Below are 55,893 nucleotides of genomic sequence, written 5' to 3'. Positions count from 1 at the left end.
GGGATGGTGATCGTACTCCTCGCTTCGGTACTGGTCCCCGTAGTGGTCGGATCTTTAAAAGCGGTGACGAACATGCCTTGCCCGAAAAATCTGGAAATTTTCGGCGGAGACTACCCTCACACCTGCGTCTGGGAAAAATACGGAAACACGGTTTGCCCGAAAGAGAAGATTAAATGTTGGCCTGCCGGCCATGCGAGCGGCGGGTTTGCCTTGCTCTCGATGGTATTTTTGTTTCGTTCTCAAAAAGCAAAAATAGCCGCTGCTTCTACGGCCATGGTGATCGGATGGAGTATGGGGAGCTATAAGATGTTGATTGGGGACCACTTTCTGAGCCATACAGCCATTACGATGCTTCTGGCCTGGTTTGTTATTGTCCTTATTGTGCGGGGAGTAGATTATGGGGAGCGGAAGAGATGGATCCGTTTGACCTCATAAGGATTATTCGATAATATACCAAAAATTTCATGGTTGCGGGGAAATATTCAGATGAAAAATATAGTGAAAACGTCATTGCTTGTTGCTTTGATATCGGTTGTGGGATATGCGAATGAACACCATTCAGCACCCCATTGGGATTATGATGCGCATGGCCCGGCATGTTGGGGTGAGTTTGCGCAGGAGTGCCAAACGGGACATATGCAATCTCCGATTGACATTAAAAGTGGCAAACATCTCCCCCTTAAAGGGTCATTCGTTTTAAAAATGAATGAAGACGTTCACACGACTGCCGATGTTGTCGATAATGGACATGCCATTCAGGCCAATGTCAATAATGGCGGCAAACTTGTTATTGATGGACGTGAATATACATTGGTACAGTTTCATTTCCATGGGCACAGTGAACATACGATTGACGGAAAACAGTATGCCTTGGAAGGGCATTTGGTCCATAAAAGTGCTGATGGTCATTTAGCCGTTGTCGGTGTTATGTTCAAGGAAGGGGATAATAATCCGGTATTGGATAATGTGTTGGGGGGAATCGGACGTACGATTCGCATTGATCCTCAGGATTTATTGCCGGAGGATAAAAAGCATTATTATCACTACATCGGTTCGTTGACGACACCTCCATGTACTGAAGGGGTACAGTGGTATGTTCTTAAAAAGCCGGTTACCGCGTCGAAAGACCAAATTAAAACGATGCGAGACCATTATGCGCATAATTTCCGCCCGGTGCAACCGATCTATGATCGTAAGCTGGAAGCCAAATAGATGGTATAATCTCACCCAAAAAACGGGCTGAGATTGAAACTTTTACTCCTTCTTTTACAGAGTGTCTGGCTGATCGCTTCGACACTTCATCTCAGTGCCTCTTCGAATCCTGCACGTCTTAACCCCTTGATTGCTACCGATTCCGCCAGTTCGTCCATCGCCGGATTTTTGTTTAACTCTTTGGTGAAATACGATGAAACAGGCCAGAAAATTATCGGAGATTTAGCCGAATCGTACCGTTTTGTAACCCCGACACTCATCGAGTTTAAACTCCGCCGAGGGGTGAAATGGCATGATGGAAAACCTTTCACGGCTTCGGATGTCGTGTTCACGTATGATTTGATCAAATCCCCCAAAACGATTACCCCTTATACGTCTGATTTCAGGGTCATTAAAAAAGTGACGGCAATCGATGATTATACCCTTCACATTTCTTACGAGAAACCCTATTTTAAAGCGTTGGAAATATGGATGATGGGGATTGTTCCTCGCCATATTCTGCACCGCGAAAATGATATTATGGGGTCAAAATTTAATACCGCTCCCATAGGGACGGGGCCTTATGTCCTGAAAAAACTGGAGTTTTCAAAACAGATTGTGTTGGAAGCCAATCCTCACTATTTTGAACACCGTCCCAAGATTGATAAAATTGTTTTTCATGTGATAAGCGATCCGATGACGCGGTTTTTGATGCTTAAATCGGGCCAGATCGACGTGGACGGCTTGGAACCGATGCAGTATGAGCGACAGCTGGATAAATCGTTTCATGACCGTTTTGCGACAGCGGAACTCCCCTCACACAGCTATACGTATCTGGGATTTAATCTTCGGCTTAAAAAATTCAAAGATCCGAGAGTGCGTGAAGCGTTGTCGCTGGCGATTGATCGGGACGCATTGATCGATGTGCTGTTTCTAGGCCACGGCAATGTTTGCACCGGCCCTTTTTTGCCGGGGAGCAAGGGATTCAACGAGCACATAAAATCTCCAAAACGTAATCTTATGAAAGCTAAAGCACTCCTCAAATCCGCAGGCTACAGTGCGGCTCATCCTTTGGAATTCGAGATTGCCACCTCAAATTCGAATGCCATCCGTCCGTATGCCGCCGAGATTATCCAAAGACAGCTGCTCGATGTCGGGGTCAGAGTGACCCTTCGGGTCATGGAGTGGCAGGCATTTTTGAATACCGTTGTCTCCCCGCGTAAATTTGATTCGGTATTGCTGGGATGGTCTCTCTCGCTGAGTCCGGATCCGTATGCGCTATGGCATTCGCAGAGTGATGTTCCGGGGGGATTTAATCTCGTAGGATACCATTCGGTCTCCACGGATAAACTGATTGAGCGTATGGAAAATTCGACCGATTCTGAGAGAATCGCATCGTTGCAGCGTCAGATTTTTGCACGTATTGTCGGAGATAATCCGTATCTATTTTTGGTGATTCCCAATGAAATTAATGTCTATAGCCGCCGTATTTCAGGCATTAAGCCGACCATCAACGGTATATGGGAAGATTATATCGACTGGGAAAAGAAATAAAATCGCAAGCGATTTTTGGCTCTCTGCCGAAGAGAACTAAGTGTTAACATAGCCAATCGGGACGAGTTCCGATGGCGTTTAAAACAATAAGATTGGGAAAAGAAATGAAAAAGATTATATTGTTTGATTTGGACGGAACCTTGATCGATTCAACGGAAGCCATTTTAGAGAGTTTTCAACACGCCCTTAAAAAACACGGAAAGCAAACCCCGATCAGTGACACCCTGATTACCTCTCAAATCGGACATACTTTAGAGACGATGTTCGCGGGTGTCGGGATCGAAGAGGCGATGATTGATGAGCATGTGGCGACGTACAAACTATATTATCGCGAAATCTCGCGTCAAAAAACGGTGTTGCTTCCGGGGGCTATGGAAGCCGTTCGAACCGCGTCACAATTCGCCCGATTAGGGATCGTGACGACAAAAACAGGGCTCTATTCGCGGGAATTAATGGAACATTTCGAGATGATGCACTATTTTGAGGTATTGATCGGTCGTGAACATGTTGAAAACCCCAAGCCGCACCCTGAACCGATTTTAAAAGCCTTGGAACAGATGGGTCAGCCTGTCTCATCGGTGTGGATGATTGGAGATACACGGCTGGATATCGAAGCATCCAAACGCGCCGGAATCGAATGTGTAGCGGTCACGAGCGGTTATGATAATAAGGAACAATTATTAACATTAACAGATATTATAAAAAATGATGCCCTCGAAGCGGTACAATACATCGCTCAGAGGGGATGAAAGTAACATTTCGTCTTTGGTTTTTAAGCTCGTAAAAGGTGAAAAGCTACATTTAAGAGCAACTTTCATAGAATACGTCTACTGATTAAAATTAAACTTAAGAACTTAAGTCAGAGGGAGAATTCATGCTAGAAATTCGATGGCATAGTCGTGCCGGACAAGGCGCTGTAACCGGTGCCAAAGGTTTGGCCGATGTTGTATCTACCACCGGTAAGCATGTTCAAGCATTTGCATTTTACGGTTCCGCTAAACGTGGAGCTGCGATGACGGCATATAATCGTGTTGATGATAAAGTCATCATGAACCATGAAAAATTCATGGCTCCCGATTATGTTTTGGTAATTGACCCTGCACTTGTTTACATCGCAGATATTACGGCAAATGAAAAAGAGAGTACTGTCTATATCGTAACAACGCATATGAGTACCGAAGAGTTGATCGCGTCACAGCCAAAACTCGCAGGGAAAAAAGTTTTTACGGTTGACTGTATTAAAATCTCACAAGAGACAATTGGAAAAGCAATTCCTAATACACCGATGTTAGGTGCTTTGATGAAAGTATCGGGAATGTACGAGATGGATTTTTTCAAAGAGAACATGATACGGGTATTGAAAAAACTACCTCAAAAAATCATTGATGCCAACATGATCGCGATTCAACGCGCGTATGATGAAGTAAAATAAGGAGAATCGCATGGAAAATAGAGGATGGGATGGATTTGAAATCGGTGCCATGCTCCGTTCGTTTGACGGAGCAACACGCGATATTGCGACCACATTGCCTGAAGATCGACCTTATTCACAATCGAACTCGTTTACGGCAAGTGTAGCGGACTGGCGTATCGAAAAGCCTTTGTTCAACAAAGATTACTGTATCGATTGTCAATTTTGCTGGATTTATTGCCCGGATATGTCAATCATCGCGCGCGATAAGAAAATGATCGGGATTGATTTTGACCACTGTAAAGGGTGTGGAATCTGTGTCGAGGTTTGTCCGACAAATCCAAAATCGTTGTTGATGTTCCCGGAACAAAAAGACGAAGAAGCAGCACTTGCCGAATGGCCTAAAAAAGAGAAAAAAGCTGATACTGTAGTGGAGGAAGACTAATGGCAGATACAATGGAACTACGCGATATTGAAGTCTGGGATGGTAACATGGCGGCAAGCCAAGCACTTCGTCAAGTACAAGTTGACGTTGTTGCCGCTTATCCGATCACTCCATCGACTCCTATCGTTGAAAATTACGCAGGTTTTACGGCAAACGGCTACGTAGACGGTGAGTTCGTTATGACCGAATCTGAGCATGGTGCAATGTCATGTTGTATCGGTGCGGCAGCCGCAGGCGGACGTGTTGCTACAGCAACCAGTTCACAAGGTTTTGCCTTGATGGTTGAGACCCTTTATTCAGCATCAGGTATGCGTTTACCGATCGTTTTGAACGTTGTTAACCGTGCTATCGGTGCACCACTAAACGTTAACGGCGATCACTCCGATATGTATATGGGACGTGATAGCGGTTGGATTCAACTCGATTCATACTGTCCTCAAGAAGCGTATGACATGAACTTTATCGCTTTCAGAGTTTCTGAAGATCATGATGTCCGTTTACCGGCGATGGTTCACCAAGACGGGTTTATGACTTCTCATACGGCTCAGGGAGTTCACACGCTTACCGATGAAGCGGCGTATAACTTCGTGGGTGAGTATAAACCTATGAATGACATGTTGGATCTTGATCATCCGGTAACTCACGGGGTTCAGACGGAAGAAGACTGGCATTTTGAACACAAAGCGCGCCAGCAGCATGCTTTGATGACCGCGGTACTTCCAAAAATTCAAGCGGCTTTCGATGATTTTGAAAAATTGACAGGACGTAAGTACAACCTTGTTGAGACCTATAACATGGACGATGCCGAAGTTGCCGTCGTATGTATGGGAACATCAGTTGAAACGGCGCGTGAAGTAGCCGAAGAGATGCGTACGCAGCACGGTATCAAAGCTGGTGTTGTCGGTATTCGAGTATTTCGTCCATGGCCATTGGAACAAATCGCAGCGGTATTGAAAGATGTTAAAGCAATCGCGGCATTGGATCGTTCAAGCCCGCACGGTACCGTTGGTGCATTGTTCAATGAAATTTCTGGTTCACTGTTCAACACTGACACCAAAGCGGTTCTTACCAACTATATTTATGGATTGGGCGGACGTGATTTGACGAAAGCACATTTAGTAGGGATCTTTACGGAACTCAAAGCAAATGCGGATGCACTCAAACCGACGACTCCGTTGCAACAATATATCGGCCTTCGCGGACCGAAACTCTCTTTTTTCTAAGGGGCACTTATGTCAGAAATTAAAAAAATTAAAAACCTCAAAGAGTTTTCCACTTCGGCGGACCGCTTTGAGGGGGCTAACCTTCTTTGCCCGGGCTGTGCTCACTCGATTATTGTTCGTGAAGTGCTCAACGCAACGAATGACGATTTGATCCTTGCGGCATCAACCGGATGTTTGGAAGTGTGTACGGCAGTGTATCCGTATACGTCATGGGATGCTTCATGGATTCATATCGGATTTGAAAATGGTTCATCTGCGGTAGCAGGTGCAGAAGCAATGTACAAAGCGCTCAAAACAAAAGGGCGTTTGAAACAACCGGATCGCGTACCTAAATTCGTCGCATTCGGCGGTGACGGTGCGACTTACGATATCGGTTTCCAATGGATCTCAGGATGTTTCGAGCGCGGACATAATATGATGTACGTTTGTTTGGATAATGAAGTCTATGCGAACACGGGTGGACAGCGTTCCTCTTCTACTCCGATCGGTGCATCAGCAACGACAACTCCTGCCGGACGCGTCAGCTACGGTGAAAAGAAAAACAAAAAAGACATGATGGCGATTATGGCGGCACACGGTGCTCCATACGTTGCCCAAGTTGCTCCGAATAAATGGAAAGACATGGTAGCTAAAATCCAAAAAGGGTTTGCTGCCGAGGGTCCAGTATTTATCAATGCAATGTCTGCATGTACCACAGAGTGGAAATTTGCTCCGGAAGATACCATCGCGATTTCAGATTTGGCAACCGATTCGTTGGTTTTCCCATTGTATGAAATTATCGACGGAACTCAACTAAACATCACTTACCGTCCGAAAAATATTATTCCGGTTCGTGATTATCTCGGTGCACAAGGGCGTTTCAAACACCTTTTCACCAAACAATACGAATATCTCATCGAAGAGTGGCAAGCTCGTGTCGATGCGAAATGGGATTATCTCCAACGCCGCGAAGAGGCAAGTGTCTAAAGACACTGCCTTCTTCTCTTTCTTTTACTTTTTCTTTCTTTCTTTCTTTCTTTGATCATTTTTAAATCCCTCTTTTAGCGTTCTGTGTGTATCTAAACCTCCGTCTCTCCTTAACACTAAACTAACACTTTAGCATTAAACTATCACCGAGAAAAAGAAGTGATTCAGAAGTGTGGGATGGAAATTTTTTTCATGATTTCTTCATCTCAAATACATAAAATGTCTAGAATGACATACCAATCAGGAGAATAAAAAGATGAATAGACGGAATTTTTTTGGGGTTGCAGCAGCAGTAGCATTAAGTGTCCCGGCATTCGCGGGAAGAACCACCACAACCGTTACCTTGACGGCAGCACAGAAAGCGACATTGCTCTTTATGTATCAGGAAGAAAAAGTAGCGCGTGATGTTTACATCACTTTGGGTAAAAAGTATCCGAGTGCGTCCACATTTACCAATATTCAGCTTTCAGAGCAGACGCACATGGATTCGGTAGAGAAACTGTGCATTAAATACGGTGTCAATATCTCAGGTGTCAATGAAACTGAAATCGGGGTATTTGTTCTTCCTGAGCTTCAAAGTTTGTACGATACCCTCGTAAAACAAGGGTTGGTCTCTTTGCTTGAGGGATTGAAAGTCGGTGTCGCAATCGAAGAAAAAGATATCAAAGATATCTTAGACGCAGAAGTGGGGATGCCTAAAGATGTCGTCACGGTGTTTGAAAATCTTCGTGCCGGTTCAATCAGTCACTTGGATGCATTCAACAAAGCGGTTGCGGCTTTATAATAAAAACAGTAGCACGGAGACCGTGCTACTTCTCTTCTAGCTGGATTTAATCTTCTACGTATTATCTGATATTGCATACAATTTGGTACTATCATTTTGGAATCATCTTTGCTTTATCTGTACCAATAAAATAAGTATTGGGAAAAAAAATGTATCGCATGACCTATAATCATACCGGAGTAACCGGATGTTCAGCACGTGGCATCGCCAAGCGTGAAAGTGTCCATGAACTTCAAGAACTCGCAGAACAATTAAAAGATTCCATCTGTAATATTCGCATTGAAAAAATTAAAGATGAGACACACCCGTATCTTCCAATGGACATATTTGTCAACATGAAAGAGCTTCGTTGAGACGGTAAAGATTCTTCACTAATTTTATACCTTTGTGTTAATCGCCAACTTTTAGCGATGCGAGGATGAAATATGTTACTATTGCCTCAATCAAAGAATGATGATGAAGGAGTTTTATGCCGTTATTGGATAGTTTTACCGTCGATCACACCATTATGCCCGCCCCCGCAGTTCGTCGTGCAAAAGGGATGAAAACGCCGAAGGGTGATGATATTACCGTGTTCGATCTCCGTTTTTGCCGCCCGAATGAAGCGATTCTTTCTCAAGAGGGAATTCATACCATGGAACATCTGTTTGCTGGATTTATGCGCGATCATCTCAACTCGGATCAGACGGAGATTATCGATATTTCGCCGATGGGATGCCGCACCGGATTTTACATGAGCGTGATCGGAACACCCAGTGAAGAGGTAGTGGCCGATGCGTGGGAAGCATCGATGAAAGATATTTTGGCGGTGGAAAAGCAAAGTGACATCCCGGAACTTAATATTTACCAATGCGGGACCTGTGCGATGCACTCACTCGAAGATGCCAAAGCGATTGCGACCGAAGTGCTCCGCAAAGATATCGATATTATGGACAATGAAGCGTTGAAGCTTGATATGGCAAAGGTGCACGGATGATTTTACTGATCCCTATGAATGGAGACGATACGCAAGAATCGGAACTTACGGCTATTTTGAGCGCGTCATTTTGGGCGACGGTAGAGGTTGAAGAGGGGCGCGTCATTGAGATCAACTTTTACACCGACCGCACCCAAATCGAAGCAATGCCCGATGCGGTCATCGTCACCAATAACTATGAGCCCGTCATGGAGTTTCTGGATCAGCAGATGATGGTGTTGGTCGCTCACACACAGCGTACGATTGATGATATTGTCGAAGCCTATCTTTTCCGCGAATTACATGATTTGGCACTATAATTTCACTCTCTTATGATCACTTCACTCCTTCATCCGACACCCTATACGAAAATTATGGTGGTAACAAGCCATTTAGACGCTATGGCGGAGGAGTTGGGTGATTTTCTCACTTCTTATGAGGGGCTGATCGATTTTTCACTGTTTCCTGGGGATCATCAGAGCCTAAGTACTTTTCATAAAATTTTTACGATCAAAGACTATAAATCTCCTGCAGGGGGAATTCCCCGCGATTACGCCGCCGTGATCGTGCAGGACGTATTGCACCTGCACGAATCTCCGCAGAAATTTTTACAGTTGATTTACCGTACGCTGCTCAACGCTTCCGAAATTATCATCATTCAGAAAAACGGTTCGATGGGTGTCGCTGAGGTGGAAGCGTTGCTCGATCAGGTCGAATTCCGTGCGATCAATACAATGACCGATTTGATCGAAGGGCATGAGATTATCGTCGGAAAAAAAATGCATATGTGGGGTAATGGACTATAAAAACGTTGATTGTGTTACAATACAAAAAGTAATTTTAAAGAAGAGTAATATGGTTACAAAAGAGATAATTCTCGATTTTTTTGCTAATCACAAAGATGAATTGAGAGAGAGATATTCACTTGTCAAGGTGGGACTTTTCGGAAGTTATGCAAAAGGTTCTGCTACAGCTGAGAGTGATATCGATATCTATGCCGAATTTGAAGATAAACGATTTAGAAATATTGCCGGCGCGTGGAATTATTTTGAGGAAGCTTTCGGTACAAAAATAGATCTCTTATATCCTCATAAGAACATGAGACCCTCGCTAAAACAAAATATCGAGCATGAAGTCATTTATGGATAAGAAAAATACCAAAGAGTTACTTGAGTACATTATTCAAAGTATCGATTTGATACAAAAACGTTTTTTAGCTGTCAAGCAAAGCGATGATTTTATGAAAGATGACGAAGGGCTGGAAAAATTAGATTCTATCTCTATGCGTTTACAAAGTATCGGTGAAGCACTTAAAAATATTTACAAAACCGATCCTCATGTTCTTGAAGCGATTGCACCCAAAACGTATTGGAGTGATATCATCAAATTTCGAGAAGTTATCTCCCATCATTATATCGATATTGATTCAGAAGTCGTGTATGAAATTTGTCATGACGAACTCGATGCTCTGAAAGAAAAAATTAGTGTTGCATTAAAATTAGAGCGATAAAGATCAACGGACTATGAAAGAGTGGGTACAAAGCGAAGACGGCAGTTATACCGCCTACAGCAGCGAATATGACGAACACTACCACTCGACCAAAGACGGGGCGTTGAACGAATCGCTGAAAAAACACATCGAACCTGCATTTACACGGCATAGAGAGAAAGATCACCTTCGCATCATCGACATCTGTTTCGGTTTGGGGTTTAATACCCTTCTCAGCCTCTATTATCGTGACACCTACGCCCCCGACACGACCCTCGAAATCTACTCCCCCGAACTCGACGGCGATCTCGTCGCCTCTCTCGTCGATTTCCCCTATCCCGAAATCTTTGAGCCGTACCGAAACGTGATCACCGATATTGCAACGCTCGGCGGATATGAGGACGAACGAACGCAAATTACGGTTGATATTATGGATGCGAGATTAGCGATGAGAGAGTTGGATGGGGAGTGGGATATCTGCTATCAGGATGCTTTTAGCCCCACCGTTAATCCGGTATTGTGGACACGGGAATATTTTGCCGACATCGCACGGCTGATGGGTGAGGAAGGGGTTATGACGACCTATTCGACCGCCCTTGCTACGCGGTTGGCTCTCTATGAAAACGGCTTTAACGTTTATCTGAATCGGGGTGAGGGGTATCGAAATGCGACGGTCGCCTCCCGCAGAGCGCTAGAGGATTTCGAGGGGGTGGATATGGAACATAAGATCCGGTGTAATCCGAATGCCCGATCGCTCAGAGACGATTTGGATAACGGCTAATAGAGGGCGCTGATGTGGTCAACATCATTCCAACTCAAATCTTTTTTGGTCGATGAGGTCAAAATGTGGCGCATATAGCGGGCGAAGACGTCGGTTTCGATATTGACCCTCGTCCCTTTTTTATAGGTACCGAAAAGGGTTTCGCGCATGGTGATCGGGATGATGGTGAGGCGGAATGCTCCGCTCATCACCTCGTTGACCGTTAAACTGATTCCGTCGATGGTAATGGAGCCTTTCGGGGGGATGAGGGGGATAAACGCTGAGTCGACATCGACGATCACCTCGTAGCTGTTGCCGTTATCGGTAATGGAGCGGATCGTCCCGATCGTATCGATATGCCCCTGGACGATATGCCCCTCGAACCGATCCCCCATCATCATGGCCGGTTCGATGTGCACCTGTCCGCTCAGTTTTTCGGTGGCAATGTGCGTAAGGGTTTCGGGAGAGAGCTCGACACTGAACCCGTCACTCTCGATACTGACGACCGAGAGACAGGTACCGTTGACCGCAATGGAATCACCGAGTTTTGGACGATGGGAAGCTTTGAGAGAAAGACGATTGCCCCCGAAACTTTTGACCGCAGCCATCTCCCGAATCAGTCCTGTAAACATGGTGTTCCTTTGGAATTGACCTTTCAAGGTCAGTTTTTTCTCCCGTATCGTGAGCGATACGGGAAGCTTTAGGGGGTTATAGGGACATTTGTCCCTGCCACTTTCTGGGCTATGCCCAGAAAGTGTGTAACATCAGTTAAAAAACTATTTTACCCTCTTCTTGCAAAGAACGGATAATGTTTTTCGCTTTTTCATGGCCGTTGTAGGCCGCCTTGCGGCACCACTCCAATGCCGTGTCATGATCGGCTTCACACCCGAATCCCTGATCATACATCAGCCCCAGATTGTATTGAGCTTCCGCGAGATTCATATTGGCGGCACGGGAGAAGCAGATGAAGGCACGCGGGTAGTCCTGCGACACCCCATGCCCTTCTTTATAGAGGACACCGAGGTTGTTAAACGCATTGGCATTTCCCCGCTTTGCCGCCTCTTCGTACCAAAATGCCGCTTCGGAAAAATTCTGCACGCATCCTAGACCCCGTTCCAGGGAGAGAGCCGCCTCGTATTGCGCTTGGGGAAATTCCAATACAGCAGCACGGAGCAGAAACTCGAAGGCTTTGAATTGATCGTGCGGAACCACAACGCCATCAGCGTACATCAAGGCGAGATTGTAAATCGCAGCGGGTTCATCCAATTCAGCGGCTTGGGAGTAGAGATAAAAGGAGCGCTCCAATGAGCTCTCAACCCCCAGCCCTTTTTGGTGCATGTATCCTAACGAGGAGAGGGCCGTAGGATTGTTTTGGAGAGCCAATGTCTCGAAAAGTTCCAGCGCTTCTGTGTAGCGGTGGGAATTAAAAGCATCAAATGCGGCTTGGAGCATATCAATTAACCTTCTTTAATTTTCGGCTGATTATAGCGAGGAGGGTCTTAACGACGCACTTTCCGGTCGAGACGCTGTTTTTCTTTAAGCTTACTTACAACGTCCTTGAGCTCCTCTTTTTTTTGGAGCAGCTGGTCTCTGATGAGGTATTCGTCTCCTCCGTCAATCTCAGGATCGTATTCAAGAGGCTTCGGATTGTAGTTTTTGAGAAGCTCTTCTAATGTTTTGGTGTTTAAGCCATCCATATGTGTCACCCGTCATCAAAATATTTTCTTAATTATAAAAGATTTTGCCTTGGAGTTTTTATAGGTTTCAACAAGGGAAGCTATAATTGCATTAATAATCTATGTAAAGAAGCAATTATGACATATGACGTAATCGTAGTCGGCGGAGGACACGCCGGAATCGAAGCCGCACTCGCCTCTGCACGTATGGGGCACAATACTCTTATGGTCTCCATATTGGCCGAGCAGGTAGGGGCGACAAGCTGTAACCCTGCCGTCGGCGGTTTGGCGAAAGGGCATTTGGTGCGCGAACTCGATGCACTCGGCGGAGAGATGGGACTTTTGACCGATGAGGCGGGTATCCAGTTTCGTATCCTCAATATCACGAAAGGGCCCGCCGTTCGGGGAAGCCGTGCCCAGATTGATATGGACCGTTACCGCGTTATTGCCCGTAACACCATCCTCACAACCCCGAATATGTCGTTGATCCAGGAGACGGTTACGTCGCTGATGATTGAAGAAGGGGCGGTTGTCGGTGTACGTACCCATCTGCTCAACGAGTATCGTGCTGCGCGGGTTATCCTCACAACGGGGACCTTCCTTAACGGAGTAGTGCATATCGGAGAAATTACCCAAGAGGCGGGACGTTTTGGAGAATTTGCCGCAAAAGGGCTCACCGATTCCCTCCGCGAAGCAGGGCTCAACGTTGGACGGCTCAAAACGGGAACCTGCCCCCGCGTCGATAGCTCCTCGATCGATTTCTCGGTCATGGAGATTCAAGACGGCGATGAATTGCCCAATCCGTTCAGCTTCCGCACCGACCGCGAAGAGTTTGCACGGACCAAAAAGCAGCTCCCGTGCTACATTGCCTATACGAACGAAGAGACCCACAGCCTGATCGAGGGGAACTTTCATCGAGCACCTCTTTTTACGGGACAGATTGAGGGGGTAGGGCCGCGCTACTGTCCGAGTATCGAAGATAAGATCAACCGGTTCCGTGACAAAGAGCGTCACCACCTCTTTATCGAGCCGCAAACGGCGGAGAACACGGAGTGCTACATCAATGGAATGTCCACCTCCCTTCCGCCCGATGTACAGCGCTCTATGATCCATTCGGTGCACGGGATGGAGAATGCGAAAATTGTCCGTTACGGTTATGCAATCGAGTACGATTACGTCGATCCGACTGAGCTCAAACACACATTGGAGACAAAAAAGGTCAAAAATCTTTATTGCGCCGGACAGCTCAACGGAACAACGGGATATGAAGAGGCGGCGGCTCAGGGGATGATGGCAGGGATCAATGCCGCGCTTTCACTGCAAGGTAAAGAGCCGTTGATTTTGCGCCGTGATGAAGCCTACATCGGTGTGTTGATCGATGACTTGGTGACCAAGGGGACAAAGGAACCGTATCGGATGTTTACCTCCCGCGCCGAGTATCGATTGCTGCTGCGTGAAGAGACGGCCGATTTACGCTTAGGTCGCTACGGTCATGCCCTTGGTTTGATCAGCGATCAGCAAATGGAGCAGATCGAGACAAAACGCTCTCAAATTGCAGAAGGGTTGAAACTTCTTGAAGAGACGATCTATACCCCGAACAAAGAGTTTTTAGCATTTTTGGCTTCTATCGACGAGGAACATATCACCGACAAACTTACTGCCACACAGCTTGTTTCACGTAAGAGTTTCGAGCTTGATAAGTTGACGAAACTTATACCAAGTTTCGCAGAGCTTGATCTGTATATCCAAGAACAGATTTTGATCGAAGCCAAATACGCCCGTTATGTTGAGAAACAAAGCGACGATATCGAGCGGATGAGCAAAATGCTTCATATCGCCATCCCCGAGAATTTTGATTTTGCATCCGTCTCAGGGCTTTCCAACGAGATTGTAAGCAAACTTAATACGTTTAATCCTCCTACCTTGCAAGCGGCATCACAGATCAGCGGAATGACCCCCGCTGCCCTTGATATTCTCCATATCTATATCAAAATGGCTCAACGCAAAAACTAAAGGAACTTTATTATGCGCTATTTCTATTACGTCCATACGGGTCACCGTATCGGACTGGATCGTTTTCACCGTGCCGTTGCCATCGTCAATGAACTTCAAAAAGAGATCGACATTACCCTTCTTTGTTCCGATTTTCGAATCGCTGCGGAAGCGAAAGAATACGGAATCAAACGCTCTGTCGGAGTCGATTTGGTACGAAATATTCCCCAAATCGCCCATCACGGGGATAAGATCATTTTTGACTCTGCAGAGATTAACCCAATCCTTTTGAACGATATGACGGGCTTTTTTTCCACCTTTATCCGCATGAGTGACGATCCGTCCGATACCAAACACGATAAAGAGTTTTTAATCTCTCCGTATCTGGACGGTGAGGAGATTTGTAATGCAACGGTTATTGCTGAACGCTACTTTGAGCCACTTCCTAAAACGATTCCTATGGCACTCTTCTTCGGTGATGACGATTATGAAAAAGATTTGGAGAAACACCAGGAGGCATTCAAGCCGTTTAATATGGAGCTGCTGATGGGTTTTTACCATTTCTTGGGATATGAAAAGGCTCTTAAAGAGAGTTTTACTCTTATCCATGAGTGTGAGGCCTACGATGAGGTGATTCGCCACAGCGAGGTATTACTCAGTGCTTCGCCGATGGCAGTGCTTCAGAATCTTGCCGGAGGCGGCAAACCTGTTTTTATTCAACGGACCGATTACCTGACCGATTTTCTCCCTTTGTTTACATCCCTTAACATTCCGATTGTAACGGAAATGACAAAAGATATACTTATGCAAGCGATAAGTACAAGTTCATCAAATAACTATCACACAATCGAAAAAAGTAACAACAAATTAATTGAATTCATAAGGAAAAGTTTAAATTTATAGAAACTTAAACCTTTTTAACTTATTATGGGTAGTTAAATTTCCAAATTAAGTGAGATGACAATGATGGATGAAAGCAGAAGAGGGTTTATCGGTAAAGCCTTTGGTGCAGTCGCCGCTGTAGGGGGAATCGCCTCGCTCATCGCGATGAAGAAGACATGGGATCCACTCCCGAGCGTCATGTCGGCCGGTTTTACAACGGTAGACGTGTCAGGCCTAGAAGCCAATAAATTAGAAATCGCTGTATGGCGGGGTAAACCGGTGTTTATCCTTAAATACACCGAAGATATGAAACCGACCGATGGACGTAATGTCAAAATCGGCGATCACTATTTTTCAGTTATGATCGGTCTTTGTACCCATCTTGGCTGTATTCCTGCCTATCGTGCGGATCAGCATGATTTTAAATGTGCGTGCCACGGTGGCGAATTCACCGATGCCGGTGTTCACAAATTCGGACCTCCTCCAAGGCCGCTTGATATTCCTCCGTTCAAACTTGATGGTGTAACGCTTGTCTTGGGTGAAGAAGGTCCTGAATACAAAGCAATGATGGCGAAAGCATAAGGGGATCGTGATGGCAGAATTTAAAAAAGCAGACTCGATGCTCGAGTGGTTTGACCAGCGTTTAGGTGTCGTCAACTTTGCAAAAGTGATGATGACAGAGTATTGGATTCCGAAAAATATCAACTTTTTGTGGGCGATGGGGGTTTTGCTGACCGTATTGTTCACCTTTTTGGTCGTTTCAGGAATTTTTCTTTTGATGTACTACAAACCCGATGTCAATATGGCGTTTGACAGTGTTAATTACACCATTATGCAGGAAGTTGCGTACGGTTGGTTATTCCGACATATCCATGCGGTCGGTGCTTCGGTTGTTTTCCTGGTCATTTATATCCATATGTTTACGGGTATTTATTACGGCTCTTATAAAAAAGGGCGCGAGATGATCTGGGTATCGGGTATGTTGTTATTCGTCCTTTTCTCAGCAGAAGGATTCAGCGGATATATGCTTCCATGGGGGCAAATGTCGTATTGGGCAGCGTACGTTATTACCGAGATTTTCGGGGGTATCCCGTTTGTCGGTGATGAGCTTGTGGTTTGGATTCGCGGTAACTTCTATGTATCCGATTCAACATTGACCCGTTTCTTTATGCTTCATGTATTGTTGATCCCGTTGTTGATTATCGGTGCGATTGTATTTCATTTTTACGCGCTCCGTTTTCCACACGTAAACAATGAAGCAGGCGAATTTTTCGATTTTGATGAGGAAGCGGAAAAATACCTTGCAGGAAACAAAAAAGAGTCTAAAGTTGTCCCTTTCTGGCCGGTATTCTTGTCAAAAGATTTCTTTGTTCTCGGTTTCTTTATGCTGTTCTTTTTCTATTTGGTTTTCTTCCATTACAACTTTGCGATGGACCCGGTAAACTTTGATAAAGCAGACGGTCTTAAAACTCCGGCACATATCTACCCTGAGTGGTATTTCTTGTGGAGCTACGAAGTGTTACGCGGATTCTTCTTTGAAATCGCAGGTGTTTCCGGTAAAGACCTTGGTTTGATCGCGTTTGGTATTGCAAATGCTATTTTCTTTGTAATGCCGTGGTTGGATCGTTCACCGATGGTAAAACCGGCAAATCAACGCCCGTATTTCAAATATTGGTTCTGGTTCTTGATGGTAGATTTGATCGTGTTGACCGTGTATGGTAAATTACCTCCGACCGGTGCGAATGCATGGGTAGGTTTTGCTTCATCAATGACGTTCTTGGTCCTGTTCGCGGCATTGCCGTTTGTTACCAAAGCAGAAGCCAAAAAAGTGGGAGGCAAATAATGAAAGAGTTTAAAATTTTAGCCGTCATTATGGCTCTTGTCGGTATCACCTATTACGGGATTGAGCCGTATGCGCACCATATTATGCATCCGGAAGTTGCTCCGGCAGATTTTAGTTTTAAGACATTGAAAAATGTCGATACCTCACTTGCCGGCAACGTTGAAAACGGTAAAGTGCTTGTTGAAGCCAACTGTATTGCGTGTCACGCAATCGAAGCGGGTGGATATCCTCAAACAATGCCTAACGCTGACGCGGGGGCATCGTACGGCGTCGTCCCACCTGATTTAAGCAATGCAGGTCGTATCTACGATAAAAACTATTTGGCGAACTTTATTTTTGATCCGGTCACTGCAATGCATGTCGAGCACAAATATACGCCGGAAAGCGGTAAAGTTTTCCCAATGCCAGCCTATAACTGGATGACTCCTCAAGAGATCATGGACATGGTTGCCTATTTTCAATCGATTGCTCCAAAAGTAGTTGAAGGAAAAGAAGGAAACAAAGCAACGTTCGTAGCGGCGTGCGGACATTGTCACGGTATGAAGTATGCGGGGATTGAAGCGGCTACGCCGGCAGATAATCTTAAAACCTATTTGGGTGCCACGCCTCCGGATTTGTCTCAGTATATCAAAAGTCGTGGCGAGCATTACTTGCACAGCTTTATCAATGATCCCCAAGCGTTGCTTCACGGCACTTCTATGCCTCGCGTCGGTTTGACCGAAAAAGCACAAGAAGAAGTGATCACCTACATGGAAGAGATCGGCGATTCGAAAAAAGCCGAGCGTGAAACTGTAGGTCTATGGGTAATGCTGTATACTTTGATTTTTGCGATTTTGGCTTACTTGTGGAAACGCAAAATTTGGTCAGAAGTACATTAACGGTTTTTTCTGATTCACACTTGTCCCGAGAAGGGGCAAGTTTAACTCTTTTTTCTCTCTAATTCCCGTAATAAATAAAACTCCAAACAACTTTTCGCTACTATCGCGCATTTATGGTATATACCCACAAGGACAGAAGTGTTAATAGATAGTTATGGCAGAACCGTCGATTACTTGCGTGTTTCTGTAACGGAGCGATGCAATTTCCGATGTCAATATTGTATGCCCGAAAAACCGTTTTCATGGGTACCTAAAGAGAATTTGCTGAGCTTTGAAGAGTTATTTGAATTTATTAAAGTTTCGATTGACGAAGGGATTAAAAAAATCCGTATTACCGGCGGTGAACCGCTGCTGCGCGAAGACCTCGACACCTTTATCAAAATGATTTACGATTATAAAAATGATATCGATCTGGCGATGACAACCAACGCTTTTTTGCTCAAGGGTACCGCTCAAAAACTCTACGATGCAGGCCTTCGCCGCATTAATGTCTCGATTGATTCGCTGAAACCTGAGATTGCCGAAACGATTGCCAAAAAGGATGTTTTGCGGCAGGTACTTGAAGGGGTCGAAGAAGCCCTCCGGGTAGGTTTAAAAGTCAAAGTCAACATGGTTCCCATGAAAGGGCTCAACGACTGTGAAGTATTGGATGTACTGGAATACTGTAAAGCACGCGGTATGGTCGTTCGGTTTATTGAATATATGGAAAACGTTCATGCCGAAGTGAATATCAAAGGGATGCAGAGTCCTGAACTCCTCAGTATTATCGGTAGCCGTTATCCCTATAGTGATGAAGGGTTTGACGGCCATTCTCCTTCACATTACTATAAACTCGAAGACGGATATGAATTCGGAATCATCGAGCCCCATAAAGACGATTTTTGCACCAAATGCAACCGTATCCGTCTCACTGCCGAGGGAAATCTGATTCCGTGCCTCTATTTTGACGAAGCGATGTCGATCCGTGACGCCGTGCGGCGCGGGGATATCAAAGAGGCGGCCTTGGTTTTGAAAGAGGTTATTCGTACGAAGCCTGAGAAGAACCGTTGGAGCGAGGGGGATGCCGAGCAGTCCAATCGTGCCTTTTATGAAACGGGGGGGTGAGAATGCTCTATCTAGTAGAACATTTTTACTCCGTGCAAGGAGAAGGTAAATACACGGGGGTACCGTCACTGTTTTTTCGATTCGGGGGGTGTAATCTCAAGTGTGAAGGGTTCGGATGCACGGAGAGAGCCCCAAATGGAGCTGAAATTCTTGGATGCGATACGGTGTATGCGGTAGATCGCAAAGGATTCGGCGAGTTATGGATGGAGATTGAAGAACTTCAGAGTCTTATTTGGATTATGAACGGCTATCGATTGCCTCCTCATGTCGATGTTGTCCTCACCGGAGGCGAGCCTCTCATATATGCCAATGAGCCGATTTTTGTCGAGTTTATTGACTATTTGGTAGGGCACGGGCATCGTGTAACCTTTGAGACCAACGCGACGATTGCTCCCGATTTTCAACGCTACCCTTTTTACCGTGAGGCAACGTATGCGTTATCGGTCAAACTCTCAAACAGCGGTGAGCCGTATGAGCGGCGGGTCAAACCCGAAGCCTACAGTGCGATTATCGCTCAGGCCAAAGAGAGCTTTTTCAAATTCACGGTCGATGAACCCTCCTTGGTGAGTCATATCGAGTCAGAAATCGATGCGATCATTGCCCCTCACCCCTATACGCCGGTCTATTGTATGCCGCTCGGGGGAGATAAAGCCCATATCGAAGCGAACTGCGAAGCGGTTATCGAGTTTTGTAAACGCCGAGGATTTATCTACTCGGATCGTCTCCATATCCGTATCTGGGATCAAAACCACGGTGTTTAATCTTCATAAGTCCTAACATAGGGCTTAATCCCCATAAAATAGCTACTTTCAAGCCTTATTTCGTTTAATAAAAATCAATCTGATTGGTCAAATTTGGTCATTTTAGCCCATCTGAAGTGGGAAAAATCAAAAACTGTCCTGATAATAAGTCATAGATATCATAAAAGTACATAAAACTAAAAATTCGCCTAATAATTCAACACCAATAGAATTGCTACATGCAAAGGAATGATTTCCTCCTAAGCATCAAGAGATATAATACAAACTATAGAGAAGGTAATCTATTCTTCCTCGTAGACGTATTGATAGTTAACGGTATGTCGAAATTACTAATGCAGGCGTTGAAAAAATGAGCACTATTGAAGCGCTTTCTTCCTTTTATAATGAGATCAAAGCTCTTTTGCATCATGCGAGACACCATGTAATCAATACGATCAATACGACGATGACTCAAACCTATTGGGAAATCGGTCAACGAATCGTCCAAGAAGAGCAGCAGGGTGCATCACGGGCACAATACGGTAAAGCGATTTTAAAAACGTTATCAGATGAATTGACACAAGAGTTCGGTAAGGGATTTTCTGTCGATAATCTAGAAAACATGAGACGATTTTATGTTGCCTTTCAAAAATCCGAGACAGCGTCTAGGAAATTTAATCTGAGTTGGTCTCATTATATTTTTTTGACACGGATTGAAAATATTGATGAAAGAGATTTTTACGAAATAGAAGCAGTTCAGAACAGTTGGACGTTACGTGAAATGAAGCGGCAATTTGATAGCGGACTCTATGAACGGTTAAAACTCAGTTTGGATAGATCGAAGGCAAAAGAACTATCTATACAAGGTCATGTGATCGAATCGGTAAATGATATTATCAAAGATCCTTATGTATTGGAATTTGTCGGTCTTCCGGTCCAGACGAGTTATTCTGAAAATGAGCTTGAATCGAGACTGATAGATAAGCTAGAACATTTTTTATTGGAATTGGGCAAAGGGTATACATTTGTAGCACGGCAAAAAAGGATCACTATTGATGAAAAGCATTTCGCAGTAGATTTGGTTTTTTATAATCGCCTTTTGAAATCTTTTGTGGTGATTGATCTAAAAATCGGTGAGTTGAAGCATCAAGATATTGGGCAAATGATGATGTATGTCAATTATTTTGACCGATTTGAGAAAACAGAAGATGAAAATTTGACAATTGGAATTATATTGTGCAAAGATAAGAGTGAAGTTCTGGTTGAAATGACATTACCTAAAGATAACAATCAGATTTATGCAAGTAAATATTTGACTATACTCCCTAATAAAGAAGAATTGCTGAAGTTATTAGAAGAAGGAAATTAACCATGATAATCCGAAAACTTTTTAAATTCGAAAACGCCCATATCGTTCGCGGATGTTCAACCCAGCGGTGCCGCGCTTCGATTCACGGACACTCCTACAAAGTCGAAGTGCTGTTTGAGTCGCAGTATCTCGATCATGGACAGATGGTGTACGATTTCGGTTTGATGAAGCAGGGGATGAAAGAGCTGATTGACAGCTTCGATCATGCCATTGCGATTTGGGATGGGGATGATGCGGCGTATATTGCGTCGATGAAAGAACATTCAAACCGATGGGTGGTGTTACCCGTCTCTCCCTCGTGTGAACAGTTTAGCCGCGTCATCTTTTTGATGATCGATCAGCTTTTGCGTTCGACGCGGATGATCAACGGCGAGCAGGGTGTTAAGCTTCACAGTATCATCGTCCATGAGACCGAGACGGGATATGCGCAAGCTTTTTCTGAAGATGCTTATTCACAGATGATGGGGAGGATCGCTTTGGAGTCGATACTGTTTAGTGATGAAGTACGACAAGGGTGGAGTGATCCGCAATTGTGGGAAAAAGTCCTTGCCTCTGAAATCTTTATCAACCCAAAAACGGTTTAAAGCAAGACCGCTTTTTTGGCATCAAATTCGGCTTGGGTGATGACCCCTTTTTCTAAAAGCTCATGCAGCCGTTCGAGTTCATCGAGATTACTTTGGCGCAGGTCGGAGTCAGAGCCGTTTTTCCGTGTATTAAACGTGAATGTAGAGGCATCAAGCCCGGCTTGCGCATTGTATTCATTCACATATTTTTGAACATAATAGGCATCCAAAAGCCACCATATTCCCAATATCCCTAAAAATAAAAATCCGACAAAGACCACTGCGGTTGCCCATCCAACGATAAAAAGCCCTAACTGCATCGCTCCGCTTTGGATTTTACCCAGATAAAAGCGGTGAATCCCTGCCCAGCCTAAAAACCACCACAGAACATAGGCAATAACCATGTTCTTTCCTTCGACTTGGATACTCAGTGTCGTTGAATTCTCGTGCATCGGGTCCTTCCTTGTTCTTAGAGGGTGATCAGTGAGACGTGTTGTTCGCTGCTCATAGACCAGCGTGTCGGTATGATTTTTACCACAGAACCTTTTTCAAATCCCTCTACACTCGCATCGACCATCATAAAGGCGTTCGCGCGCGACAGGGGTAATACCATCCCCGGACCGAATTTTGGACTCGGGGTAAAGGATGATCCGTCATACCAACCGGGGATGAGAGAGCGTCTCCCTTTTTTCATGGTAAAAGGTTCAGACATAGAGGTTGTCAGGGTGCTGAGATATTTATCCGACCGTCCGCTCAGCGAAAAGATGGCACTTTGACCGAACAGTTCGAAACAGAGTGCCGCCGCGAGAGGATTGCCGGGGAGATTCAGGATAACGGTATCGCCGATCCGTCCGAAAGTGGTCGGCTTACCGGGTTTAATGTCAACCGATTCAAACGCACTCTCAAATCCGAGTGTTTGAAACGCCTCTTTGGTAAAATCGGCATCCCCGACACTCACTCCGCCGGAAGTAATGATCAAATCGGCATTGAGTGCACGCTGAATGTGTTCCTGGATCGATGTTAGGGTATCCACCGCCGTTCCGGTAAAGATAACATCACAGCCGAGCTCTTGCGCACGTGCCGCAAAGGTAGGGGTGTTAGTGTTATAGAGCTGATTGGCTCCCAATGTTTCATAATGCATTTTAAGCTCATTGCCCGAAGAGAAGAGGGCAATGCGGGGACGGCGGTAGAGCTTAACATGGGTGATCCCCTGTGAAGCCAGTAAAGAGATATGATGCGCATGGAGCATGGTCCCTTTCTCCAGCAAAGTCATTCCCGCTTGAATATCTTCCCCTTTGAGGCGGATATGTTGGGACGGTTTGATGAAAGAGGGCAAGGTGACGCGATCCTCGTTGAGGGTGACCTCTTCAATGGGGACGATAGCTTCGCACCCTTGCGGGATTTTAGCTCCCGTCATGATCCGAATGCACTGATCTTCCACCATACGGATCTCATCTCCGTTTCCGGCAAAAATGACGCAGGATTGTAGAAGTGTTTTTCCCGCATCTGCACAGCGGACCGCGTAGCCGTCCATCGCCGAATTATCAAAGGAGGGGAGAGAATGTTCAGCGGTGATTTTTTCGTAGAGGACGCGTTGAATCGCATTTTCAATCGGTACAATTTCCATCTGAGTGGGGTATGCGAGTTTATAAACCAAATTGAGTGCCTCTTCTACACTGATCGCCATTTCATCTCCTTAAGGTAAATAGGTGATCATTATAGGCAATTTAAGGTAAAATCCCCTTTATGGAAGCTATGTATACAACCGGACTTAATATCCACTATTTCGGAGTGATTGTATTGATGGGGGTCGTTGTGTTCAACATCGTCATGTTGTCCCTCTCCCATCATATTATCCGCTACAGCAAGCGGATGAGGATCGTGATGCCGATTTCAGGATCGTTGATCGCTTTGATCCTTTTTACGGGGGCGGTGATGATGGCGGCTAAACATTTGGAATTTACCATTGCCAATATCGCTATGATTGTGATCGCTATCGTGATGATAATCCTCGAAGCCAAACGGTACAAAACGCTCAAACGTAAAACCGATATAACCCAAGAAGATGCATTCGGTGAATACAAACAAAAAGCATTTCGTTTTTTAGGAATTGAGATGGCATTGCTAGTGAGTATGAGTATTTGGATGATGATACTATGAAATTTCTTCTCCATGATGAAACCGGAGCAGCACAACTGAGTGTTTCTGGGGATGACTATAAATATCTCATCAAAGTCCGTCGTCATAAAGCGGGGGATATTATCGCATTTCGTTCGCGTGAGCATTTGAGTGAAGAGTATCGCTACTCTCTTGAGCGTAGCGATGGACGAAACGGCTATTTTACATTACAGAGCCATCATCATGCACCGTGTGAAAGTGAACGGAAGCTTCATATCGGATGGTGTTTGGTGGATCCCAAAACCATTGAGAAAACCTTGCCGATGCTTACCGAACTGGGGGTGAACAAAATCACCTTTATCCATTGCCGTCGCTCTCAGCAAAATTTTCGTCTCGATTTTGAGCGGTTCAAGCGGATAATGGAGAGCTCGATTATGCAGTGCGGTCGGACGTCGTTGATCGAATTAGCCGAATCTCCCAATCTTAGTACGTTTTTAAAAAATAATCCCGAAGCGGTGATCTTTGATTTTGGAGGAACGTCATTAAATAAGGATGAATCGGTCGATACGGTCGTGATAGGCTGTGAAGGGGGATTTGATGAGTCTGAGCGTAAATTGTTTGGCAATTATCGTGTTCGCCTCTTTTCTTCCCCTATGATATTGCGTTCCGAAACGGCGGCGGTTGCGGTAGCATCACGGTTATTGTAAAAAAAGAATTTTTTCGTTATAATTCGCCTCCAATTATCCGCCCCCGTACGGATATAAAACTATACAGACCGACGTACAACGCCGTCGATCACAAGGCAAAACTATGAAAAAAGATCTTCATCCGAACGTCGTAGAATGTTCAGTTAGCTGCGCATGCGGTAACACATTCACAACAACCAGTACAAAAGAATCGATCCGTGTCGATATCTGCAGCGAATGTCACCCGTTTTATACCGGTTCTGAGCGTCAAGTAGACACTGCCGGACGTATCGACAAATTCAAAAAACGTTACCAACTTAGCTAAGTTGACGGCGTAAGGGGGAGAGATTTATGTTATCTCTCGTCCCAACCCCCATTGGCAATATTGCCGATATCTCTCTACGTTCCCTTGAAGTCCTCTCTAACGCACACGTTATGCTATGCGAAGATACGCGCGTTACCAAAAAACTCATTCATCTCCTTAAAGAGCGCTACGAACTAACCACTATTGAGCCTAAATTTATCAGCCTCCATTCGCATAATGAAGCCGAATTTATTGCCTCGTTGTCTCCCGATTTTTTTGATCAAAACGTGGTGTATGTCAGTGATGCCGGAATGCCGGGGATTAGTGATCCGGGACAGATGTTGGTCCGTTATTGTCAGGATCATGGGATTGTCTATGATGTTTTGCCGGGTGCGAACGCGGCACTGAGTGCTTTTGTGGCCAGCGGATTTGTGGAGACAAAAATGCTTTTTTTCGGTTTTTTGCCTCATAAAGGGAACGACCGTTCTTCCGCACTTCAAGAAGCGCTGTTTAATGGATACACGACGATACTGTATGAATCTCCTAAACGATTGGATAAATTGTTATCGGAGCTTTCCATCGCCGTACCTGAACGTCAGGTCTTTTTGGCAAAAGAGATTACGAAACGATATCAACACTTTTACCGCGGTACGGCTTCAGAACTGATCCCTCAAATGGAAAAAGAGATTCGAGGGGAGTGGGTTGTGGTTATTGAAGCATCGGGGACGAAAGGCTCATCTTTGAGTGAGCAGGATATCCTCGCTCTCGATATCCCTAAAAAAGCCGCCTCCAAACTGATCGCCAAAATTACGGGCGAAAATCCCAAAGAGTGCTATCAACGCCTTTTGGATTTGTAACATGGACTCTCCCTCTCCCGTATCGCTCACGATACGGGTAGCTTTAGGGGGTTGTAGGGACATTTGTCCCTGCCACTTTAGGGACTTTGTTCCTAAAGTGTGTAACATTAATAAGAGTGCTATCAACGCCTCTTACAATCATAGGATATAATACTTCATGCTTATTTATGGAAAACAACCGGTTTATTACGCACTAGAACGACACAGAGATCGTATCAAGACTCTCTATTTGGCCAAGGAACTCGATAAAAAAGAGTATTCAGCCCTTATGAAAATGGGTTTTGAGATCAAACGGATCCCTGAAAAAGCGGCACAGTCGATGGTGAAGGGAGGAAATCATCAGGGGTTTATCGCTGAGATTTCACAAATTGTCCCTTACGCCTCACCGTTTCTCAAAAAATGCGATTTTGTCGTGATTCTCAGCTCGATTACCGATATGGGAAATATCGGTTCATTGATCCGAAGTGCTTATGCATTAGGGGTCCAAGCGATTGTCATTTGCGGTATCAAAGAGCCGAATTTGGAAGCCGTCATTCGCACCAGCAGCGGGGCAGCCCTCGATATGCCTCTCGTGGTTGTCCACAATATTCATGATGTAGTGCATGAACTGAAACAATCAGGATTTCAGATATATGGTGCCGTTATGGACGGTCAGGATATACGTGAAGCGACCTTTGCCCCTAAGCGGGCCTTGGTTTTAGGCAACGAGGGAGAGGGGCTCAGTGGAAGAGTTCAGAAAAGCCTCGATATCGGTATCTCAATTCCGATGGCGCATGATTTTGATTCTTTGAATGTCGGTGTTGCCGGCGCAATCTTGATGGAGAGAATGAGATGAAGCAGTGTGACACGTTTGAAGATTTACAGGCTCTGGGAACAGAGAAAATTCATGAGAGAACCCATATTTCCCGTGACAAAATAGAATTGGTTTTGACCAAATCTTACGGAGAGATCGGGCGGGTTCAATTCATGGGTTATATGTCAATTTTAGAGCGTGAATACGGTCTTGATCTCAGTGGTATCAAAGAAGAATATACCGTATTTTGCCAAAACCATTCGAGTGCCTATCCCCAAAAGCAGTCAGCTATTTTGCAGTCACCATCCAATTCGAAACCCAAATGGGTCATGGCTGGAATGGCTTTGATTCTTATTCTCATGCTAGGCGGATATTTTTTGCAGGATAAAATGTCCGCCGAGCCTCGTGAAGAGGTGATGAAACTGACGACGACGGCGGTTGAGGCTTCTGCTGTGATGGGTGATGTGAATGTGACCGAAAGCAACGAGACAAACATGACGATCTCCGCAGTGAATCTTGACGTAAATCAAAGTCTGCCCAATGTGTCAAAACCCTTAGTCTCAGGTAAAGAGCTTACCATCCGTCCGGCGTATAAAGTTTGGTATGGGATGATTGATATGGCTAGCGGCGAACGAGTACAGAATATTACCGCCGATCCCATCATCATTGATACGACTAAAAACTGGTTAATCTTTTTAGGACACGGAAGGGTTGAAATTCAATCACCTACTGACAAAACGGTTCTCAAAGAGAAAGAGACAATCCGATTTATCTATGAAAACGGTACATTGAAACAGCTTAGCCGTGATGAGTTTATCGAGCGCAACGGCGGGAAAAACTGGTAAGCAGTTGTTGATGAAACGGCTGGCACTGCTTTTATGGTTTCCCTTCCTCGTTTGGGGCTCATCGATCACTACCCAGATTACCTTTACCGGTGAGCCGGCTGTCAGTATGCGCACACTCACGCATGCGTTCAATGCGGTAGGTTATAAATTGGATATTGAGACTCTTGTGATTCAAAACCGTACCGGTGATCTCCACGGCATGGCAATCGGAAACAAAGTTTTTAATCCCGCTGCTTTGGGTGAAAATCTTAAAGAACAGGGAATTCGTATCGAACGTGCCCATCTAGACAAAAATGGACTTTCATTGATAGTCGACACACGAAATGCTTTTTGGAATACTCCTTTATTAGGCGTTGATGAGGGATTGGAACTTAAACGTGCTAACGCTGCGCAATGGTTTCGTGTGGAGGAAGGGCAAACTATCCATATCGAGCCCCCGTATACCGGTAAATGGTATCCGGATCTTGCCGTTTTGGACAGCTCGATGCATGTACTCTCTTCGTTTCGTTCGTCGGAATCCAAAGAGGAATTGCAATTTGAACTTCCACAAGGTGCTTATTACCTTAAAATCTCCAATGTACAGGGGATGAAAGTCCTTAAAGAGGGGATGTGGATCGAATCGATGAGTCCGGGACGATAACTCCTGAGTATTATAGTTAAACTAAGCCTCTTATGCTAAAATGGCGCAATTTTTTAATCACAGGTTGTAGCCATGTTTGATGAAATCCAATTTGACCGGATTAAGCGCCTCCCAAAATACGTATTTGCTGAAGTTAACGAGCTGAAAATGGCGCGTAGACGTGCCGGTGCAGACGTTATCGATTTCAGTATGGGAAATCCCGACGGTGACACTCCTAAGCATATTCGTGAAAAACTGATCGAATCGGCACAAAAAACCAAAACACATGGGTACTCAGCATCCAAAGGGATCCCCAAACTTCGCCAAGCGATTTGCGATTGGTACAAACGTCGTTATGATGTTGATCTCGATCCTGAAACCGAAGCGGTCGCAACGATGGGTTCAAAAGAGGGATATGCCCATTTGGCGTACGCGATTACCAACCCGGGCGATGTTGTCGTTGTTCCTGACCCTACGTATCCGATTCACTCATACGGTTTCATTCTGGCGGGCGGAAACGTTCAAAAAATGGAATTGCCGTTTGATGAAGATTATAAAGTCGATGAAGATCTCTTTTTTGAGCGACTTGAACATGCATTTCATGTTTCGTTTCCAAAACCGAAATATCTTGTTGTAAACTTTCCGCACAATCCGACGACGGCTACTGTTACACCGGAATTTTATACCCGTGTGGTTGAAATGGCGAAACGGGAACGTTTTTATATCATCAGTGATATCGCCTATGGTGACTTGACATTTGATGGGTACAAGACCCCTTCGATCCTCTCGGTTCCGGGTGCAAAAGATGTAGCGGTTGAGAGTTTTACCCTCTCAAAAAGTTATAACATGGCAGGGTGGCGCGTCGGTTTCTTCGTTGGAAATGCGAAATTGATTGGTGCATTGCAAAAAATCAAAAGCTGGTTGGATTATGGGATGTTTACCCCGATTCAAGTAGCGGCAACGATAGCCCTTAACGGCGATCAAACCTGTGTACAAGAGATTACCGATAAATATGACCACCGCCAAGATGTTTTGATCGAAGCATTTAACCGTGCCGGATGGCCGGTTCGCCGTAATCAGGCATCGATGTTTGTGTGGGCTAAAATTCCTGAATGTGCCCGTCATTTGGGAAGTTTGGAATTTTCAAAGCGTCTTTTGGTGGAAGCCAACGTTGCGGTAGCACCGGGGATCGGATTTGGAGATTACGGTGATGAGTACGTCCGTATCGCGTTGATTGAAAATGACAAACGTATCCGTCAAGCGGCAAAGAACATCAAACAGTTCTTGAGTACGTTAAATTGTAAGGGTGCTGAGTGACACGTGTCGGCGTAATCGGTGTCGGTACGGTAGGCCGTGCCGTTGTCCAAATTTTAGAAGAGAATAAGAGCATTATTACGGCCCGTTCCGGGGATGAAATCATCGTAAAAAGCGGTGTCGTTCGTAATCTCGAAAAAGCATCTGATCTTGCGATAACGCTCTCGCAAAATCCTTATGATATTATCGATGATCCTGAAATTGATATTGTCGTAGAGCTGATGGGCGGGGTAGAACTTCCCTTTGAAATCGTTAAAAAAGCCCTTCAAAACGGTAAAGCCGTTGTAACGGCAAATAAAGCACTTCTGGCGTATCACCGCTATGAACTTCAGGATATTGCGGGTGAGATTCCCTTTGAATTTGAAGCAAGTGTTGCGGGGGGAATCCCGATTATTAACGCATTACGCGACGGTCTTTCAGCGAACCATATCCTCTCTATTATGGGAATTATGAACGGTACGTGTAATTTCATGCTGACGAAAATGATGAATGAAGGGACCCCTTTTGCCGAGGTATTAGCCGAAGCGCAAGCGTTAGGCTATGCTGAGGCCGATCCTACATTCGATATCGGCGGGTTTGATGCGGCGCATAAGCTTCTAATCCTTGCCTCAATCGCATACGGTATTGATGCGAAGCCCGAAGAAATTTTGATTGAAGGGATCGAGGGGATAACCCCTGCGGATATTGCATTTGCTAAAGAGTTCGGATATACGATCAAGCTTTTAGGGATCGCTAAACGCGATGATGGCGAAGTAGAGCTTCGGGTTCATGCCGCTTTGGTCAAAGAAGATGCGATGATCGCAAAAATTGACGGTGTGATGAACGGAATCAGTGTTGTCGGTGACCGTGTCGGTGAAACCCTCTATTACGGTCCGGGTGCGGGCGGTAATGCGACGGCCAGTGCCGTTGTGGCCAACATTATTGACATTGTCCGTTCAGGGAAACGTTCTCCAATGCTTGGGTTTAATCACCCGCTTGAAGAGGGTTTGCGTCTCAAAAACAGTGAAGATATACGATCGAAATATTATCTTCGTCTCCGTGTTTTGGATAAACCGGGTATCTTGGCACAGATTACGAGTATTTTTGCGGATGAGGCGATTTCGATCGAAGCCGTTATTCAGCGGCCGTCAGAAACGGAGTGTGCCCATCTGTTGTTTGCAACCCATGAGGCAACAGAACGTTCAGTCCATGCTCTCATGATTCAGCTCGAAGCATTGGATGCTGTCTTAGAATCTCCATTTATGATTCGAATTGTGTAGCCACAATGCGAATCACTCCTCTATTTGATACCTTAATAAAAATTTAACCTTATTTACTGTAATATACGCGTCCACTTTGCCCTTTCGGACAAATAGAATTGAATGTTTCTAACTGCGTTCAATCGTAGTTACAAGTATTGGTGCGATCAATCTCACCTACGAAAAGCAAGTGATTTAAATCAACGGAGCCTACCGATGAAAGTACGTTCTTCAGTGAAGAAAATGTGCGACGATTGTAAAATCATCAAGCGCAAAGGGGTCGTTCGCGTAATTTGCAAAACCCCAAAACATAAACAGAGACAAGGATAAGCATGGCACGTATTGCTGGTGTGGACTTACCTAAGAAAAAACGTTTGGAGTATGCATTAACTTATATCTATGGTATCGGTTTACATACTTCACGCAAAATTTTGGACGCTACAGGACTCGATTACAACAAGCGTGTATTCGAACTCAGCGAAGATGAAGCGGCTACAATCGCTAAAGAAATCCGAAGCAGCGGTATCGCTGTAGAAGGTGACCTTCGTAAACAAGTCGCTATGGATATTAAAGCGTTGATGGATCTTGGTTCTTACCGTGGTCTTCGTCACCGTAAAGGTCTCCCATGCCGTGGTCAAAAAACCAAAACCAATGCTCGTACACGCAAAGGTAAAAAGAAAACCGTCGGCTCAGCCACAAAGTAAGGGATTAGAGTATGGCAAAAAGAAAAGCAACCCGTAAAAAAATCGTAAAGAAGAATATTGCTCGAGGTATCGTACATATCTTGGCTTCATTCAACAATACCCTTGTAACGGTAACAGATGAAATGGGTAATATGATCGCATGGAGTTCGGCTGGTGCCCTTGGTTTCAAAGGTTCTAAAAAGTCAACTCCGTTTGCTGCGCAACAAGCAGTAGAATCTGCGCTCGAAAAAGCAATGGTCCACGGAATTAAAGAAGTGGGAATTAAAGTTCAAGGTCCAGGTTCTGGACGTGAAACAGCAGTTAAAAGTGTTGGTGCAATCGAAGGTCTACGTGTTTCTTTCATGAAAGACGTTACTCCACTACCACACAATGGATGTCGTGCGCCTAAGCGCCGACGAGTCTAAGGAGTTTAGCAATGGCAAGATATAGAGGACCCGTAGAAAAAATCGAAAGAAGATTCGGTGTAAGCCTTGGACTAAAAGGTGAGCGTCGTCTTGCAGGTAAAAGTGCCCTTGACAAACGTCCTTACGGACCAGGACAGCACGGTCAACGCCGTACAAAAATTTCTGAATACGGTACACAGCTTCGCGAAAAACAAAAAGCGAAATTTATGTACGGTTTAAGCGAAAAACAGATGCGTTCATTGTTCGGAGAAGCAAAACGTCGTACAGGTAATACCGGTACGAACTTGGTAATGCTTCTTGAGCAACGTCTAGATAACGTCGTTTACCGTATGGGCTTTGCAACGACTCGTCGTTTTGCACGCCAATTGGTAAACCACGGTCACGTATTGGTTGACGGCAAACGTGTTGATATTCCATCATACCGCGTAAAACCGGGTCAAAAAGTGGAAATTCACGAGAAAAGCAAAAAGAACAACCAAATCGTTCGCGCAATTGAATTGACAAACCAAACCGGTCTTGCGGCATGGGTTGACATCGATCAAGAGAAAGCGTTCGGTATTTTCACACGTCTTCCAGAGCGTGAAGAAGTTGTTATCCCTGTTGAAGAACGTCTAATCGTCGAGCTTTACTCGAAATAATCATTAAAGAAAGGGCGTTCAGCATGAAAAAAATTAAGACTTCACCGCTTCTTCCGAAAGAGTTTGTCGTCGAGCAAATCAGCGCGAACGAAGCGAATATCATCGCCTATCCGTTTGAAACCGGATTCGCGGTTTCACTCGCTCATCCACTTCGCCGCTTTTTGCTAAGCAGCTCGGTTGGATACGCACCGATCGGTATCAAAATCGAGGGTGCTAAGCATGAGTTTGACTCGGTGCGCGGTATGCTCGAAGACATTTCGGATTTCATCATTAACCTCAAAGGGATCCGTTTCAAATTAAAAAACGGTCTTAAAGAGAAAGAAATCACTTACAGTTTTGCAGGCCCTTGCGAAATTCATGGAAGAGATTTGGATAATGACGATGTCGAAGTGGTAACGCCAAATGCATTTTTGGCAACGTTGAATGAAGATGCGACGTTAACTTTCACCGTAAAAATTCATCAGGGTATCGGTTATGCGCCGAGTGAAGATGTACGGGATGTATTGGGTGAGGGTTATATCGCTCTTGATGCGTATTTCACACCGGTTCGCCGTGCAACATACGCAATTGAGAACGTATTGGTTGAAGATAACCCAAATTTTGAAAAAGTGGTCATCAATATCCTTACTGATGGGCAAATTTCACCGGTTGATGCATTTAAAAATGCATTGGAAGTGATGTACGCTCAAATGGCGGTCTTCAACAGTGAAGTGAGTATCAAAGCTCCTGCAGCAGCTGAACGCAATGACGAACATCCTGAACTTAAACGTTTGGGTGCCCGTATTGAAGATCTCGGTCTTAGTGCACGCAGTTTCAACTGTTTGGATCGCTCCAACATCAAATACATTGGTGAAATCGTTATGATGAGCCAAAATGATTTGAAAGAAGTTAAAAATCTTGGGAAAAAATCGTTTGAAGAGATTTTAGAAAAAATCACTGAATACGGTTATTCTGTTGGACAAGATTTGGCTGATGATCTTATCAGCGCTATTAAAAAGAAAATCGAAGCTGAATAAGCTTTAAACCATAATAGGAAGTATCTCATGAGACATCGTCACGGATACCGCAAGCTAGGTCGAACGAGCGCACATCGTGAAGCTTTGTTGACTAACCTTAGCATTGCGTTGATTGAACACGGTAAAATTGAAACTACGTTGATGAAAGCAAAAGAACTTCGTTCATTTGCTGAAAAATTGATTACAACAGCACGTGCCGGTGATGCAAATGCGCACCGTTCAGTGTTTGCTGTATTGCAAAATAAAGAGGCGACTAAATTACTTCTTAATGAAGTTGCACCTAAATACAATGAGCGCAACGGCGGGTATACTCGTATCGTTAAAACTCGTATCCGCCGCGGTGATGCTACACCGATGGCGTACATTGAACTCGTTTAACGAGTTCAATAACCCATCACCCCCTTAAATCGAGCTTCGCTCTAAAACTATCCTTTTCGCATTAGTGCATGTTTAGCCCATTTCTTATACTATAACACCATATTTGAGCTTTAGAAGGTACAATAACCATGATTCCATTTAGCGATGAAGAATTGATGCAACCGGTTCGCAGCGTCATTGATAAAATACGTCCAAGTTTAGCATTAGACGGCGGTGATATAGCATTCCTGACAGTAAAGAATGGAACGATATATGTACAACTGCAAGGTGCGTGCATTGGGTGCTCAAGCAGCGGCAACACATTAAAATACGGTGTAGAACGCCAGTTACGGATGGATATCCACCCGGAATTGGTTGTCATTAACGTACCGCAGGGTATGGAAAATCAAATCGACATATTATAAATAAGAAAAATTGAGCCGATATTAGGTAAACATAGGAGGGATGACTATGAAAACTATCAATCTATCTAAAACCCTCAAACAAGCGAGTGAATATTTTGTGGCAGGGCAATACAGTGAAGCATTGCGCAATTACTCGTTGGCGCTCAAAGATCATCCGGATTCAAAAGAGGCCTATAACGGGGCTATTTTATCTGATATGGCTATGGGCGGAGAGAGTGCCGGAGAAGCACTGTTCGATTATTACACAATACTTCGAAATGAAGATGTTGAGACAGCTGACACTGTCATTTCTGAAATTTTAGAAACAATGGATGGAACACTCGATCAACTTGCAGGATTATTTGATGATACCATGAAGCAGCGCTTGGCTTACGAAGACGGTATTATGTATACTGAATTCAAAGAATTGGTAAAAGATGAAAACGATTTTAATCGAATCTTTGAAAACATTATGTTCTCAACGCGTGTTATTATTACAGAAAAAGAAGATTTTGTTGACTTTTTGGATAATCTGATCGATCATGGATACAAAGAGATGGCGCTCAGCTATCTGGAGAGTGCGCTGGGTGTTTATCCGAATGATCGGCAGCTGCGCAATTTATTACGCCGTTTAGCAAAAGGGAAAAGTATTGAAAATTGAGATAGAGGGCCAGCCCTACCGATACATTAGTGAAAATTCCGCCGAGTGTAGCAATGAATGTGCTTTTTTGCTTACAAAGCAAAACGAGAAGTATAAAGAGGATGCGATTGATCGCGGTGCGCACTCTATTATTACCCCGTCAGAGTGCTGGACCCTTTTTGGATTGAACCGAATATGTGTGATCGGGATAACTGGAACGAACGGTAAAACGACGACGGCAAGTGCCATCTACTCATTGATGCTCGATTTGGGACACAAAGCCGCGATGCAGGGAACGCGCGGATTCTTTATGAATGATGCTCTGGTTGAGGGAAAAACGCTGACCACCCCTACTGTACTCAATACCTACCGTCACATGGCGGAGGCGATAGTTGAGGGATGTGAATATTTCATTATGGAAGTGAGTTCCCATGCGATTGAGCAAGAACGGATTGCAGGAATCATATTTGGTCTAAAAATTTTGACCAATATCACCCAAGATCACCTTGATTATCATGAAAGCATTGAAGAATACATTCGCATTAAAAATCTTTTTTTCCAAGATGAGACGAAAAAACTGATCAATAAAGATGAACCAAAAGCAGAATTTAGTTTCAAAAATGCGTTTACCTATGGTGTCGAAAATCCTGCTACCTACAAAATTATCGCCTATTCGCTTAACAACGGGGTAAGCGGAGTCCTCAAATATTTTGAGGATCATGTCCCGTTTGTAACGTCATTACATGGATTTTTTAACCTTTACAATATTACAGCGGCGATTGCCGCAGTACATTTGGTGAGCGGCGAGAGTTTAGAAAAAATTGCCGATGCGGCCGAAAACTTTGGCGGAGTTAGCGGACGAATGGAAGTTGTCAGTACCGAACCGCTCGTCATTGTTGATTTTGCCCATACCCCGGATGGGATGGAGCAGGTTCTTAATGCCCTAAAAGAAAAAGAGGTACTGGTTGTTTTCGGTGCCGGTGGAGATCGGGATCGGACGAAGCGTCCATTGATGGGGCGAGTTGCGAGCGCTTACGCTAAAAAGCTCTATGTGACCAGTGACAATCCCCGCTTTGAAGATCCCGATGCCATTATCGAAGATATTTTGGCCGGAATCGAGGATAAAAGTAATGTTTACGTTGATGTGAATCGCCGAAATGCGATTGCTCAGGCACTCAAAGAGCGAAGCGGTGATGAAGTGGTATTGATACTGGGAAAAGGGGATGAAACCTCCCAAATCATTTACGATCAGTATCTACCGTTTGATGATCGTGTTGTTGCAAAAGAGCTGCTGGCAGCTCTCTAATCTGTGCTAAAGCTCCCCTTAAGTGCTGTGATTGCTTAGTGGAGCTTAATATGCACTCTTTTATTTTGGCTATAATGCCGTAATTATTTTACGGTGTTCTAGTACACTGACCTAAGAAGGAGCGTTTTGATGGGTATTCCTCAACCGGCGTTTTATATTTTCAAATGTGAGCAAAGTTCCCCTCCGGGCATGCCTAAACCGAGCTGTGTCAATCCTCAGACTCAGGATCTGTTTCAACATTTAGCGCAAACTTTGATGCAAAAAGGGTTGATTGCAACGGTGCAGCCGATTCGTACATCATGTATGAACCGCTGTAATGCCGGGCCGATTATGTTGGTAGAGCCGGGTCATGTCATGTACGCGGGATTGACCAAAGAGAAAATCAATGAAATCATTGATCGCCATATCATTGGCGGTGAAGTGGTACAAGAGTATGTTATCCCTTCCGAGCTGTGGGATGCACCGATCACTCCTGCTGATATGATGAAGCAGATGGGGCGATAATCGATGTTGATCGAAATGCTTTACAGTAAAATTCACCGTGCTACGGTTACCGACGCTAATCTTAATTACGTCGGGTCGATCACAGTTGATGAGGAGCTTTTGGAAGCATCCAAAATGCGCGTAGGCCAAAAAGTGGAAATTCTCAACATCAATAACGGTGAGCGATTTTCTACCTACATCATCCTCGGTGAGAGAGGGCAGCGTGATATCTGTCTTAACGGTGCTGCAGCGCGTAAAGTACATAAGGGCGATAAGATCATTATCGTCGCTTATGCCACCTATAATGATGCCGAACTCGAAAACTACAAACCTACGGTTGTCTTGCTCGATGATGAGAATGCTATCACCGATATAATCGAGAAGATATAAGCTCTGTCATGGTACTATTTCACTAAAAAATAGTGGGAGATGAATGGAGCGGTTTGAAGCGTTTTTAGGTGCACACCTTCCAGCTGTTGAAAGTTTTCACCCCCATTACGAAAATTCATTGCACCAAATGCTACTAGGCGGGGGAAAAAGGTTTCGTCCTGCACTTCTGTTAGGGGTAGTGCGTGCTTATAATCCCCTCTTAACCCAAAGTGCTTATCATGTCGCTTTAGCGGTTGAGCTGCTTCACACGTATTCTTTGATTCATGATGACCTTCCTGCTATGGATAACGCCTCTTTGCGTCGGGGGATTCCCACTCTTCATAAAACATACGATGAAGTGACCGCTATTTTAGCCGGTGATGCGCTCAATACATATGCATTTGAAGTCCTCGCCAACGCGCCGCTTTCCGATCGTGTGATCGTGAAACTGGTTCGCTCCCTTTCCCATAACGGTGGAGTCAACGGGATGGTCCTTGGACAGGCAATTGATTGTCATTTCGAAAATCAACGGTTGGAACTTGACCAAGTCAAGATGCTTCATATCCATAAAACAGGGAAATTGATTGCTGCATCTTTGCAGATGGGAGCATTCATTGTCAGTCGTGACGATATTGCCCAGGAATTGTATGATTTTGGGATTGATTTAGGGTTGCTGTTTCAAATTCAAGACGATATTTTGGATGTCACGCACGATGAGGCCAAAGCGGGCAAAACAACCAACAATGATGAAGCTAAAAACAGTTTTGTAACCTTGCTCGGATTTGAGAGAGCAATGGGTGAATCCGATCTCTTGGCCGATAAAATAACGAAGCGGATGGAAAGTTTTGATGAGAATTTGCGACGTGAATTGTCACCAACACTTGAACACTACATTAACCGACATAAGGATTAAACGATGAGTAATGCAATGCGCCAAAAAATGGCAGATACGATCCGCTTTTTAGCGGCAGATATGGTTCAGCAGGCTAATTCGGGTCATCCTGGCGCACCGATGGGGCTGGCGGACATTGCTGTTGTCCTTTCAGAGCATCTCAATCATAACCCGAAAAACCCGAAATGGCTTAATCGTGACCGACTGGTATTTTCCGGCGGGCACGGTACAGGGTTGATTTATTCGCTCTACTATCTGTGGGGGTATGGGCTGGAGATTGAGGATCTTAAAAATTTCCGTCAGCTCGATTCCAAAACCCCGGGACATCCCGAATACGGTCATACGGCAGGGATTGAAATCACGACAGGGCCTTTGGGGCAGGGAATTGCCAATGCCGTCGGTTTTGCAATGGCATCCGCTTATGTCGGAAACAAAGTCAACTCGGAAACCGCAGCATTGATCGACCATAATGTCTATTGTCTGTGCGGTGACGGCGACTTGGAAGAGGGGATCAGTTATGAGGCGTGTTCCATCGCAGGTCATATGGGGCTGGATAATCTGGTATTGATTTACGATTCAAACCGTATTACGATCGAGGGATCGACCGAGCTTAGTCTCAGTGAAAATATGCGGGATCGTTTCGAGTCTCAAAACTGGGCAGTCTTGGAGATTGACGGACACAACTTTGATGAGATTGACAGTGCGTTGACCCAAGCGAAAACGATTTCTCGTCCGGTTCTTATTATCGCTAACACCGTTATCGCCAAAGGGGGTGGTAAAATGGAAGGGTCGCACCATGCACACGGTGCACCGCTTGGGCATGATGTGATCAAAACCGCTAAAGCGCACGCAGGATTTGATCCTGAAGCGACATTTGCCGTCGATGCGGATGTGTTGGAGCGTTTCCGCTGTGCGATCGAAAAAGGGGACTTGGCAGAGCGTGAGTGGAATCACCGTATTAAAGAGCTTCCGTTGGTCGAACAAAACGAAGCGTATGAGCAGTTAATGAACCCTGATTTCAGTCGTATCCAATGGCCTAGTTTCGAAAAAGCCGATGCGACCCGTAATACCAACGGAATTATTTTGAACGCTATTGCCAAAGCAATTCCGGGATTCTTAGGTGGATCGGCTGACCTCGGACCCTCTAATAAAACGGAACTTGCAAATATGGGTGATTTCCCTAAGGGTAAAAATATCCATTTCGGTATTCGTGAGCATGCGATGGCCTCAATCACTAATGCGATGGCGCTATACGGTCCGATTATGCCGTTTAGTGCAACCTTCTTTGTTTTCAGCGATTATCTTAAACCATCCGCTCGTATTGCGGCTTTGAGCGGTATTCAACACTTTTTCATTTGGACGCATGATAGTATCGGTGTCGGTGAAGACGGCCCTACCCATCAGCCGATTGAGCATTTGAGCCAATTTAGAGCATTGCCGAATTTTTATGTCTATCGTCCGGCGGATGGTGTTGAAAATGTTAAATCTTGGCAAAAAGCCCTTTCGATGAAGCACTCACCATCAGCATTTGTCTGTTCACGCCAAAATCTTCCGTTGCTCCCTAAAGCGGTTCGTGGAGATGTTGAAAACGGCGGATACCTATTGGTAGAACGTAAAGATGCGACCGTGACCTTGATGGCATCCGGTTCAGAAGTTGCTCTTGCGATTGAGTCTGCGGAGCTTCTCGCATCGCGCGGCATTGCGGCAAACGTTGTGAGCGTTCCGTGTTTCGACCTTTTATTGGAAGAACCTCAAAGTTATATTGACTCTATCATTAACCCTCTCACGAAAAAAATCGCCATCGAAGCGGCACGGGGATTGGAGTGGTACCGTTTTGCCGATACGGTAGTCGCGATGGACGGATTCGGGGCGAGCGCACCGGCCGATAAGTTGTTCGAAAAATTCGGATTTACTGCAGAAGCCATCACAGCTAAAATTTAACTTCTGCCTCGTAGAGGCAAGCTTTAGTAGCCCAAGAGGCTAGCGTAGCGAAAGGGATATATTCTTTTCGCGTCAAAGGAAATAGATGCAAGATTCCCCTGAATATTTAGAGAAGAAACGTTTCTTTGATTCGCTGATTACCCTTTATGGCCGCAATGTCGCCGTTGAAGTGCTCCGTGACGATGCGGTGCAGATCCATAAGCTCCACCTTTCCAAAAGCAACCGAAGCGACGAGACGATAGAAGAGATTTTGGCGCTAGCCGAGATGCGCGGAGTGGAGATCAAATACCACACCAAAGAGTCACTTTCCAGAATTTCTAAAAACAGTTCCCAAGATCAAGGGGTTGCTATTGATGTGGTATCACGCAATTATCGAAGCGCTACCAATATCGAAACGGATCTACCCTCATCATTTCGCCTTTTGGCTCTTGATGGGATTAACAATCCGCAAAATTTAGGGATGATTGTCCGCTCCGCTGCCGCCAGCCGGATCGACGGGATTGTACTGCCTCGCCGCAACAGCACAAAGCTCTCTCCTTTGGTGATGAAAGCGTCTGCGGGGACACTGTTTAAAATACCGATCTATTATTGTGAAGATTTATCTGAAATATTGGGGTTGAGAGATACGGCAATTATTACCCTCTCCTCACATGCCAAAGAAGATATTCATACACTGAAAATTCCGCCTCGCGCTATTTTTGTGTTAGGTAATGAATCCGAAGGGGTCAGTGATGCGGTGATGCGTGCTTCTACCCACAGCGTCAGTATTCCGATGCATCGCGGGGTTGAATCGTTGAACGTTGCCGTAACGGCGGGGATTGTCAGTTTTCTACCATAAGGTTATAGGGGCGGCGGATATCTTCGACCACTTCACCGACGCTCATGTGCCGGCTTTTCCGCAAAAATTCCCGTCCCTGAAAAAAGATAAGTACTGTAGGAATCGTAAAAACACTAAAATGGGATCCGATTTCAGGAGTCTCAGAGATATCGATACTCTCAATGACAAAAGAGGGGAAGTTGTCCATCACGGCTTCGGTCAGTTTGGGTTTTAGGGCATGACAGACGTTACAGCTAGGTGTGCTGAAATAGAGCATGACTGCATCATTTGTGTTTAGGGTTTGGTTGAGTAGTTCTAAGGTTTGCATAAAAGGATTATAATGAAATTCAGTCGTGCTTATGTTGAAATAACCAATGTTTGCGGACTCTCATGCAGTTTTTGCCCTCCGAAAACAAAACCGTCCACAACGATGGAACTCCCATTTTTTAAAAAAGTAGTCGAAGAGTTATCCCCTTATACGGATGAAATTGCACTCCATGTGATGGGTGATCCAATGGTGTTGAGTAATGTGGGAGAGTATCTTGATATTGCACATCACTTTGGATTAAAAGTAATGATTACCACCAGCGGATTTTATCTCGATTCCATCCGTCGTAAACCCCTTTTTCACCCTTCTCTTCGGCAGATCAATATCTCTCTCAACAGTTTCAATAAAAACAGTGTTTCAAGAACCTTTGAAAGCTATATGGAGCCTATTTTAGAGCTGTGCGATGAGAAACTGTCCACAAACAGCGATTTCTTTATCAATTTGAGACTTTGGAATTTGGATGATGAGAGAAGTGAGAGTGCTTTTAATGAACGATTGTTTGAACTTTTGGAGAGCCATTTTGATTTGGCTGAGGGGATGATTGCCTCTTTGATTAGCGGAGAGCGCCAATCGATTCGATTGGCTTCCAAAATACTGCTCCATTTTGATCGCTATTTTGAATGGCCGAATCTGGATAATGCGATTGTTGGTGATGGCTATTGTCAGGGGTTGAGTAAACAAATCGGGATTTTGTCAGATGGCCGCGTAGTGCCGTGTTGCTTGGACTCAGAGGGGATTATGGAACTGGGTAACCTGAGAGAGACAAATTTGGGTAAAATTCTGACATCGAAGCGCTCAACGGTAATAACTGAAGGCTTTGCCAAAGGGATTTGCACAGAAGAGTTATGTCAAAAATGCTCCTACAAAGAGCGATTTAGAAAAGGACACCCCAATGATTAAATGTTATGTCCGTAATGAAAATGCAATCGCGTTCATTGATACCATGTCAGAACTTGATGGAGAGGTGATCGATAAAGTCATTTGGATTGATATGTTGATGCCGACGTATGACGAGATTACTTTTATTGAAAATACATTTACTATCAAATTCCCTACTAAACAAGAAACGGAAGAGATCGAAATCAGTTCGCGCTATTGGGAAGAGAATGATCGAATTGAAATCAACAGTTATTTTCTAGTTACAAAGCTTGATAGTTCCCACAATGAAACGGTCTCTTTTATTTTACATAACGATATGCTGATTTCAATTCGGTATACTAATTTATATACCTTTGATGAGTTCAATCGAAAGTTTTTTGCTACTCCAAAGCAGTTTGATACCGGTTATGATATTTTTTGTCAAATTTTAGATATACGGATTGATGCTGATGCCGATATTATTGAAAAGCTTGCTAAAGATATTACCCGCGTCCGAAAACATGTTTTGACCGATTATTCGAATGAGGACGAAGAGATACTCGGACGTATCTCTTCCTTAGAAGATTTGAATATGCAAATACGGGAAAATCTAAATGATAAGCAAAGGATTCTGAGCGCATTTTTAAAATCGAGCAAATATAAACACGCACTGAAACATGATGTTACGGTTATGCTGAAAGATATCAAATCGTTGATTGACTATACTGACTTTAATTTTGAACGGCTTGATTATCTCCAAAATATATTTGTCGGTGTTTTGAGTATTGAGCAGAATAAGGTCATTAAGATGTTTACCATTGTCAATGTTGTTTTTCTCCCGCCAACCTTGATCGCAAGTATTTATGGGATGAATTTTGATATTTTACCGGAATTGCATTGGAAATTCGGGTATCTATTGTCTGTGGGAATGATGATAATATCATCAATTTTACCTGTGTACATCTTTAAACGAAAAGGGTGGATTTAATCCCACTTTTTAATTGTGGTAAGATTCTCTTTAATTACTTTATCTAAAGGATAACGACTTGGACAGGCGGATACGCTATTTTATTGAAGATTACTGGGATATTTTTGTTGGTATCGTAGCCATCGCACTTGCTTTTATCTTTCATGCTCAGCATGAATCTATGATGGCTACACTTTTTTCTGCAATAGGGATTGCCGCTCTTTCTCTGACCGTTGCCGAAGTGGCCGATATTCTCTCCGAACGCCTTCAAGAACCGTATGGCAGCTTTGTCCTCACCTTCAGTGCCGTTGCCGTTGAAATTATATTATTGTATGTGATTTTGCTCGAAGTAAAACATTCGCCGGAGGTATTGGAAACTGTCAAGGGGGGGATCATTTCTGCGGTTATTGTCGATTTAAACGTATTACTCGGACTTGCCGTCTTTTTAGGGGGGTTGGCGTATACGCAGCAGCAGCATAATAAAGAGACTTCAAGCGCCTACAGCACCGTTTTGTTTGTTGCTTCCAGTGCTCTGTTGGTACCGGGTTTATTGAGCCACACCGAACACGGCAGTGCCGCATTAACGCATGTAAGCCATTTAATTGCAGGGGTATTGCTCCTTTTCTACATCATTATTTTTATTTTTCAAACCCGTACCCACACCCACTTTTTCAAAGCAACCGCACGCAGCCGCTTTTTCCGTCTAAAGCGTAAGCTTCAAGAAGAAGAGGGAGAGATTGATGAGAGTGAGTCGAGTGATTATATTTTTGAACATCTCAGTACCGCTGTGAATTTCTTTGCGATATTCTTTTTTATTGCCATTATTGCTTTTGGAGCAGAGATATTTGCGGGAGAAGGGGTTCACATCGCCAAAGAGTACGGAATTTCTGCTGGGCTGGCCGGTTTGGTCATTGCGATTATCAGTGTTAGCCCAGAGATCTTTACGGCGGTGCGTGCCGCGCGAAACGACCAGATTCAGAGGGTTGTCAACATTGCTATGGGCGCATCGACGGTATCGATTATCTTAACCGTTCCGATTTTGATGATGCTTGCCTATTTTTCAGGGATCAATCTTACCCTTGATTTTAATCCGCTTCAAATCGGTGCATTGCTGCTGACGATCCTTTTGGTCTGGAAAACGACCGACGAAGGGGAAACCAACTATTTTGAGGGGGCATCACATATGATGTTTTTCCTCAGCTATGCAATTATCGCCGGGTATTACTAACCGATGATTATTTTATTTGCTCCGAGCGAAGGAAAACGTGAAGGGGGAAAATGTCTTCCCCTTAATAGGGAGAGTTTGATTTTTCCTGACCTTTTTTCTAAGCGTCTTGAAGTTATTGCACAGTATGAGAAAGTGGTGCATGGGGGGAGTGACGAAGAACTCTTTGAACTTTTTGGGATTAAAGATCCTAAAGAGTACATACGCTATAAACAGGGATTTTCATCAGTTCCAACAATGAAAGCTATCGAACGCTATGATGGGGTAGCGTATGATTATCTAGGATACACGCAGCTCTCCACAAAAGTACAAGAGTATATAGATAGAGATGTCATCATTTTTTCCAATTTATTCGGTCCGCTTCGTGCAGGTGATTGTATCCCCGATTACAAACTCAAACAAGGATCATCTATTGGTTCCTTTGTTCCTGATAAACACTACAAAGAATGCTTTACCGCCGTATTGGACGAGATGATTGGTGATCAAGAGATTTTAGATCTACGTGCCGGCTTTTATGATAAGTTTTATATGCCAAAAACAAAACCAACGACATTGAAGTTTTTAAAAGAGGGAAAAGTGGTAAGTCATTGGGCAAAAGCGTATCGTGGGATCGTATTGCGTGAAGCGGCACAGCATAGTATAGCGTCGATTCAGGAATTATTGGCGCTCAATATTGAGGGGCTTATACTGCATGAAATTGCAGAAACAAAAAAGAAAAAAGAGATCGTTTATACGATTGTTTGATTTTCTTTCAAATAGGCTTGACATTTTTTAAAAGAGTGTATATAATTTCGGCTCCATTTCACCAATGCCGGCATAGCTCAGTTGGCTAGAGCAATTGATTTGTAATCAATAGGCCCGGGGTTCAAATCCTCGTGCCGGCACCATTGAATGAAATCGGAAACGCATTACATTTATCAGTGTTAGACCAGATTATGGCCGTGGTGAGATACTCAAGTGGCCAACGAGGGCAGACTGTAAATCTGCTGATTTTTATCTTCGAAGGTTCGAATCCTTCTCTCACCACCATCTGCGGGAATAGCTCAGTTGGCTAGAGCGTCAGCCTTCCAAGCTGAATGTCGCGAGTTCGAGTCTCGTTTCCCGCTCCACTGGGAGCTGAAGTACAATTCGCAATATTTACTTCATCATTACCTTAAGACCGTAAAATAGTTTTTAAGCTTCCAAAATACATATTTATCATTGTTTTATGCTCACGTGGCTCAGGGGTAGAGCACTTCCTTGGTAAGGAAGAGGTCGGCGGTTCAAATCCGCTCGTGAGCTCCAGTAATAATATTGTAATATTTTTGAAAGCTTGAAAGCTATTTCAGCTGTTTTTTGGTATAATTCCAAATTCATTTACACACATCGTCGGAGGACACTATGGCAAAAGAAAAGTTTACGCGTAATAAACCACACTGTAACATCGGTACAATCGGTCACGTTGACCACGGTAAAACTACATTGACAGCAGCTATTACAGCTGTTCTTGCAGTAACAAACGGTGCTGCAATGATGGATTACGATCAAATCGACAACGCTCCTGAAGAGCGTGAGCGTGGTATTACGATCGCTACTTCACACGTTGAGTACGAAACAGACAACCGTCACTATGCACACGTTGACTGTCCTGGACACGCCGACTATGTTAAAAACATGATCACCGGTGCTGCACAAATGGACGGAGCTATCCTTGTTGTATCTGCAGCGGACGGCCCAATGCCACAAACACGTGAGCACATCCTTCTTTCTAAGCAAGTCGGTGTTCCATACATCGTTGTTTTCATGAACAAAGAAGATATGGTTGATGATGAAGAACTTCTTGAACTCGTTGAGATGGAAATCCGCGAACTTCTTGATACTTATGATTTCCCGGGTGACGATACTCCAATCGTAGCTGGTTCTGCTCTTAAAGCTCTTGAAGAAGCAAAAACTGGTACTCTTGGTGAGTGGTCAGCAAAAATCCAAAAATTGATGGCGGAAGTGGATCGTTATATCCCTCAACCAATCCGTGAAACAGATAAAGATTTCTTGATGCCGGTAGAGGACGTTTTCTCTATCTCTGGTCGTGGAACTGTTGTTACTGGTCGTATCGAGCGCGGTACAATCAAAATCGGTGAAACAATCGAAATCGTAGGTATTCGTGATACACAAACAACTACCGTAACAGGTGTTGAGATGTTCCGTAAAGAAATGGAAATGGGTGAAGCGGGTGACAACTGTGGTCTTCTTCTCCGTGGTACAAAGAAAGAGGATGTTGAGCGCGGACAAGTTCTTTGTAAACCAAAATCAATCACTCCTCACACAAAATTTGAGGCAGAGATTTACGTACTAAGCAAAGAAGAGGGTGGGCGTCATACTCCATTCTTCAATGGTTACCGCCCACAATTCTACGTTCGTACAACAGACGTAACTGGTGCGATCACTTTGCAAGAAGGTACTGAAATGGTTATGCCAGGCGACAACGTTAAAATTGTTGCTGAATTGATCCATCCGATCGCGATGGAAGAGGGTACTCGCTTCGCTATCCGTGAAGGTGGACGTACTGTCGGCGCTGGGGTTGTTTCTAAAATCCTTGCATAATTTCCCCCAACCTTCGGGTTGGAATCATAAGGTAAAACATGCGTGAAAATATCCATTTAGCGTGTGAGAAGTGTACGCGACGTAACTATCACACCACTAAAAACAAAAAAACTCATACTGAAAAATTTTCAGTGCGTAAATTTTGTAAATTTTGCCGTGAACACACCGTTCACAAAGAAGCAAAACTTTAACTAACGGTTCCCTCTTCGGAGGGTTTTTCTAGGTCAGTAGTTCCAATGGTAGAGCGCCGGATTCCAAATCCGATTGTTGGGGGTTCGAATCCCTCCTGGCCTGCCACCCATTTTCTACTAATGATGCTTACGAGCTTTATTCGTTGGAAATGTCCTGAGGATACAATAAGATGAAAAATACATTAAGTCAAACGATTCATAATGCGAAAATGGAACTTGCAAAAGTTATTTTCCCGACAAAACCGCAAGTAAAACAAGCATTCATTGCCGTTATTGCGGTTGTTACATTCGTCGTGTTGTTTTTAGCATTAGTCGATTTTATTATGTCTTCAACCGTTTCGGCAATTTTGAGTTAAGGAAAAAACATGGCACATCGTTGGTATTCGATTCAAACCTATGCCGGTAGTGAGCGTAGTGTTAAAGCCGCTATTGAAAACATCATTGCCGAAAACAATCTTCAGGATGTCATTACGGAAGTAGTTGTCCCGACAGAAGATGTTATCGAAGTAAAAAACGGTAAAAAGAAAATCACTGAGCGTTCATTGTATTCAGGGTATGTATTTGCCAATATGGATCTCACCATTGATTTACAGCACCGTATACAATCGCTCCCACGTGTAGCAGGTTTTATCGGTGAATCGAATAAGCCGACTCCACTAAGCGATAATGACATCGCGGTTATCTTGGATCGTGTAACGAACCGTTCAGCTCCAAAACCGAAAGTTTTCTTCGACAACGGAGAGATGGTTCGTATCGTAGACGGTCCATTTGCGAATTTCACCGGAACAGTGGATGAGTATGACCTCGAACACGGTACATTGAAACTCAATGTCTCTATCTTCGGACGTAGTACTCCGGTTGATATTTCGTACACCCAAGTCGAAAAAATAATTTAATCTCAAAAAAAGGAAGCACAAATGGCAAAGAAAATTACGGGCTACATCAAGTTGCAAGTACAAGCTGGTGCAGCTAACCCAGCCCCTCCGGTTGGACCTGCACTCGGTCAACGTGGTGTTAACATCATGGAATTTTGTAAGGCGTTCAACGAGCGTACAAAAGATAAGGCAGGTTTCAAACTCCCTGTTGTTATTACTGTATATGCGGACAAAACGTTTTCATTCATCACAAAACAGCCTCCGGCATCTGCTCTTATCATGAAAGCAGCTGGTCTTAAAAAAGGGACTGATAATCCGATGAAAAATAAAGTGGGTAAAATCACTAAAGCTCAATTGATGGAAATCGTTAAGCAAAAAATTCAAGATATGAACACAGATGATATCGATGCAGCTGCCGCTACTATCGCCGGTTCTGCACGTTCAATGGGTGTTGATATTATCGACTAAATTCTTCTCTTTCAATAAGAGATGATTTTATGTTGCTCTTCGACCGCAAAGAGGTTAAACCCTGCGGCAGATTCTAATATTGGAGAATTCAAATGGCTGGAAAACGCTATAAACAACTTAGTGAAAAAATTGATATGGCAAAAAGCTATTCAGTAGCAGATGCTGCTGAATTTGTTAAAGAGCTTAAATCTGCGAAATTCGACGAAACTGTTGAAATTGCTTTGAACCTTGGTGTTGACCCTCGTCACGCTGACCAAATGATCCGTGGTGCTGTTGTGCTTCCTCACGGTACAGGAAAAGTGGTTCGCGTTGCGGTATTTGCTAAAGGTGCCAAAGTTGACGAAGCAAAAAATGCAGGTGCTGACATTGTTGGTGCTGAAGATTTGGTTGAGCAAATCAAAGCAGGTAACATCAACTTCGATATCGTTGTTGCTGCACCGGATTGTATGGGACTTGTTGGTCAAGTAGGACGTATCCTCGGGCCAAAAGGTATGATGCCGAATCCTAAAACAGGAACCGTTACAGCTGACATCGCAAAAGCGGTTAGCAACGTTAAAGGCGGACAAGTTAATTTCCGTGTTGACAAAAAAGGAAACATCCATGCCGGTATCGGTAAAGTAAGTTTCGACACGGACAAAATTGCTGAAAACATCAAAGCATTTGTCGGTGCTATCAACCGTGCAAAACCTTCAACTGCAAAAGGGCGCTATATTAAAAATGCCGCTCTTTCGTTGACTATGAGCCCGGCAATTAAATTTGAAATACAAGAACTTTTAGATATTCGTTAATGTGTATTAACTGACGAAGCAATGCTTTGTCTTTATCTTATGGACTGAAGACAGTAGGGGGTTTAGGCCTTAATCGGAGTCACTCCACCCCGCTTGAAGTTGTTATGTCTGGAAAGGAGAAACTATGAATAAATCACAGAAATCTGAGATTGTTAGTACTTTAACCAATGAGTTCAAATCTTCTGCAGCGGTTATTATGTGTGACTATCGTGGTTTGGCAGTGTCTGAACTCGAAGCACTTCGTAAAATTGCACGTGAAAAAGATTCAAAAGTTCAAGTTGTAAAAAATACACTTGCAACTATCGCTTTGAACAATGCAGAGATGTCTGGTATCGAAATTAAAGATACTAACATTTTCGTTTGGGGAGCTGACGCTATCGCTGCTTCTAAAACAGCGGTAGATTTCGCCAAAGCAAATGATAAATTTGTTATCCGAACAGCATACATTGACGGCGAAGCCGCTGATGAGCAAAAAGTTCGTGCATTTGCTACCCTACCGGGACGCGAAGAGTTGCTTGGAATGTTGGCATCTGTATGGATGGGACCAGTTCGCAACTTTACAATCGGACTCGATGCGCTAAAACGCAAAAAAGAAGAAGAAGCAGCGTAACTGCTGCTTTGATAAATCGCTGATCTTAGTGTCGGCATAAAACAAAAATATAATAGGAGACTACAATGGCTGTTACAAAACAAGACGTTCTTGAGTTTATCTCAAACCTTTCTGTACTTGAGCTTTCTGAGCTAGTAAAAGAATTCGAAGAAAAATTTGGTGTATCTGCTCAACCGGTAGCGGTTGCTGGTGCTGCTGTTGCTGCAGTTGCTGAAGAAGAAAAAACTGAATTCGACGTTATCTTGAAAGACGGTGGTGACAAAAAAATCAACGTTATTAAAGTAGTACGTGCGATGACAGGTCTTGGTCTTAAAGAGGCTAAAGATGCAGTTGAAGGTGCACCTACAACTATTAAAGAAGGTATCTCTAAACAAGATGCTGAAGCAGCTAAAAAAGAGCTTGAAGAAGCTGGTGCTGCTGTCGAAATCAAATAATCATTTTGATCGGAGGCGCGCTTGCGCCTCCACCTCCCACAGGGCACTTTACGAAGCGGATTTTAGCTTCTTCGTAAAGTGCCCATACGTCGTTATAGGGTCGAGGACGCTCGACTTATAGACTTTGCACTTATCCCTATGGGATCAAAAACTTCGATTGAGGTAGCCTATGTTAAACACTCTTCACTCCGGAAACCGCTTACGCGTTGATTTCGCGAAAACTCCCCAGCAAATTGAAGTACCGAATTTATTACAACTTCAACAAAGTTCTTATGAATCCTTTTTGATGTTAGATCAAAAAGATCGTTCTAAAAGTGGAATTGAGCGTGTATTCCAATCGGTATTCCCGATTCATGATTCACAAAACCGTCTTTCTCTTGAATATCTCGGTTCTGAAGTAGGACGTCCTAAGTACACGGTACGTGAATGTATGGAACGCGGATTGACCTATTCCGTATCGCTTCGTATGAAAACACGTCTTATGATTTGGGATCGTGATGAAAACACCAAAGAAAAAACCGGTGTAAAAGATATTAAAGAACAAACCATTTTCATCCGTGATATCCCTTTGATGACCGATCGTACATCGTTCGTTATCAACGGTGTTGAACGCGTCGTTGTAAATCAGCTTCACCGCAGTCCAGGGGTTATCTTCAAAGAAGAAGAATCAACCACCGCCGGAAGTAAAATGATCTTTACCGGTCAGATCATCCCTGACCGCGGTTCATGGCTCTATTTCGAGTATGATCCGAAAGACATTCTGTACATGCGTATCAATAAGCGTCGTAAAGTACCGGTAACAATTATGTTCCGTGCTCTTGGATACAGTAAACAAGATATTTTGAAAATGTTCTACCCGTTACAAAAAATTCGTGTCGAAGAGAACAAATATTTGATGGATTTCGATCCGGAACAATTTGCCGGACGTCTTGGATATGATTTGGTTGATGCTGATGGGAAACTTTTGGTTGCAGCCGGTAAACGTCTATCAACGAAAAAAGCGGAAAAATTGATTGCTGAAGGTGTAAAAGCGATTCAATACCCGATTGAGACCTTGATTGAACGGCATTTGGCGGAACCGATTATCGATGCGATAACTGGTGAAGTGATGTTTGACACTATGGCTCAGCTTGATGAGACCAAACTCAAAAAAATGATCGAAGCGGGAGTTAAAGAGTTCGTAATCGCGAACGATCTTGCTGAAGGGCACGACAGCGCAATCATCAATGCATTTATAGCTGATGTTGATTCGTTGAAATTGCTTCGCCAGACTGAAATCATTGAAGATGAAAACGATCTTGCAGCGATCCGTATTTATAAAGTAATGCGTCCTGGTGAACCGGTAACCAAAGAAGCGGCAAAAATCTTTGTTAATCAGCTTTTCTTTGATCCTGAACGTTATGATTTGACCCGAGTGGGACGTATGAAAATGAATCACAAACTCGGGCTCAATATCCCTGAGTATGTGACGGTTTTGACCAATGAAGATATCATTAACACCGTTAAATATGTCATTAAAGTCAAAAACGGGCAAGGTCACATCGATGATCGTGACCACCTCGGTAACCGTCGTATCCGTTCCATCGGTGAATTGCTTGGAAACGAGCTTCATAACGGTCTTGTCAAGATGCAAAAAGCGATCAAAGACAAACTTTCAACGATGAGCGGACCGACTACTGAATTGATGCCGCATGATTTGATTAACTCAAAAATGATCACCTCTACTATCATGGAGTTCTTCAGCGGTGGGCAGTTGTCACAATTTATGGACCAAACAAACCCGTTGTCGGAAGTTACACATAAACGTCGTCTATCCGCCCTCGGGGAAGGTGGTCTCGTTAAAGAGCGTGCCGGATTTGAAGTGCGTGACGTTCACCCGACCCATTACGGTCGTATCTGTCCGATTGAGACTCCTGAGGGACAAAACATTGGTTTGATCAATACCTTGGCGACTTATTCAAAGGTTAATGAGCACGGATTTATCGAAGCTCCGTACAATGTTGTTAAAGACGGTGTTGTAACCAAAGAAGTTGTTTATTTGACAGCTACCCAAGAAGAGGGAAAAGTCATTGCAGCAGCATCTAGCCGTGTTGATGAGAACGGAAACTTCCTTGATGATTTGGTTGAAACACGACAAGACGGTGAATACCCTCTTGTTTCTCCAAAAGATTGCGAACTTCGTGATTTGACACCGCATATGGTTGTCGGTGTCGCGGCGAGTTTGATTCCGTTCTTGGAACACGATGACGCGAACCGCGCATTGATGGGATCGAACATGCAACGTCAAGCCGTGCCGTTGTTACGCCCTGAAGCACCAATGGTTGGAACAGGGGTTGAAAAACTCGTTGCTCGTGATTCATGGGAGTGTGTGAAAGCTGAGCGTAGTGGTATCGTTGAGAAAGTGGATTCTAAACACATCTACGTGATGGGTGAAGATGAAGATGGAACGTTTATCGATTACTATCCGTTACAAAAAAATCTTCGTACCAACCAAAATACGACGTTCTTGCAAAAGCCGATCGTTAAACAAGGTCAATTGGTAACGAAAGGGCAAATCATCGCGGATGGTCCAAATATGGATCAAGGTGAATTGGCACTCGGGATTAATGCACTCGTTGCATTTATGCCGTGGAACGGATACAACTTCGAGGATGCGATCGTTATGTCGGAGCGTATGATCCGTGAAGACGCTTTCACCTCGGTTCATATCTATGAAAAAGAGGCGGAAGCACGCGAACTCAAACACGGTGTCGAAGAGATCACTCGTGATATCCCGAACGTTCGTGATGATGAGTTGGCACACCTTGATGACAGCGGTATTGTTAAAATCGGTACCTATGTTAAAGGCGGAATGATCCTGGTTGGTAAAGTTTCTCCAAAAGGTGAAGTAAAACCGACGCCGGAAGAGCGATTACTACGCGCCATCTTCGGTGAAAAAGCGGGTCACGTTGTGAACAAATCACTCTACTGTACGCCAAGTATGGAAGGTGTCGTTGTAGACGTTAAAGTCTTCACGAAAAAAGGGTACGATAAAGATCCTCGTACATTAGAGCTTGAAAAACAAGAGCGTGATGAACTCGAGCGTGAACACTACGATCGTCTCTTGATGATCGATAAAGAAGAGATGCTCCGTATTGTTTCGTTGCTCACTAAACACCCATTGCTCAGTGATGTCAGTATTAACGGCAATGAGTACAGAGCGGGTGAAAACGTCAAAGCGGATGATCTTAAAGAGGTTAACCGTTTTGCAATGAATAACGTCGTAAAAGCATTCAGCGACGACATTCAAGAGAAGTACAACCAAACGAAAAACCATTTCCAAAAAGAGAAGAAAAAATTCCGTGACGAACACGAAGAGAAACTTTCTATCTTGGAAAAAGACGACATCCTTCCAAACGGTGTTGTGAAGTTTGTCAAAGTTTACATTGCAACCAAACGTAAACTCAAAGTCGGGGATAAAATGGCGGGACGTCACGGGAACAAAGGTATCGTTTCGATCATTGTTCCTCAAGTCGATATGCCGTACATGGCAAATGGACGTACCGTTGACGTTTGTTTGAACCCGCTCGGGGTCCCTTCTCGTATGAATATCGGGCAAATCCTGGAGATGCACCTTGGTATGGTCGGAAAAGAACTTGGGTTCCAAATTCAAGATATTTTTGAAGCGAAACAAAAAGAGTTTATCGGCGAATTGCGCTCTAAGATGATCTCTTTTGCCGATGTTGCGGGTCTCATGAACGCTGCTAAATTGCTCGGTGAAATGGATGATCAAACTCTTCTTGGCTACGCTCAAGATTGGTCAAAAGGGGTTAAATTCGCAACTCCTATTTTCGAAGGGGTTACTGAAGCTGAATTCGGACGCCTTTTCGAATTGGCGAAACTTGCTGACGATGGGAAAATGGAGCTTTACGACGGTAAAACCGGCGACAAAATGAAAGAGCGTGTTAACGTGGGTTACATGTATATGCTCAAACTTCATCACTTGGTTGATGAGAAAGTGCACGCCCGTTCAACCGGACCATACTCTCTCGTTACTCAACAGCCGGTCGGTGGTAAAGCACTCTTCGGTGGACAACGTTTCGGAGAGATGGAAGTATGGGCACTCGAAGCCTATGGTGCTTCTGCTGTTCTGAAAGAGATGTTGACGATCAAATCAGATGATGTTGACGGACGTGTTCGTGCCTACAAAGCGATTACTAAAGGGGAGAGTGTACCGGCATCTGGTATTCCGGAAACACTCTTCGTATTAACGAAAGAGCTCCAGTCATTGGCGCTTGATATTGAGATTTTTGACGAGGTGGATGACAATGAGTAAATTAGTACCGGTTGCCGTAACAGAAGAGAATCGCCCAGTCGATATTAAACAAATCCAATTTCGACTCGCGTCTCCTGAGAGAGTTCTCTCATGGAGTCACGGTGAAGTAAAAAAACCTGAAACCATCAACTATCGTACCTTAAAACCGGAACGCGACGGATTGTTTTGTGCGAAAATTTTCGGTCCGGTTCGTGATTACGAATGTTTGTGCGGAAAATACAAAAAAATGCGTTATAAAGGCGTTATTTGTGAAAAATGTGGGGTTGAAGTAACTTCGGCAAAAGTTCGCCGTACCCGTATGGGACACATTGATCTCGTTACTCCTGTAGCGCACATCTGGTACGTTAGTTCACTTCCAAGCCGTATCGGTACACTCCTCGGCGTTAAGATGAAAGATCTTGAGCGTGTATTGTACTACGAAGCATACATTGTTAAAAGCGGTGGTGAAGCGTATTATGACGGTGAGCAAACGTCTGCGGTTCTCAAATACGATGTATTGAATGAAGAGCAATACCGTACATTGGTACAACGTTACGGAGACAGCGGCTTTTCTGCAGAGATGGGCGGATCAGCGGTTCGCGAATTGCTCGATGAACTTGATCTCGTTGACCTTTTCTCTTCTCTTAAAGAAGAAGTAGCGGGAACCAACTCGGAAGCAAAACGTAAAACGATCGTTAAACGTTTGAAAGTCATCGAGTCGTTCTTGAATTCAGGGAACAATCCTGCATGGATGATGCTCACGGCATTGCCGGTTCTCCCTCCTGAACTTCGTCCGTTGGTAAGTCTTGATGGCGGAAAATTCGCGGTATCGGATGTCAATGACCTTTATCGCCGTGTAATCAACCGTAACCAGCGTCTTAAGCGTCTTATCGAGCTTGAAGCACCGGAAATTATTGTACGTAACGAAAAACGTATGTTGCAAGAAGCGGTAGATGCGTTGTTCGACAACGGTCGTCGTGCAAACGCTGTTAAAGGTGCAAACAAACGTCCGTTGAAATCTCTCTCTGAGATCATCAAAGGGAAACAAGGGCGTTTCCGTCAGAATCTACTCGGTAAACGTGTTGACTTCTCGGGACGTTCGGTCATCGTTGTCGGACCAAACCTTCAAATGGACCAGTGCGGATTGCCGAAACAAATGGCGTTGGAGCTTTTCAAACCTCATTTGATTGCTAAACTCGAAGATAAAGGGTATGCAACGACCGTGAAAGCGGCGAAAAAAATGATCGAAGAGAAAACCAATGAAGTTTGGGAGTGTCTTGCAGAGATCGTTGAGGGGTATCCGGTTATGCTTAACCGTGCTCCGACGTTGCACAAACTCTCGATCCAAGCGTTTCACCCGAAATTGATCGACGGTAAAGCAATCCAGTTGCATCCTCTCGTTTGTGCCGCCTTCAATGCGGACTTCGACGGTGACCAAATGGCGGTTCACGTACCTCTTTCAGCCGAAGCGATTGCGGAATGTAAAGTATTGATGCTTTCATCCATGAACATTTTGCTTCCGGCATCGGGTAAAGCGATTGCTACTCCTTCACAAGATATGGTCTTGGGGCTTTATTATCTGACTCTTGGCAAAAATGAGGTGAAGGGGTCGAATAAACTTTTCAGCAATGTTGATGAGATTATGATTGCACTTGAACACAATGCGCTTGATTTGCATGCGAAAGTACGTACCCGTGTCGAGGGG

Annotated in this window: 68 protein-coding genes and 5 tRNA genes (2 of these 73 running past the window's edge); 67 read left to right on the top strand and 6 right to left on the bottom strand. The window is 44.3% G+C overall.

Annotated elements, in window-relative coordinates; all coding sequences use genetic code 11:
• The 16 genes from WB308_RS02160 to WB308_RS02085 all read left to right on the top strand — a co-directional run.
• On the top strand, positions 1-435 hold the 3' portion of the coding sequence (locus WB308_RS02160) for a phosphatase PAP2 family protein (protein WP_424188528.1). Its footprint begins 264 nt before the window's first position; the window shows 435 of its 699 coding nt (coding positions 265-699); the start codon falls outside the window, past its left edge; its stop codon occupies positions 433-435.
• Positions 436-486: 51 nt separating this feature from the next.
• Positions 487-1,212, top strand: coding sequence for a carbonic anhydrase (locus WB308_RS02155; protein ID WP_424188526.1), 726 nt, complete (start codon positions 487-489; stop codon positions 1,210-1,212).
• A 33-nt stretch (positions 1,213-1,245) separates the two neighbouring features.
• Positions 1,246-2,745 (top strand): peptide-binding protein, encoded by a 1,500-nt coding sequence (locus WB308_RS02150; protein WP_424188524.1) that lies wholly within the window; start codon positions 1,246-1,248, stop codon positions 2,743-2,745.
• Between the two features lie 104 nt (positions 2,746-2,849).
• A complete protein-coding gene (locus WB308_RS02145) occupies positions 2,850-3,494 on the top strand; it encodes an HAD family hydrolase (RefSeq protein ID WP_424188522.1) in 645 nt (214 codons plus the stop codon).
• A gap of 125 nt (positions 3,495-3,619) precedes the next feature.
• Entirely contained in the window at positions 3,620-4,177 is a 558-nt protein-coding gene (locus tag WB308_RS02140; RefSeq protein ID WP_424188520.1) for a pyruvate flavodoxin oxidoreductase subunit gamma, read from the top strand.
• A 10-nt stretch (positions 4,178-4,187) separates the two neighbouring features.
• Positions 4,188-4,601 carry a 4Fe-4S dicluster-binding protein gene (locus tag WB308_RS02135; RefSeq protein ID WP_424188518.1) on the top strand — a complete coding sequence of 138 codons (414 nt, stop codon included), beginning with the start codon at positions 4,188-4,190 and terminating at the stop codon, positions 4,599-4,601.
• Complete coding sequence (locus WB308_RS02130) at positions 4,601-5,824, top strand: 2-oxoacid:ferredoxin oxidoreductase subunit alpha (protein ID WP_424188516.1); 1,224 nt, start codon at positions 4,601-4,603, stop codon at positions 5,822-5,824. The genes WB308_RS02135 and WB308_RS02130 overlap by 1 nt, the downstream gene beginning before the upstream one ends.
• 9 nt (positions 5,825-5,833) lie before the next feature.
• Positions 5,834-6,790: a thiamine pyrophosphate-dependent enzyme gene (locus tag WB308_RS02125; RefSeq protein ID WP_424188514.1), complete on the top strand. Its 957-nt coding sequence runs from the start codon at positions 5,834-5,836 to the stop codon at positions 6,788-6,790.
• A gap of 256 nt (positions 6,791-7,046) precedes the next feature.
• A complete protein-coding gene (locus WB308_RS02120; protein WP_424188512.1) occupies positions 7,047-7,574 on the top strand; it encodes a DUF2202 domain-containing protein in 528 nt (175 codons plus the stop codon).
• A gap of 158 nt (positions 7,575-7,732) precedes the next feature.
• The gene (locus WB308_RS02115; RefSeq protein WP_424188510.1) at positions 7,733-7,927 is read left to right on the top strand and encodes a hypothetical protein; all 195 of its coding nucleotides are present in this window, start codon (positions 7,733-7,735) and stop codon (positions 7,925-7,927) included.
• A 116-nt stretch (positions 7,928-8,043) separates the two neighbouring features.
• Positions 8,044-8,550 carry an S-ribosylhomocysteine lyase gene (gene luxS / locus WB308_RS02110; protein WP_424188508.1) on the top strand — a complete coding sequence of 169 codons (507 nt, stop codon included), beginning with the start codon at positions 8,044-8,046 and terminating at the stop codon, positions 8,548-8,550.
• Positions 8,547-8,849 carry a hypothetical protein gene (locus WB308_RS02105; RefSeq protein WP_424188506.1) on the top strand — a complete coding sequence of 101 codons (303 nt, stop codon included), beginning with the start codon at positions 8,547-8,549 and terminating at the stop codon, positions 8,847-8,849. The genes luxS and WB308_RS02105 overlap by 4 nt, the downstream gene beginning before the upstream one ends.
• A gap of 12 nt (positions 8,850-8,861) precedes the next feature.
• On the top strand, positions 8,862-9,335 hold the full coding sequence (locus WB308_RS02100) for a hypothetical protein (protein WP_424188504.1): 474 nt from the start codon (positions 8,862-8,864) through the stop codon (positions 9,333-9,335).
• Between the two features lie 49 nt (positions 9,336-9,384).
• Positions 9,385-9,678, top strand: a complete 294-nt coding sequence (locus tag WB308_RS02095; protein ID WP_424188502.1) for a nucleotidyltransferase family protein — start codon at positions 9,385-9,387, stop codon at positions 9,676-9,678.
• On the top strand, positions 9,659-10,039 hold the full coding sequence (locus tag WB308_RS02090; protein WP_424188500.1) for a DUF86 domain-containing protein: 381 nt from the start codon (positions 9,659-9,661) through the stop codon (positions 10,037-10,039). Before WB308_RS02095 ends, WB308_RS02090 begins: the two co-directional genes overlap by 20 nt.
• A gap of 13 nt (positions 10,040-10,052) precedes the next feature.
• Positions 10,053-10,799 (top strand): tRNA (5-methylaminomethyl-2-thiouridine)(34)-methyltransferase MnmD, encoded by a 747-nt coding sequence (locus WB308_RS02085; RefSeq protein WP_424188498.1) that lies wholly within the window; start codon positions 10,053-10,055, stop codon positions 10,797-10,799.
• On the opposite strand, the gene WB308_RS02080 is transcribed toward WB308_RS02085, so the two are convergent.
• The 3 genes from WB308_RS02080 to WB308_RS02070 form a co-directional block, all read right to left on the bottom strand.
• Positions 10,796-11,410, bottom strand: a complete 615-nt coding sequence (locus tag WB308_RS02080; protein WP_424188496.1) for a riboflavin synthase — start codon at positions 11,408-11,410, stop codon at positions 10,796-10,798. The two genes, WB308_RS02085 and WB308_RS02080, sit on opposite strands and share 4 nt — an antisense overlap.
• A 136-nt stretch (positions 11,411-11,546) precedes the next feature.
• Positions 11,547-12,230, bottom strand: a complete 684-nt coding sequence (locus tag WB308_RS02075) for a tetratricopeptide repeat protein (RefSeq protein ID WP_424188494.1) — start codon at positions 12,228-12,230, stop codon at positions 11,547-11,549.
• 47 nt (positions 12,231-12,277) lie between these two features.
• Positions 12,278-12,475, bottom strand: a complete 198-nt coding sequence (locus WB308_RS02070) for a hypothetical protein (protein WP_424188492.1) — start codon at positions 12,473-12,475, stop codon at positions 12,278-12,280.
• 117 nt (positions 12,476-12,592) lie between these two features.
• On the opposite strand from WB308_RS02070, the gene mnmG reads away from it, so the two are divergent.
• From mnmG to WB308_RS02025, 9 genes are all read left to right on the top strand, one after another.
• A complete protein-coding gene (gene mnmG, locus WB308_RS02065) occupies positions 12,593-14,467 on the top strand; it encodes a tRNA uridine-5-carboxymethylaminomethyl(34) synthesis enzyme MnmG (protein WP_424188490.1) in 1,875 nt (624 codons plus the stop codon).
• Between the two features lie 12 nt (positions 14,468-14,479).
• The gene (locus tag WB308_RS02060) at positions 14,480-15,349 is read left to right on the top strand and encodes a hypothetical protein (protein ID WP_424188488.1); all 870 of its coding nucleotides are present in this window, start codon (positions 14,480-14,482) and stop codon (positions 15,347-15,349) included.
• Between the two features lie 60 nt (positions 15,350-15,409).
• Entirely contained in the window at positions 15,410-15,910 is a 501-nt protein-coding gene (locus tag WB308_RS02055; RefSeq protein WP_424188486.1) for a Rieske 2Fe-2S domain-containing protein, read from the top strand.
• Between the two features lie 10 nt (positions 15,911-15,920).
• Entirely contained in the window at positions 15,921-17,171 is a 1,251-nt protein-coding gene (locus WB308_RS02050; protein ID WP_424188484.1) for a cytochrome b, read from the top strand.
• On the top strand, positions 17,171-18,049 hold the full coding sequence (locus WB308_RS02045) for a c-type cytochrome (protein ID WP_424188482.1): 879 nt from the start codon (positions 17,171-17,173) through the stop codon (positions 18,047-18,049). Before WB308_RS02050 ends, WB308_RS02045 begins: the two co-directional genes overlap by 1 nt.
• A gap of 138 nt (positions 18,050-18,187) precedes the next feature.
• The gene (moaA, locus tag WB308_RS02040) at positions 18,188-19,153 is read left to right on the top strand and encodes a GTP 3',8-cyclase MoaA (protein WP_424188480.1); all 966 of its coding nucleotides are present in this window, start codon (positions 18,188-18,190) and stop codon (positions 19,151-19,153) included.
• 2 nt (positions 19,154-19,155) lie between these two features.
• Positions 19,156-19,914 carry a 7-carboxy-7-deazaguanine synthase QueE gene (locus tag WB308_RS02035; RefSeq protein ID WP_424188478.1) on the top strand — a complete coding sequence of 253 codons (759 nt, stop codon included), beginning with the start codon at positions 19,156-19,158 and terminating at the stop codon, positions 19,912-19,914.
• A gap of 349 nt (positions 19,915-20,263) precedes the next feature.
• Positions 20,264-21,262: a PDDEXK nuclease domain-containing protein gene (locus WB308_RS02030; protein WP_424188476.1), complete on the top strand. Its 999-nt coding sequence runs from the start codon at positions 20,264-20,266 to the stop codon at positions 21,260-21,262.
• 2 nt (positions 21,263-21,264) lie between these two features.
• Positions 21,265-21,846, top strand: coding sequence for a 6-pyruvoyl trahydropterin synthase family protein (locus WB308_RS02025; protein ID WP_424188474.1), 582 nt, complete (start codon positions 21,265-21,267; stop codon positions 21,844-21,846).
• Here the strand turns inward: WB308_RS02025 and WB308_RS02020 are convergent.
• Both WB308_RS02020 and glp read right to left on the bottom strand, forming a co-directional pair.
• The gene (locus WB308_RS02020; protein ID WP_424188472.1) at positions 21,843-22,277 is read right to left on the bottom strand and encodes an NINE protein; all 435 of its coding nucleotides are present in this window, start codon (positions 22,275-22,277) and stop codon (positions 21,843-21,845) included. The two genes, WB308_RS02025 and WB308_RS02020, sit on opposite strands and share 4 nt — an antisense overlap.
• A 17-nt stretch (positions 22,278-22,294) precedes the next feature.
• A complete protein-coding gene (gene glp, locus WB308_RS02015; RefSeq protein WP_424188470.1) occupies positions 22,295-23,512 on the bottom strand; it encodes a gephyrin-like molybdotransferase Glp in 1,218 nt (405 codons plus the stop codon).
• Positions 23,513-23,571: 59 nt separating this feature from the next.
• On the opposite strand from glp, the gene WB308_RS02010 reads away from it, so the two are divergent.
• From WB308_RS02010 to WB308_RS01900, 23 genes are all read left to right on the top strand, one after another.
• On the top strand, positions 23,572-23,985 hold the full coding sequence (locus WB308_RS02010; protein ID WP_424188468.1) for a hypothetical protein: 414 nt from the start codon (positions 23,572-23,574) through the stop codon (positions 23,983-23,985).
• Positions 23,982-24,650, top strand: a complete 669-nt coding sequence (locus WB308_RS02005) for a 16S rRNA (uracil(1498)-N(3))-methyltransferase (protein WP_424188466.1) — start codon at positions 23,982-23,984, stop codon at positions 24,648-24,650. The genes WB308_RS02010 and WB308_RS02005 overlap by 4 nt, the downstream gene beginning before the upstream one ends.
• Before the next feature lie 103 nt (positions 24,651-24,753).
• Positions 24,754-24,954, top strand: coding sequence for a 50S ribosomal protein L31 (gene rpmE, locus WB308_RS02000; RefSeq protein ID WP_424188464.1), 201 nt, complete (start codon positions 24,754-24,756; stop codon positions 24,952-24,954).
• 26 nt (positions 24,955-24,980) lie between these two features.
• Positions 24,981-25,790, top strand: coding sequence for a 16S rRNA (cytidine(1402)-2'-O)-methyltransferase (gene rsmI / locus WB308_RS01995; RefSeq protein ID WP_424188462.1), 810 nt, complete (start codon positions 24,981-24,983; stop codon positions 25,788-25,790).
• Between the two features lie 157 nt (positions 25,791-25,947).
• Entirely contained in the window at positions 25,948-26,625 is a 678-nt protein-coding gene (rlmB, locus tag WB308_RS01990; RefSeq protein ID WP_424188460.1) for a 23S rRNA (guanosine(2251)-2'-O)-methyltransferase RlmB, read from the top strand.
• Positions 26,622-27,428, top strand: a complete 807-nt coding sequence (locus tag WB308_RS01985; RefSeq protein WP_424188458.1) for a hypothetical protein — start codon at positions 26,622-26,624, stop codon at positions 27,426-27,428. Before rlmB ends, WB308_RS01985 begins: the two co-directional genes overlap by 4 nt.
• Positions 27,391-28,068 (top strand): hypothetical protein, encoded by a 678-nt coding sequence (locus tag WB308_RS01980; protein ID WP_424188456.1) that lies wholly within the window; start codon positions 27,391-27,393, stop codon positions 28,066-28,068. Before WB308_RS01985 ends, WB308_RS01980 begins: the two co-directional genes overlap by 38 nt.
• Before the next feature lie 72 nt (positions 28,069-28,140).
• The gene (locus WB308_RS01975; protein WP_424188454.1) at positions 28,141-29,364 is read left to right on the top strand and encodes an LL-diaminopimelate aminotransferase; all 1,224 of its coding nucleotides are present in this window, start codon (positions 28,141-28,143) and stop codon (positions 29,362-29,364) included.
• Positions 29,361-30,620: a homoserine dehydrogenase gene (locus WB308_RS01970; protein WP_424188452.1), complete on the top strand. Its 1,260-nt coding sequence runs from the start codon at positions 29,361-29,363 to the stop codon at positions 30,618-30,620. Before WB308_RS01975 ends, WB308_RS01970 begins: the two co-directional genes overlap by 4 nt.
• Before the next feature lie 195 nt (positions 30,621-30,815).
• The gene (gene rpmJ / locus WB308_RS01965) at positions 30,816-30,929 is read left to right on the top strand and encodes a 50S ribosomal protein L36 (protein WP_015654591.1); all 114 of its coding nucleotides are present in this window, start codon (positions 30,816-30,818) and stop codon (positions 30,927-30,929) included.
• A 2-nt stretch (positions 30,930-30,931) separates the two neighbouring features.
• Positions 30,932-31,303 (top strand): 30S ribosomal protein S13, encoded by a 372-nt coding sequence (gene rpsM / locus WB308_RS01960; protein WP_013461153.1) that lies wholly within the window; start codon positions 30,932-30,934, stop codon positions 31,301-31,303.
• Between the two features lie 11 nt (positions 31,304-31,314).
• Positions 31,315-31,707 (top strand): 30S ribosomal protein S11, encoded by a 393-nt coding sequence (gene rpsK / locus WB308_RS01955; RefSeq protein WP_015654589.1) that lies wholly within the window; start codon positions 31,315-31,317, stop codon positions 31,705-31,707.
• A gap of 11 nt (positions 31,708-31,718) precedes the next feature.
• Complete coding sequence (rpsD, locus tag WB308_RS01950; RefSeq protein WP_299930628.1) at positions 31,719-32,345, top strand: 30S ribosomal protein S4; 627 nt, start codon at positions 31,719-31,721, stop codon at positions 32,343-32,345.
• A 23-nt stretch (positions 32,346-32,368) separates the two neighbouring features.
• Positions 32,369-33,361, top strand: a complete 993-nt coding sequence (locus WB308_RS01945; RefSeq protein ID WP_424188448.1) for a DNA-directed RNA polymerase subunit alpha — start codon at positions 32,369-32,371, stop codon at positions 33,359-33,361.
• A 27-nt stretch (positions 33,362-33,388) separates the two neighbouring features.
• Positions 33,389-33,739, top strand: coding sequence for a 50S ribosomal protein L17 (rplQ, locus tag WB308_RS01940; protein ID WP_424188446.1), 351 nt, complete (start codon positions 33,389-33,391; stop codon positions 33,737-33,739).
• A 128-nt stretch (positions 33,740-33,867) separates the two neighbouring features.
• Positions 33,868-34,143 carry a NifU family protein gene (locus WB308_RS01935; protein ID WP_424188444.1) on the top strand — a complete coding sequence of 92 codons (276 nt, stop codon included), beginning with the start codon at positions 33,868-33,870 and terminating at the stop codon, positions 34,141-34,143.
• A gap of 46 nt (positions 34,144-34,189) precedes the next feature.
• Positions 34,190-34,783: a hypothetical protein gene (locus WB308_RS01930; protein ID WP_424188442.1), complete on the top strand. Its 594-nt coding sequence runs from the start codon at positions 34,190-34,192 to the stop codon at positions 34,781-34,783.
• Complete coding sequence (locus WB308_RS01925; RefSeq protein WP_424188440.1) at positions 34,773-36,068, top strand: UDP-N-acetylmuramoyl-L-alanyl-D-glutamate--2,6-diaminopimelate ligase; 1,296 nt, start codon at positions 34,773-34,775, stop codon at positions 36,066-36,068. The genes WB308_RS01930 and WB308_RS01925 overlap by 11 nt, the downstream gene beginning before the upstream one ends.
• A gap of 129 nt (positions 36,069-36,197) precedes the next feature.
• The gene (locus tag WB308_RS01920) at positions 36,198-36,572 is read left to right on the top strand and encodes a (2Fe-2S) ferredoxin domain-containing protein (protein ID WP_424188439.1); all 375 of its coding nucleotides are present in this window, start codon (positions 36,198-36,200) and stop codon (positions 36,570-36,572) included.
• A 3-nt stretch (positions 36,573-36,575) separates the two neighbouring features.
• On the top strand, positions 36,576-36,941 hold the full coding sequence (panD, locus tag WB308_RS01915; RefSeq protein ID WP_424188438.1) for an aspartate 1-decarboxylase: 366 nt from the start codon (positions 36,576-36,578) through the stop codon (positions 36,939-36,941).
• 43 nt (positions 36,942-36,984) lie between these two features.
• Positions 36,985-37,833: a polyprenyl synthetase family protein gene (locus WB308_RS01910; protein WP_424188436.1), complete on the top strand. Its 849-nt coding sequence runs from the start codon at positions 36,985-36,987 to the stop codon at positions 37,831-37,833.
• 3 nt (positions 37,834-37,836) lie between these two features.
• Positions 37,837-39,753, top strand: a complete 1,917-nt coding sequence (gene tkt, locus WB308_RS01905) for a transketolase (protein WP_424188434.1) — start codon at positions 37,837-37,839, stop codon at positions 39,751-39,753.
• An 85-nt stretch (positions 39,754-39,838) separates the two neighbouring features.
• Complete coding sequence (locus WB308_RS01900; protein ID WP_424188432.1) at positions 39,839-40,591, top strand: TrmH family RNA methyltransferase; 753 nt, start codon at positions 39,839-39,841, stop codon at positions 40,589-40,591.
• On the opposite strand, the gene WB308_RS01895 is transcribed toward WB308_RS01900, so the two are convergent.
• Positions 40,575-40,898: a thioredoxin family protein gene (locus WB308_RS01895; RefSeq protein ID WP_424188430.1), complete on the bottom strand. Its 324-nt coding sequence runs from the start codon at positions 40,896-40,898 to the stop codon at positions 40,575-40,577. The genes WB308_RS01900 and WB308_RS01895 overlap by 17 nt on opposite strands.
• A gap of 12 nt (positions 40,899-40,910) precedes the next feature.
• Between WB308_RS01895 and WB308_RS01890 the strand changes: the two genes are divergently transcribed.
• The 19 genes from WB308_RS01890 to rpoC all read left to right on the top strand — a co-directional run.
• The gene (locus WB308_RS01890) at positions 40,911-41,798 is read left to right on the top strand and encodes a radical SAM/SPASM domain-containing protein (RefSeq protein ID WP_424188428.1); all 888 of its coding nucleotides are present in this window, start codon (positions 40,911-40,913) and stop codon (positions 41,796-41,798) included.
• The gene (gene corA / locus WB308_RS01885; RefSeq protein WP_424188426.1) at positions 41,791-42,744 is read left to right on the top strand and encodes a magnesium/cobalt transporter CorA; all 954 of its coding nucleotides are present in this window, start codon (positions 41,791-41,793) and stop codon (positions 42,742-42,744) included. Before WB308_RS01890 ends, corA begins: the two co-directional genes overlap by 8 nt.
• 58 nt (positions 42,745-42,802) lie before the next feature.
• A complete protein-coding gene (locus WB308_RS01880) occupies positions 42,803-43,951 on the top strand; it encodes a calcium:proton antiporter (protein ID WP_424188424.1) in 1,149 nt (382 codons plus the stop codon).
• 3 nt (positions 43,952-43,954) lie between these two features.
• Positions 43,955-44,692, top strand: a complete 738-nt coding sequence (locus WB308_RS01875) for a YaaA family protein (protein ID WP_424188422.1) — start codon at positions 43,955-43,957, stop codon at positions 44,690-44,692.
• A gap of 66 nt (positions 44,693-44,758) precedes the next feature.
• Positions 44,759-44,835, top strand: a tRNA-Thr gene (locus tag WB308_RS01870).
• Between the two features lie 56 nt (positions 44,836-44,891).
• Positions 44,892-44,977: transfer RNA gene (locus tag WB308_RS01865), tRNA-Tyr, on the top strand.
• 3 nt (positions 44,978-44,980) lie between these two features.
• Positions 44,981-45,057: transfer RNA gene (locus WB308_RS01860), tRNA-Gly, on the top strand.
• A gap of 100 nt (positions 45,058-45,157) precedes the next feature.
• Positions 45,158-45,232: transfer RNA gene (locus WB308_RS01855), tRNA-Thr, on the top strand.
• 96 nt (positions 45,233-45,328) lie between these two features.
• Positions 45,329-46,528, top strand: coding sequence for an elongation factor Tu (tuf, locus tag WB308_RS01850; RefSeq protein ID WP_424188420.1), 1,200 nt, complete (start codon positions 45,329-45,331; stop codon positions 46,526-46,528).
• Positions 46,529-46,566: 38 nt separating this feature from the next.
• Entirely contained in the window at positions 46,567-46,719 is a 153-nt protein-coding gene (rpmG, locus tag WB308_RS01845) for a 50S ribosomal protein L33 (protein ID WP_013461134.1), read from the top strand.
• 30 nt (positions 46,720-46,749) lie between these two features.
• Positions 46,750-46,825 (top strand) — tRNA-Trp (locus WB308_RS01840).
• Between the two features lie 64 nt (positions 46,826-46,889).
• Entirely contained in the window at positions 46,890-47,075 is a 186-nt protein-coding gene (gene secE, locus WB308_RS01835) for a preprotein translocase subunit SecE (RefSeq protein WP_013461133.1), read from the top strand.
• A 9-nt stretch (positions 47,076-47,084) separates the two neighbouring features.
• Positions 47,085-47,615 (top strand): transcription termination/antitermination protein NusG, encoded by a 531-nt coding sequence (nusG, locus tag WB308_RS01830; RefSeq protein ID WP_424188417.1) that lies wholly within the window; start codon positions 47,085-47,087, stop codon positions 47,613-47,615.
• A gap of 21 nt (positions 47,616-47,636) precedes the next feature.
• Positions 47,637-48,062 carry a 50S ribosomal protein L11 gene (gene rplK / locus WB308_RS01825; RefSeq protein WP_424188415.1) on the top strand — a complete coding sequence of 142 codons (426 nt, stop codon included), beginning with the start codon at positions 47,637-47,639 and terminating at the stop codon, positions 48,060-48,062.
• A gap of 92 nt (positions 48,063-48,154) precedes the next feature.
• Positions 48,155-48,850, top strand: a complete 696-nt coding sequence (gene rplA, locus WB308_RS01820; RefSeq protein ID WP_424188413.1) for a 50S ribosomal protein L1 — start codon at positions 48,155-48,157, stop codon at positions 48,848-48,850.
• A gap of 124 nt (positions 48,851-48,974) precedes the next feature.
• Entirely contained in the window at positions 48,975-49,460 is a 486-nt protein-coding gene (gene rplJ, locus WB308_RS01815; RefSeq protein ID WP_424188411.1) for a 50S ribosomal protein L10, read from the top strand.
• 65 nt (positions 49,461-49,525) lie between these two features.
• Positions 49,526-49,894, top strand: a complete 369-nt coding sequence (gene rplL, locus WB308_RS01810; RefSeq protein WP_424188409.1) for a 50S ribosomal protein L7/L12 — start codon at positions 49,526-49,528, stop codon at positions 49,892-49,894.
• Between the two features lie 169 nt (positions 49,895-50,063).
• The gene (gene rpoB, locus WB308_RS01805; RefSeq protein WP_424188407.1) at positions 50,064-54,209 is read left to right on the top strand and encodes a DNA-directed RNA polymerase subunit beta; all 4,146 of its coding nucleotides are present in this window, start codon (positions 50,064-50,066) and stop codon (positions 54,207-54,209) included.
• Positions 54,202-55,893, top strand: the 5' end (the start) of a protein-coding gene (rpoC, locus tag WB308_RS01800; RefSeq protein ID WP_424188405.1) for a DNA-directed RNA polymerase subunit beta'. 2,817 nt of this gene lie beyond the right edge of the window; the window shows 1,692 of its 4,509 coding nt (coding positions 1-1,692); its start codon is at positions 54,202-54,204; the stop codon falls past the right edge of the window. The genes rpoB and rpoC overlap by 8 nt, the downstream gene beginning before the upstream one ends.

Origin of the sequence: Sulfuricurvum sp., from assembly GCF_049587615.1 — a bacterium.
In the GTDB taxonomy this organism is placed as follows: Bacteria; Campylobacterota; Campylobacteria; order Campylobacterales; family Sulfurimonadaceae; genus Sulfuricurvum.
The sequence above is the reverse complement of the archived record's forward strand: the minus strand, read 5'-3'. Positions and strand labels throughout refer to the sequence as shown.

Excerpts from the sequence above, each read along its gene's own strand:
- mnmG (WP_424188490.1), top strand. The coding sequence starts at position 12,593 with ATGACATATGACGTAATCGTAGTCGGCGGAGGACACGCCGGAATCGAA.
- rlmB (WP_424188460.1), top strand. The coding sequence starts at position 25,948 with ATGCTTATTTATGGAAAACAACCGGTTTATTACGCACTAGAACGACAC.
- rplL (WP_424188409.1), top strand. The coding sequence starts at position 49,526 with ATGGCTGTTACAAAACAAGACGTTCTTGAGTTTATCTCAAACCTTTCT.
- WB308_RS02105 (WP_424188506.1), top strand. The coding sequence starts at position 8,547 with ATGATTTTACTGATCCCTATGAATGGAGACGATACGCAAGAATCGGAA.
- WB308_RS01895 (WP_424188430.1), bottom strand. The coding sequence starts at position 40,898 with ATGCAAACCTTAGAACTACTCAACCAAACCCTAAACACAAATGATGCA.
- WB308_RS01935 (WP_424188444.1), top strand. The coding sequence starts at position 33,868 with ATGATTCCATTTAGCGATGAAGAATTGATGCAACCGGTTCGCAGCGTC.
- rpoB (WP_424188407.1), top strand. The coding sequence starts at position 50,064 with ATGTTAAACACTCTTCACTCCGGAAACCGCTTACGCGTTGATTTCGCG.
- nusG (WP_424188417.1), top strand. The coding sequence starts at position 47,085 with ATGGCACATCGTTGGTATTCGATTCAAACCTATGCCGGTAGTGAGCGT.
- rpsD (WP_299930628.1), top strand. The coding sequence starts at position 31,719 with ATGGCAAGATATAGAGGACCCGTAGAAAAAATCGAAAGAAGATTCGGT.
- WB308_RS02025 (WP_424188474.1), top strand. The coding sequence starts at position 21,265 with ATGATAATCCGAAAACTTTTTAAATTCGAAAACGCCCATATCGTTCGC.
- WB308_RS01980 (WP_424188456.1), top strand. The coding sequence starts at position 27,391 with ATGAGTTTATCGAGCGCAACGGCGGGAAAAACTGGTAAGCAGTTGTTG.
- WB308_RS02075 (WP_424188494.1), bottom strand. The coding sequence starts at position 12,230 with ATGCTCCAAGCCGCATTTGATGCTTTTAATTCCCACCGCTACACAGAA.
- WB308_RS02010 (WP_424188468.1), top strand. The coding sequence starts at position 23,572 with ATGGAAGCTATGTATACAACCGGACTTAATATCCACTATTTCGGAGTG.
- panD (WP_424188438.1), top strand. The coding sequence starts at position 36,576 with ATGTTGATCGAAATGCTTTACAGTAAAATTCACCGTGCTACGGTTACC.
- WB308_RS01900 (WP_424188432.1), top strand. The coding sequence starts at position 39,839 with ATGCAAGATTCCCCTGAATATTTAGAGAAGAAACGTTTCTTTGATTCG.
- WB308_RS02115 (WP_424188510.1), top strand. The coding sequence starts at position 7,733 with ATGACCTATAATCATACCGGAGTAACCGGATGTTCAGCACGTGGCATC.
- WB308_RS01985 (WP_424188458.1), top strand. The coding sequence starts at position 26,622 with ATGAAGCAGTGTGACACGTTTGAAGATTTACAGGCTCTGGGAACAGAG.
- WB308_RS02125 (WP_424188514.1), top strand. The coding sequence starts at position 5,834 with ATGTCAGAAATTAAAAAAATTAAAAACCTCAAAGAGTTTTCCACTTCG.
- rplK (WP_424188415.1), top strand. The coding sequence starts at position 47,637 with ATGGCAAAGAAAATTACGGGCTACATCAAGTTGCAAGTACAAGCTGGT.
- rplA (WP_424188413.1), top strand. The coding sequence starts at position 48,155 with ATGGCTGGAAAACGCTATAAACAACTTAGTGAAAAAATTGATATGGCA.
- WB308_RS02145 (WP_424188522.1), top strand. The coding sequence starts at position 2,850 with ATGAAAAAGATTATATTGTTTGATTTGGACGGAACCTTGATCGATTCA.
- WB308_RS02035 (WP_424188478.1), top strand. The coding sequence starts at position 19,156 with ATGCTCTATCTAGTAGAACATTTTTACTCCGTGCAAGGAGAAGGTAAA.
- WB308_RS01945 (WP_424188448.1), top strand. The coding sequence starts at position 32,369 with ATGAAAAAAATTAAGACTTCACCGCTTCTTCCGAAAGAGTTTGTCGTC.
- WB308_RS01975 (WP_424188454.1), top strand. The coding sequence starts at position 28,141 with ATGTTTGATGAAATCCAATTTGACCGGATTAAGCGCCTCCCAAAATAC.
- WB308_RS01890 (WP_424188428.1), top strand. The coding sequence starts at position 40,911 with ATGAAATTCAGTCGTGCTTATGTTGAAATAACCAATGTTTGCGGACTC.
- WB308_RS02130 (WP_424188516.1), top strand. The coding sequence starts at position 4,601 with ATGGCAGATACAATGGAACTACGCGATATTGAAGTCTGGGATGGTAAC.
- WB308_RS01910 (WP_424188436.1), top strand. The coding sequence starts at position 36,985 with ATGGAGCGGTTTGAAGCGTTTTTAGGTGCACACCTTCCAGCTGTTGAA.
- WB308_RS02085 (WP_424188498.1), top strand. The coding sequence starts at position 10,053 with ATGAAAGAGTGGGTACAAAGCGAAGACGGCAGTTATACCGCCTACAGC.
- glp (WP_424188470.1), bottom strand. The coding sequence starts at position 23,512 with ATGGCGATCAGTGTAGAAGAGGCACTCAATTTGGTTTATAAACTCGCA.
- rpsK (WP_015654589.1), top strand. The coding sequence starts at position 31,315 with ATGGCAAAAAGAAAAGCAACCCGTAAAAAAATCGTAAAGAAGAATATT.
- rpsM (WP_013461153.1), top strand. The coding sequence starts at position 30,932 with ATGGCACGTATTGCTGGTGTGGACTTACCTAAGAAAAAACGTTTGGAG.
- WB308_RS02060 (WP_424188488.1), top strand. The coding sequence starts at position 14,480 with ATGCGCTATTTCTATTACGTCCATACGGGTCACCGTATCGGACTGGAT.
- rplQ (WP_424188446.1), top strand. The coding sequence starts at position 33,389 with ATGAGACATCGTCACGGATACCGCAAGCTAGGTCGAACGAGCGCACAT.
- WB308_RS02055 (WP_424188486.1), top strand. The coding sequence starts at position 15,410 with ATGATGGATGAAAGCAGAAGAGGGTTTATCGGTAAAGCCTTTGGTGCA.
- tkt (WP_424188434.1), top strand. The coding sequence starts at position 37,837 with ATGAGTAATGCAATGCGCCAAAAAATGGCAGATACGATCCGCTTTTTA.
- WB308_RS02135 (WP_424188518.1), top strand. The coding sequence starts at position 4,188 with ATGGAAAATAGAGGATGGGATGGATTTGAAATCGGTGCCATGCTCCGT.
- WB308_RS02030 (WP_424188476.1), top strand. The coding sequence starts at position 20,264 with ATGAGCACTATTGAAGCGCTTTCTTCCTTTTATAATGAGATCAAAGCT.
- WB308_RS02005 (WP_424188466.1), top strand. The coding sequence starts at position 23,982 with ATGAAATTTCTTCTCCATGATGAAACCGGAGCAGCACAACTGAGTGTT.
- tuf (WP_424188420.1), top strand. The coding sequence starts at position 45,329 with ATGGCAAAAGAAAAGTTTACGCGTAATAAACCACACTGTAACATCGGT.
- rpmG (WP_013461134.1), top strand. The coding sequence starts at position 46,567 with ATGCGTGAAAATATCCATTTAGCGTGTGAGAAGTGTACGCGACGTAAC.
- rpmE (WP_424188464.1), top strand. The coding sequence starts at position 24,754 with ATGAAAAAAGATCTTCATCCGAACGTCGTAGAATGTTCAGTTAGCTGC.
- WB308_RS02100 (WP_424188504.1), top strand. The coding sequence starts at position 8,862 with ATGATCACTTCACTCCTTCATCCGACACCCTATACGAAAATTATGGTG.
- WB308_RS02140 (WP_424188520.1), top strand. The coding sequence starts at position 3,620 with ATGCTAGAAATTCGATGGCATAGTCGTGCCGGACAAGGCGCTGTAACC.
- WB308_RS02020 (WP_424188472.1), bottom strand. The coding sequence starts at position 22,277 with ATGCACGAGAATTCAACGACACTGAGTATCCAAGTCGAAGGAAAGAAC.
- WB308_RS02045 (WP_424188482.1), top strand. The coding sequence starts at position 17,171 with ATGAAAGAGTTTAAAATTTTAGCCGTCATTATGGCTCTTGTCGGTATC.
- WB308_RS02080 (WP_424188496.1), bottom strand. The coding sequence starts at position 11,410 with ATGTTTACAGGACTGATTCGGGAGATGGCTGCGGTCAAAAGTTTCGGG.
- corA (WP_424188426.1), top strand. The coding sequence starts at position 41,791 with ATGATTAAATGTTATGTCCGTAATGAAAATGCAATCGCGTTCATTGAT.
- rpmJ (WP_015654591.1), top strand. The coding sequence starts at position 30,816 with ATGAAAGTACGTTCTTCAGTGAAGAAAATGTGCGACGATTGTAAAATC.
- WB308_RS02050 (WP_424188484.1), top strand. The coding sequence starts at position 15,921 with ATGGCAGAATTTAAAAAAGCAGACTCGATGCTCGAGTGGTTTGACCAG.
- WB308_RS02070 (WP_424188492.1), bottom strand. The coding sequence starts at position 12,475 with ATGGATGGCTTAAACACCAAAACATTAGAAGAGCTTCTCAAAAACTAC.
- WB308_RS02095 (WP_424188502.1), top strand. The coding sequence starts at position 9,385 with ATGGTTACAAAAGAGATAATTCTCGATTTTTTTGCTAATCACAAAGAT.
- WB308_RS02120 (WP_424188512.1), top strand. The coding sequence starts at position 7,047 with ATGAATAGACGGAATTTTTTTGGGGTTGCAGCAGCAGTAGCATTAAGT.
- WB308_RS01920 (WP_424188439.1), top strand. The coding sequence starts at position 36,198 with ATGGGTATTCCTCAACCGGCGTTTTATATTTTCAAATGTGAGCAAAGT.
- rplJ (WP_424188411.1), top strand. The coding sequence starts at position 48,975 with ATGAATAAATCACAGAAATCTGAGATTGTTAGTACTTTAACCAATGAG.
- rsmI (WP_424188462.1), top strand. The coding sequence starts at position 24,981 with ATGTTATCTCTCGTCCCAACCCCCATTGGCAATATTGCCGATATCTCT.
- WB308_RS02155 (WP_424188526.1), top strand. The coding sequence starts at position 487 with ATGAAAAATATAGTGAAAACGTCATTGCTTGTTGCTTTGATATCGGTT.
- WB308_RS01875 (WP_424188422.1), top strand. The coding sequence starts at position 43,955 with ATGATTATTTTATTTGCTCCGAGCGAAGGAAAACGTGAAGGGGGAAAA.
- secE (WP_013461133.1), top strand. The coding sequence starts at position 46,890 with ATGAAAAATACATTAAGTCAAACGATTCATAATGCGAAAATGGAACTT.
- luxS (WP_424188508.1), top strand. The coding sequence starts at position 8,044 with ATGCCGTTATTGGATAGTTTTACCGTCGATCACACCATTATGCCCGCC.
- WB308_RS01930 (WP_424188442.1), top strand. The coding sequence starts at position 34,190 with ATGAAAACTATCAATCTATCTAAAACCCTCAAACAAGCGAGTGAATAT.
- WB308_RS02090 (WP_424188500.1), top strand. The coding sequence starts at position 9,659 with ATGAAGTCATTTATGGATAAGAAAAATACCAAAGAGTTACTTGAGTAC.